47 protein-coding genes, 3 tRNA genes and 2 pseudogenes (2 of these 52 running past the window's edge) are annotated in these 57,671 nt (G+C 38.5%); 11 read left to right on the forward strand and 41 right to left on the reverse strand.

Going from position 1 to position 57,671, the window contains the following annotated elements; translation table 11 throughout:
• From QM419_RS07315 to QM419_RS07325, 3 genes and pseudogenes are all read left to right on the forward strand, one after another.
• Window positions 1–110 (forward strand): annotated as a pseudogene (locus QM419_RS07315) (DUF1700 domain-containing protein); its annotated part reaches 475 nt to the left of the window's first position; the annotation flags it as partial.
• Window positions 111–350: 240 nt separating this feature from the next.
• A pseudogene (locus QM419_RS07320) lies at window positions 351–1,031 on the forward strand (DUF4097 family beta strand repeat-containing protein); the annotation flags it as partial.
• Window positions 1,032–1,115: 84 nt separating this feature from the next.
• The gene (locus QM419_RS07325; protein WP_414254576.1) at window positions 1,116–2,099 is read left to right on the forward strand and encodes a DUF6574 domain-containing protein; all 984 of its coding nucleotides are present in this window, start codon (window positions 1,116–1,118) and stop codon (window positions 2,097–2,099) included.
• 104 nt (window positions 2,100–2,203) lie between these two features.
• Here the strand turns inward: QM419_RS07325 and QM419_RS07330 are convergent, their stop codons facing one another.
• From QM419_RS07330 to QM419_RS07375, 10 genes are all read right to left on the reverse strand, one after another.
• A complete protein-coding gene (locus QM419_RS07330) occupies window positions 2,204–3,064 on the reverse strand; it encodes a DUF4299 family protein (protein ID WP_414254575.1) in 861 nt (286 codons plus the stop codon).
• Window positions 3,065–3,185: 121 nt separating this feature from the next.
• On the reverse strand, window positions 3,186–4,172 hold the full coding sequence (locus QM419_RS07335; protein ID WP_414254574.1) for a rhodanese-related sulfurtransferase: 987 nt from the start codon (window positions 4,170–4,172) through the stop codon (window positions 3,186–3,188).
• A gap of 128 nt (window positions 4,173–4,300) precedes the next feature.
• Window positions 4,301–4,990: a lysostaphin resistance A-like protein gene (locus tag QM419_RS07340; protein WP_414254573.1), complete on the reverse strand. Its 690-nt coding sequence runs from the start codon at window positions 4,988–4,990 to the stop codon at window positions 4,301–4,303.
• Window positions 4,991–5,148: 158 nt separating this feature from the next.
• Window positions 5,149–6,636, reverse strand: a complete 1,488-nt coding sequence (locus tag QM419_RS07345) for an ABC transporter substrate-binding protein (protein WP_414278352.1) — start codon at window positions 6,634–6,636, stop codon at window positions 5,149–5,151.
• 106 nt (window positions 6,637–6,742) lie between these two features.
• Window positions 6,743–7,663, reverse strand: a complete 921-nt coding sequence (locus QM419_RS07350) for a carbohydrate ABC transporter permease (protein ID WP_195183527.1) — start codon at window positions 7,661–7,663, stop codon at window positions 6,743–6,745.
• 13 nt (window positions 7,664–7,676) lie between these two features.
• Window positions 7,677–8,606 carry an ABC transporter permease gene (locus tag QM419_RS07355; RefSeq protein ID WP_006151078.1) on the reverse strand — a complete coding sequence of 310 codons (930 nt, stop codon included), beginning with the start codon at window positions 8,604–8,606 and terminating at the stop codon, window positions 7,677–7,679.
• A 203-nt stretch (window positions 8,607–8,809) separates the two neighbouring features.
• A complete protein-coding gene (locus tag QM419_RS07360; protein WP_414278353.1) occupies window positions 8,810–10,690 on the reverse strand; it encodes a beta-N-acetylhexosaminidase in 1,881 nt (626 codons plus the stop codon).
• Window positions 10,684–11,553: an ROK family protein gene (locus QM419_RS07365; RefSeq protein ID WP_414278354.1), complete on the reverse strand. Its 870-nt coding sequence runs from the start codon at window positions 11,551–11,553 to the stop codon at window positions 10,684–10,686. The genes QM419_RS07360 and QM419_RS07365 overlap by 7 nt, the downstream gene beginning before the upstream one ends.
• Before the next feature lie 84 nt (window positions 11,554–11,637).
• Window positions 11,638–14,283, reverse strand: coding sequence for an alpha-mannosidase (locus tag QM419_RS07370; RefSeq protein ID WP_414278355.1), 2,646 nt, complete (start codon window positions 14,281–14,283; stop codon window positions 11,638–11,640).
• Between the two features lie 232 nt (window positions 14,284–14,515).
• Window positions 14,516–15,796, reverse strand: a complete 1,281-nt coding sequence (locus QM419_RS07375) for a glycoside hydrolase family 125 protein (RefSeq protein ID WP_414278356.1) — start codon at window positions 15,794–15,796, stop codon at window positions 14,516–14,518.
• A 170-nt stretch (window positions 15,797–15,966) separates the two neighbouring features.
• On the opposite strand from QM419_RS07375, the gene QM419_RS07380 reads away from it, so the two are divergent.
• A complete protein-coding gene (locus QM419_RS07380; protein ID WP_414278357.1) occupies window positions 15,967–18,051 on the forward strand; it encodes a GH92 family glycosyl hydrolase in 2,085 nt (694 codons plus the stop codon).
• Between the two features lie 375 nt (window positions 18,052–18,426).
• Window positions 18,427–19,875 carry an APC family permease gene (locus tag QM419_RS07385; protein WP_414278358.1) on the forward strand — a complete coding sequence of 483 codons (1,449 nt, stop codon included), beginning with the start codon at window positions 18,427–18,429 and terminating at the stop codon, window positions 19,873–19,875.
• Window positions 19,876–19,981: 106 nt separating this feature from the next.
• On the opposite strand, the gene polA is transcribed toward QM419_RS07385, so the two are convergent.
• The 9 genes from polA to QM419_RS07430 form a co-directional block, all read right to left on the reverse strand.
• Window positions 19,982–22,615, reverse strand: a complete 2,634-nt coding sequence (gene polA, locus QM419_RS07390; RefSeq protein WP_414278359.1) for a DNA polymerase I — start codon at window positions 22,613–22,615, stop codon at window positions 19,982–19,984.
• Window positions 22,616–22,679: 64 nt separating this feature from the next.
• Window positions 22,680–23,801, reverse strand: coding sequence for an SH3 domain-containing protein (locus QM419_RS07395; RefSeq protein ID WP_178895606.1), 1,122 nt, complete (start codon window positions 23,799–23,801; stop codon window positions 22,680–22,682).
• A gap of 94 nt (window positions 23,802–23,895) precedes the next feature.
• Window positions 23,896–24,162 carry a Veg family protein gene (locus QM419_RS07400; protein WP_000128621.1) on the reverse strand — a complete coding sequence of 89 codons (267 nt, stop codon included), beginning with the start codon at window positions 24,160–24,162 and terminating at the stop codon, window positions 23,896–23,898.
• A complete protein-coding gene (dnaB, locus tag QM419_RS07405) occupies window positions 24,159–25,517 on the reverse strand; it encodes a replicative DNA helicase (RefSeq protein ID WP_414278360.1) in 1,359 nt (452 codons plus the stop codon). Before dnaB ends, QM419_RS07400 begins: the two co-directional genes overlap by 4 nt.
• Window positions 25,518–25,559: 42 nt before the next feature.
• A complete protein-coding gene (gene rplI, locus QM419_RS07410; protein ID WP_178895608.1) occupies window positions 25,560–26,012 on the reverse strand; it encodes a 50S ribosomal protein L9 in 453 nt (150 codons plus the stop codon).
• A complete protein-coding gene (locus tag QM419_RS07415; RefSeq protein WP_414278361.1) occupies window positions 26,009–27,856 on the reverse strand; it encodes a DHH family phosphoesterase in 1,848 nt (615 codons plus the stop codon). The genes rplI and QM419_RS07415 overlap by 4 nt, the downstream gene beginning before the upstream one ends.
• Window positions 27,857–28,134: 278 nt before the next feature.
• The gene (gene hpf / locus QM419_RS07420; RefSeq protein WP_414254561.1) at window positions 28,135–28,683 is read right to left on the reverse strand and encodes a ribosome hibernation-promoting factor, HPF/YfiA family; all 549 of its coding nucleotides are present in this window, start codon (window positions 28,681–28,683) and stop codon (window positions 28,135–28,137) included.
• A 79-nt stretch (window positions 28,684–28,762) separates the two neighbouring features.
• Window positions 28,763–29,425, reverse strand: coding sequence for a ComF family protein (locus QM419_RS07425; RefSeq protein ID WP_414254560.1), 663 nt, complete (start codon window positions 29,423–29,425; stop codon window positions 28,763–28,765).
• Window positions 29,422–30,720 carry a DEAD/DEAH box helicase gene (locus QM419_RS07430; protein WP_414278362.1) on the reverse strand — a complete coding sequence of 433 codons (1,299 nt, stop codon included), beginning with the start codon at window positions 30,718–30,720 and terminating at the stop codon, window positions 29,422–29,424. Before QM419_RS07430 ends, QM419_RS07425 begins: the two co-directional genes overlap by 4 nt.
• A 55-nt stretch (window positions 30,721–30,775) precedes the next feature.
• On the opposite strand from QM419_RS07430, the gene QM419_RS07435 reads away from it, so the two are divergent.
• A complete protein-coding gene (locus QM419_RS07435) occupies window positions 30,776–31,411 on the forward strand; it encodes a YigZ family protein (protein WP_414278363.1) in 636 nt (211 codons plus the stop codon).
• Window positions 31,412–31,567: 156 nt separating this feature from the next.
• Complete coding sequence (gene cysK / locus QM419_RS07440; RefSeq protein WP_414254557.1) at window positions 31,568–32,494, forward strand: cysteine synthase A; 927 nt, start codon at window positions 31,568–31,570, stop codon at window positions 32,492–32,494.
• Window positions 32,495–32,581: 87 nt separating this feature from the next.
• Here the strand turns inward: cysK and tsf are convergent, their stop codons facing one another.
• The 13 genes from tsf to yfmF form a co-directional block, all read right to left on the reverse strand.
• Window positions 32,582–33,622, reverse strand: a complete 1,041-nt coding sequence (tsf, locus tag QM419_RS07445) for a translation elongation factor Ts (protein ID WP_414278364.1) — start codon at window positions 33,620–33,622, stop codon at window positions 32,582–32,584.
• Window positions 33,623–33,700: 78 nt separating this feature from the next.
• On the reverse strand, window positions 33,701–34,483 hold the full coding sequence (rpsB, locus tag QM419_RS07450; protein WP_178895615.1) for a 30S ribosomal protein S2: 783 nt from the start codon (window positions 34,481–34,483) through the stop codon (window positions 33,701–33,703).
• Between the two features lie 269 nt (window positions 34,484–34,752).
• Window positions 34,753–35,964, reverse strand: a complete 1,212-nt coding sequence (locus QM419_RS07455) for an aminoacyltransferase (protein WP_414278365.1) — start codon at window positions 35,962–35,964, stop codon at window positions 34,753–34,755.
• 210 nt (window positions 35,965–36,174) lie between these two features.
• The gene (pcsB, locus tag QM419_RS07460) at window positions 36,175–37,380 is read right to left on the reverse strand and encodes a peptidoglycan hydrolase PcsB (protein WP_414278366.1); all 1,206 of its coding nucleotides are present in this window, start codon (window positions 37,378–37,380) and stop codon (window positions 36,175–36,177) included.
• A 93-nt stretch (window positions 37,381–37,473) separates the two neighbouring features.
• Window positions 37,474–37,968 (reverse strand): rod shape-determining protein MreD, encoded by a 495-nt coding sequence (gene mreD, locus QM419_RS07465; RefSeq protein WP_414278367.1) that lies wholly within the window; start codon window positions 37,966–37,968, stop codon window positions 37,474–37,476.
• The gene (mreC, locus tag QM419_RS07470; protein ID WP_414278368.1) at window positions 37,965–38,786 is read right to left on the reverse strand and encodes a rod shape-determining protein MreC; all 822 of its coding nucleotides are present in this window, start codon (window positions 38,784–38,786) and stop codon (window positions 37,965–37,967) included. Before mreC ends, mreD begins: the two co-directional genes overlap by 4 nt.
• A gap of 31 nt (window positions 38,787–38,817) precedes the next feature.
• Window positions 38,818–39,612 (reverse strand): energy-coupling factor transporter transmembrane component T family protein, encoded by a 795-nt coding sequence (locus QM419_RS07475; RefSeq protein ID WP_414278369.1) that lies wholly within the window; start codon window positions 39,610–39,612, stop codon window positions 38,818–38,820.
• Window positions 39,605–40,444, reverse strand: a complete 840-nt coding sequence (locus QM419_RS07480) for an energy-coupling factor transporter ATPase (protein ID WP_414278370.1) — start codon at window positions 40,442–40,444, stop codon at window positions 39,605–39,607. Before QM419_RS07480 ends, QM419_RS07475 begins: the two co-directional genes overlap by 8 nt.
• Window positions 40,429–41,256, reverse strand: coding sequence for an energy-coupling factor ABC transporter ATP-binding protein (locus tag QM419_RS07485; RefSeq protein ID WP_414278371.1), 828 nt, complete (start codon window positions 41,254–41,256; stop codon window positions 40,429–40,431). The genes QM419_RS07480 and QM419_RS07485 overlap by 16 nt, the downstream gene beginning before the upstream one ends.
• 2 nt (window positions 41,257–41,258) lie before the next feature.
• Entirely contained in the window at window positions 41,259–41,798 is a 540-nt protein-coding gene (gene pgsA, locus QM419_RS07490) for a CDP-diacylglycerol--glycerol-3-phosphate 3-phosphatidyltransferase (RefSeq protein ID WP_414278372.1), read from the reverse strand.
• Between the two features lie 11 nt (window positions 41,799–41,809).
• Window positions 41,810–42,637, reverse strand: a complete 828-nt coding sequence (gene rodZ, locus QM419_RS07495) for a cytoskeleton protein RodZ (RefSeq protein ID WP_414278373.1) — start codon at window positions 42,635–42,637, stop codon at window positions 41,810–41,812.
• Between the two features lie 40 nt (window positions 42,638–42,677).
• Complete coding sequence (gene yfmH, locus QM419_RS07500) at window positions 42,678–43,958, reverse strand: EF-P 5-aminopentanol modification-associated protein YfmH (RefSeq protein WP_414278374.1); 1,281 nt, start codon at window positions 43,956–43,958, stop codon at window positions 42,678–42,680.
• Window positions 43,955–45,205, reverse strand: a complete 1,251-nt coding sequence (gene yfmF, locus QM419_RS07505) for an EF-P 5-aminopentanol modification-associated protein YfmF (RefSeq protein ID WP_414278375.1) — start codon at window positions 45,203–45,205, stop codon at window positions 43,955–43,957. Before yfmF ends, yfmH begins: the two co-directional genes overlap by 4 nt.
• A gap of 159 nt (window positions 45,206–45,364) precedes the next feature.
• On the opposite strand from yfmF, the gene yaaA reads away from it, so the two are divergent.
• Together yaaA and recF are read left to right on the forward strand one after the other, a co-directional pair.
• On the forward strand, window positions 45,365–45,733 hold the full coding sequence (gene yaaA, locus QM419_RS07510; RefSeq protein WP_178895626.1) for a S4 domain-containing protein YaaA: 369 nt from the start codon (window positions 45,365–45,367) through the stop codon (window positions 45,731–45,733).
• A gap of 2 nt (window positions 45,734–45,735) precedes the next feature.
• Window positions 45,736–46,827, forward strand: a complete 1,092-nt coding sequence (gene recF / locus QM419_RS07515; protein WP_178895627.1) for a DNA replication/repair protein RecF — start codon at window positions 45,736–45,738, stop codon at window positions 46,825–46,827.
• A 53-nt stretch (window positions 46,828–46,880) separates the two neighbouring features.
• Here the strand turns inward: recF and guaB are convergent, their stop codons facing one another.
• Window positions 46,881–48,359 carry an IMP dehydrogenase gene (guaB, locus tag QM419_RS07520; protein ID WP_006154819.1) on the reverse strand — a complete coding sequence of 493 codons (1,479 nt, stop codon included), beginning with the start codon at window positions 48,357–48,359 and terminating at the stop codon, window positions 46,881–46,883.
• 162 nt (window positions 48,360–48,521) lie between these two features.
• The gene (gene trpS, locus QM419_RS07525) at window positions 48,522–49,547 is read right to left on the reverse strand and encodes a tryptophan--tRNA ligase (protein WP_414278376.1); all 1,026 of its coding nucleotides are present in this window, start codon (window positions 49,545–49,547) and stop codon (window positions 48,522–48,524) included.
• 208 nt (window positions 49,548–49,755) lie between these two features.
• On the opposite strand from trpS, the gene QM419_RS07530 reads away from it, so the two are divergent.
• Window positions 49,756–51,378: an ATP-binding cassette domain-containing protein gene (locus QM419_RS07530; RefSeq protein ID WP_414278377.1), complete on the forward strand. Its 1,623-nt coding sequence runs from the start codon at window positions 49,756–49,758 to the stop codon at window positions 51,376–51,378.
• An 89-nt stretch (window positions 51,379–51,467) separates the two neighbouring features.
• On the opposite strand, the gene QM419_RS07535 is transcribed toward QM419_RS07530, so the two are convergent.
• Window positions 51,468–54,122, reverse strand: coding sequence for a YhgE/Pip family protein (locus QM419_RS07535; RefSeq protein ID WP_414278378.1), 2,655 nt, complete (start codon window positions 54,120–54,122; stop codon window positions 51,468–51,470).
• A 129-nt stretch (window positions 54,123–54,251) separates the two neighbouring features.
• Between QM419_RS07535 and QM419_RS07540 the strand changes: the two genes are divergently transcribed.
• On the forward strand, window positions 54,252–54,794 hold the full coding sequence (locus tag QM419_RS07540) for a TetR/AcrR family transcriptional regulator (protein ID WP_414278379.1): 543 nt from the start codon (window positions 54,252–54,254) through the stop codon (window positions 54,792–54,794).
• 39 nt (window positions 54,795–54,833) lie between these two features.
• On the opposite strand, the gene QM419_RS07545 is transcribed toward QM419_RS07540, so the two are convergent.
• From QM419_RS07545 to rlmH, 6 genes are all read right to left on the reverse strand, one after another.
• A tRNA-Asn gene (locus tag QM419_RS07545) sits at window positions 54,834–54,907 on the reverse strand.
• 5 nt (window positions 54,908–54,912) lie between these two features.
• Window positions 54,913–54,984, reverse strand: a tRNA-Glu gene (locus tag QM419_RS07550).
• Window positions 54,985–55,035: 51 nt separating this feature from the next.
• Window positions 55,036–55,788: a competence system response regulator transcription factor ComE gene (gene comE / locus QM419_RS07555; RefSeq protein WP_414278380.1), complete on the reverse strand. Its 753-nt coding sequence runs from the start codon at window positions 55,786–55,788 to the stop codon at window positions 55,036–55,038.
• A complete protein-coding gene (comD, locus tag QM419_RS07560; RefSeq protein ID WP_414278381.1) occupies window positions 55,785–57,104 on the reverse strand; it encodes a competence system sensor histidine kinase ComD in 1,320 nt (439 codons plus the stop codon). The genes comE and comD overlap by 4 nt, the downstream gene beginning before the upstream one ends.
• A gap of 168 nt (window positions 57,105–57,272) precedes the next feature.
• Window positions 57,273–57,346: transfer RNA gene (locus QM419_RS07565), tRNA-Arg, on the reverse strand.
• 41 nt (window positions 57,347–57,387) lie between these two features.
• A protein-coding gene (gene rlmH / locus QM419_RS07570; RefSeq protein ID WP_414278382.1) for a 23S rRNA (pseudouridine(1915)-N(3))-methyltransferase RlmH crosses the window boundary here: on the reverse strand, window positions 57,388–57,671 show its 3' portion. The gene runs 196 nt beyond the window's last position; the window shows 284 of its 480 coding nt (coding positions 197–480); its start codon lies beyond the right edge, outside the window; the stop codon is at window positions 57,388–57,390.

Genomic DNA, 57,671 nt, shown 5'->3' on the forward strand with positions numbered 1-57,671 from the left:
GGGCTTCGTCTCTAGTCTTACTAGCAACTTCTTATGTGACCCGTTTCTTTGGATTACTAGTCCTTCGACTTATCCAATGGATTCTTAATAGAGGAAAGAGAGGTGAAAGAGAGGTGAAAGACATGCGTAAATGGACAAAAGGATTTCTTATCTTTGGTGTTGTTACTAGTATCATTGGTTTTTCCATGATGATCATCGGGATCCAAACAGATGGTGTCAGAAGCCTCCTTGCAATGTCTCAAAAACCAGTATTTGAAAGCCGTAAGGAAGAACTTGTATTTGACCAAGACATTGAAAATCTAAACATCTCTCTAAAAGAACATTCGCTCGTTATCACTGAATCAAGCGATGACAAGATTCACATCCAGTATCATCCAACCTTCTCTGAAAAAGAAAATCTTCAAAATTCTATCAAAGAAAAAACTCTTGATATTTCAGACACCGAGTCAACTAAGCGTCGCTCTATAGGTTCTAGTATTGAGGGTATCCTATTTATCGCAAGCAGAGTCTCAAGCCGCAATGATGAAGTCGTGCTCTCATTACCAAGAGGAAAAGAATTAAAAAATCTAACCACCCAGATCGAACATGGAGATCTTTCGATCACTAATGCAAAACTTAGTAATGCCAAGATTCAGTCAAATGGCTATCTTCGTATCACTAGTAGCGACATCAAAAATAGCCAATTAACCACAGCTGGAATCGTCAATGTATTTGAAACAAATCTAACAGATAGTCGCATCAAAGCAGAGCATGAACATATCATGGCAGACGATATCCAAGTACATGGTAGGGTGGAATTTGAGGCCAAAACAACTATCTCGCTCGAGTTATCCCAAAAGGAACTTGACCGAATCAATGTAGATTTTTCTACTGAACATGGTGAAATCTATCGTTGGCACCGAGACGGACATGACAGTCCTAGGGGAGGTAGTAAAGGTGAAACTTTAGCTAACCCATACAAAACAGAAAAAAAAGATACGCAAGATCTCCTCGTCGCAAAAGCGAATCAACGTATCTATTTCCCAAAATGAGATCGCTTGCTTTCTTATAGAAATCATGAATAAAAACAACTAGTAGTTACTACTCAAAAATTAATCAAAAAAGGGAGGTCTATTATGACTCAAGAATGGTTTGAAAGTGCTGATTTCGAAAAAACAGCCAACAATGATAAAAAAGATAGCCCATCCGACTCAGTTCTCCTTGAAGAAGATTCAGAGGCAGGAGAAGAGGCGCCAGTAGTTGAGGAAAATCCTCAAGCCAATCCTGAAAATCAGGAAACTGACCTAGAAAAAGTAGAGGCTGAAGAAGAAGAAGAAACTGAAGAAGCTGAAGAAGAACTGGTAACAAAGACAGACAAGTCAGAAGAACCTGTTAAAGAAGTTTCTCAGACAAGCAAACCTTTAACCAGCAAATCTTTGGAAAGCCCATTTTTACCAGACCCTACACCTACAAAAACTGCAATCTTCAAAGAAGAATTGGCTGATTTTTGGACTTGGCTACTAGGTGCTCTTAAAGAGCCAACAGCAAGCATTGATACAGATAAAAAACATAGTTATAACGCCTTTGCGCTCCTAACTATCTTTTCTGCCACAAGTTTCCTCTTTACAGTTTATCACGCCAAGCAAGCCTACTACGGCCATATGGCAGCCATCGACTCTAAAGCTCTCCAACATTTCCCTTCACTAAATCTCTTTTCTATCTTCTCAATTTTGGTAGCTACAAGTCTCTTCTTCTTTTCTATCCTCATGGGCGGATTCGTAGTCAAACGCTTTGTCGACCAAGACCGTAACTGGACACTGGAAAAAGCCTTGCAAGAGTATAGCAGACTCTTCGCCCTTCCTATCCTGCTCACGGGTATTGCGAGTTTCTTTGCCTTCTTTAATAGTCTACGTTTTGCAGCTCTACTTTGCCTCATTAGCATTGGTCTGGTACTTCTTGCCAACCTCTACATCATCTCAAAATCTAGTAAAGATAGTCAAAGCGACCCCTTCTATCGCCTTCTCTTGGCCTTCCTAGTCAACGGAAGCATCCTATTTCTCTTTTTCCTAGCAGAAATGGCACTGGTTTTTGATTATCTCCGAATTCTAGCCTTTATGTAATATAAAATCCTGTCAGCTCTTGACAGGATTTTTTGTACACAAAAAGCAGACCAAACGATCTGCCTTTTCACATTATTTAAAACCAATATCTTTCATTTATGCCTCTAGTTACCTTTTACTAAGTTCTCAAAATCTTTCCCTAAAACAGGGCCTACTTCTACTTGGTTAGCATCTAAGTCCTGATAAAGTTCTTTTGGCAAAGCTTCTAAAAACGCTTGATAATCCAGTCTAGCTACTGCTTCATAGTCTTCTGGTTTTGAACCATCTCCAGAGATTTTCACTAGGTCAATCTCCCATACAAGCTCCTTGCCTACTAACTGTTCAACGTAAGGTGCTGGAATCACAGGTTCTTTTGGTAAGATAGTTTTTACTCCCTGAGCTAGGTGGTAGATACCATGAACCTTACCTTCTCCATCTGGATAAAATTTTGCGCTGGCAGGGTAAGCATCTGAACCTTGAACCTTCTTGACTAACTCTTCAAAACGTGTCAATCCATCTTCTTCTAGGAAACTCTCTAAATCCTTCTTATCAAAGTAAACAGGTGAAAGAATTCCTTGGCAGAAGGCCATACGAGCAGCCTTATCCGCTAGATAGCTCTTGACAGTTTCTTGGAAATAGTTTTCCAAGTCAAAGTCTGCCAAGCCTTCAACTGCTTCACCAACCTTGCTAGACAAAGCCCGCAAGAGCCCTTCTACAATCTCCCAATCAGCTCTTGTAATCAAGTCAGGAATGATGACTTGATAGCCTTTTTGAGCATCTAGATATCGAACTTTAAAGAGAAATTGAGACTTACCTACGATTCCACACTCGATATACTCAAGGCGATTGAGAGGTTGACGGAGGTAGACAGCATCATAACTATGCGACTCTAGGCCTTCTACTAAGCCTAAAATTGATTTGGCCGTAAGAATCTCCTGTTGTCCTAAAATACTTTGTTTATTTGGAATAAAAAATGTCTTCACCATAATGGTCTCCTTTGAAATCGTTTACATATAGTATACACCATTTTCCTGAAAGATGCAGAAACAAATTTAAGATTTTTTGGTCAAAAGCATAGAAAAACAGCCCCTAAGGACTGTCTGACTTTTATACAACTTCAGAATGATCCAAGTTCTCACCAATCGCTGCTAAACGCTCGATGACTTGGTCTTGCGTCAATTCATGTTCTAAAACATAGCGATTACGTGGGTGAACACGGCACTCGTGCGAGCAGCCACGGAGATATTTATCTTCGTTGTCTTCTGATGCCAAGATACGGCGGTTACAGAAAGGATTACCACAGTTTACATAGCGTTCGCACGGTGTGCCATCAAACCAATCTTTCCCTACAATGGTTGGATTGACATGGTTGACATCGACTGCAATACGTTCATCAAAGACATACATTTTCCCATCCCAAAGTTCCCCTTGAACTTCTGGATCTTTCCCATAAGTCGCAATTCCTCCATGCAATTGACCGACATCTTTGTAGCCTTCACGGACCATCCAACCTGAGAATTTCTCACAGCGGACGCCACCTGTACAGTATACTACGACACGTTTATCCATGAATTTTTCCTTGTTATCACGAACCCATTGTGGCAATTCACGGAAGTTGCGGATGTCTGGACGGATAGCCCCACGGAAGTGTCCAAGGTCGTACTCATAGTCATTACGAGTATCAAGGACCACTGTATCTTCATCTAAGAGGGCTTCTTTAAATTCTTTTGGTGACAAGTAAGCACCTGTTGTTTCAAGAGGATTGATGTCGTTATCAAAGTTATCATCCTCTAAACCAAGGTGGACGATTTCCTTTTTGTAGCGAACAAACATCTTCTTGAAAGCTTGCTCTTCTTCTTCATCAATCTTGAACCAGAGGTCTTCCATCCCTGGAAGGCTGTGAACGTAGTCCATGTATTTTTGCGTTGTTTCGTAGTCACCAGAAACAGTTCCGTTGATCCCTTCGTCAGCCACTAGGATACGGCCCTTGAGGCCAATAGACTTACAGAAAGCCAAGTGGTCAGCCGCAAATTGTTCTGCGTTTTCGATTGGAACATATTTATAGTAAAGTAAAACACGAATAGGTTTTGCCATAAGATTCTCTTTTCTAAGATTAAATTATCAGAATTTTTCATTCAACTATACCAGTATACTCCCTCAAGAAAGCGAACGCAATTTATTTGACCGAAAATTGAAAACAAGACCTGAAAACAGGTCTTGTTTTAGCTGAATATTCGATGAAGAAATGTTAACAAAAATGGTAAGGTTGCGACAATATTATTGATAACATGAACGATATAACCAGGATAGATACTCTTGGTATAGCGAGTTAGACCCGCATAAAAGATTCCAAATGTCGCAAAAACAAGAATATCTAGTACACTGGGAAAACTTGTAAAGTGAGGAAGAGCAAATAAAACCGAAGGAAGAATCAGGTCAAGCCCAAATTTCGAATCTTTAAAGAAGGCATGTTGGAGCAATCCTCTATAAATCAACTCTTCCATCAGAGGCCCTAGGAAAAATAAGGTCAAGTAGAGTCCCAACTCGGCAAAATTTGTCTCACTATAACCGATCAACACGGCCCAACCTTCATAGGTAGACTGAACATGTCTAGCCGTTTGGAAATTAAACGTTATATGAAGCACAGCTACGAGAATCGTCAAAACTGTATACCAAAGCCATTTTTTCTTTGGAATAACAAAAAGATATCCATGACCTGTCTTGACTAATATCCATACCATCAGTCCGATGAAGACTAGACTGACAAGATTTCGAATCCAGAAAAAATTGCCAATTTGAGAAGAAAATTGCCAGTAGTTTTGGATTATAAGTGTTAGCTGAGAAAGTCCATATACGAAAAATAAGTAGGATAAGATTGCACTAGTTTTGAAAATAAGATGGTATTTTTTCATATACTTATTACCAACGATGCTTGTAAGGCAAATGCCTGGGTTCAAAATACAGATAATTATATGTATTTATTCTAAAAAAAATCACCACCCCGTCTGGAAAACTCCAGACAAGGCAGTGATCGCATCTTTTAGGAATGAATACACGAAATCAATTATTCTTATGATTTTTTGCTTTTCAAGAATTCGTCGTATTGTTTTTGCATTTCATCCAATACTTTTTGGTAAGCACCTTCAGATTTAAGTTTTTCCATCAATTCTGGAATAGCTTTTTCTGGGTCTACAGTACCAGTGTTGATAGCTGTATCGAATTGTTGCATAGTGTTAGTGATAGCTGAGATTTCAGATTTCACGTTGTCAGTGTTGAAGATGAATCCAAGCGCTGGAGATTCTTTTGCAGTTTCCAAGTCTTTCTTAGATTGTGCAATTTGTTCATCTGTTACGTTTTCGTTGATGTAAAGGATCCAGTTGTTACCAGTGTTCCATCCTGACATGTGAGTGTTTCCTTTGTATCCATCAAGGACTTTAACACGGTTTTCTTTACCTTCAACTTTTTCCCAGTTCTTGCCTTCTGGACCGTAAACAAGACCGTTCAAGAGTTCTGGGTTAGTATTCAAGAGGTTCAACACTTCCATTGCTTTTTCTTTGTTCTTAGAGTTGTTTGAGATTACAAAGTTAGCAACTTGAGTTGTTTGGTTTTTCTTGATGAAGTTAGTGAATGGTTTGATTTGGATGTCTCTGTTAGCAACACGAGAAAGCAAGCTGCTACCGTAGTCAGCTGGTCCTACTGTTTCTTCGCGAACAAGCCAAGTATCTTGAGTAAGGTCATATGAAGTATCACTAGTTGCTACGTCTTTTGGAATGTATCCTGCTTCATAGTATTTGTGCATAGTCTTCAAGTGTTCTACGAAACGAGGAACTTCGTAACGGTTTACGATCTTAGTAGTGTCGCCTTCAAGGTCAATGACGAATGGAAGACCATTTGCAACTGGGTAGTCAAAGTTTTCTGATGGGATAAAGTTTTTACCAACAGCGAATGGCATTACATCTGGAGCTTTTTCTTTGATTTGTTTCAATACTGGTTCAAGTGTTTCGTATGAAGTTACACCTGAGATATCGATACCATATTTTTCAAGAAGTGGGCCGTTGAAAGCAAAGTTTTGTGAAGATGCAACGTTGGCTGCAACTGGAACTGCATAGATTTTACCGTTTACAGTGTTACCTTTGATGTAAGCTGGGTCAAGCGCTTTGTAAAGGTCAGCTCCTTCTTTCTTGTACAATTCTGTCAAGTCAGCATAAGCACCTTTTTGAGCGTTTACGACATAGTTATCTGCAAAGGCGATATCATAGTTTTCACCTGATGAAGTGATAACTGACATTTTCTTGCTGTAATCACCCCAACCAAGGTATTGGATATCCAATTTAGCACCAACTTTTTCTCCGATGATTTTGTTTGCATTTTCTAGCAATTCATCCAAGTTATCTGGTTTGTCACCGATTTGGTACATTTTGATAACAGTTGCATCACCTGATGATGATGATTCAGCAGCTTTTTGGTTATTTCCTTTAAGGTTACCACAAGCTGCAAGGCTAGCAGCCAAAGCTACAAGGCTAGCTGATGCAAAAGCATATTTTTTCCAGTTTTTCATGATAAAAACTCCTTTTTTTATTTTTAAATTTAAAACAATTTTAGTGATCTACTTTTCAACAAAGAAAAGTTAGATAGGGTAGAGAAAACTTGTTTCTCAGCGTCTCTTATTCTTTAACACCACCGATAGTTAAACCTTTTACAAAGTAGCGTTGGAAGAAAGGATAGAGAATCGCAATTGGAACAGTCGCAACTACGACCATGGCCATACGACCTGTTTCTTTTGGTAGGGCAACTGCAAGTTGTCCTGACATCCCAACTGACTTAGCAATGTAATCCATGTTGTTTTGAATTTGCATGAGCAAATATTGCAATGGATACAAGTTGTCACTCTTGATGTAAAGTAGGGCATTGAACCAGTCATTCCAGAATCCAAGTGCTGTCAACAGTGTGATAGTCGCAATCCCTGGAAGAGAGAGTGGTAAACAGATTTGGAAGAAGATCCGCGCCTCACTAGCACCATCAATACGAGCCGATTCGAGGATGGCTTCTGGAATGGTTTTCTTGAAGAAAGACCGCATCAACATGATGTTGAATGGTGATAGAAGCATCGGAACAATCAAAGCCCAAATAGTATCCCCCAAGTGAAGTAACTGAGTTACCACGATATAGCCTGGTACCAAACCAGCATTGAACAACATACTAAGAAGAGCGAAGATTGTAAAGAATTTGCGATACTTAAATGTTGAACGTGAGATGGCATAAGCGTAGGTTGTTGTGATGAATACGTTTGTCAAGGTACCGACAACTGTCACAAAAGTTGAGATAAAGAGTGCTTGTAAAATTTTGTCTTTAAATTGAGCCAAGAACTGGAATCCATCTACACCAAACTTCGATGGGAAGAAGCTATATCCATATTGAACAATACTTTTTTCATCTGTAATTGAGATAATGATTACGAAGATGAAAGGCAAGATACAAGAGAAGGCCAGCAAACCAGATATGATACTAAAGAAGATATCTGCCTTTTTGCTGAAGGAGTGTATGCCAACATTATCAATTTTTTCTTTTTGAATTTTTTTTGCCATATGCTCCTCCTTTCTAGAATAGTGCTGAGTTAGGATCAACACGTCTTGCAAGTAAGTTTGATAGGATAACGAGAATCAAACCGACGACTGACTGATAGAGACCGGCTGCTGATGCCATACCGATATCTGCTGTTTGGGTCAATCCGTTAAAGACATAAACGTCCAATACGTTTGTTACGCTATAGAGCTGACCAGCGTTGTGAGGGATTTGGTAGAAAAGACCGAAGTCTGCACGGAAGATATTTCCGACTGCAAGGATGGTCAATACTGTCACAAGCGGAGTCAACTGAGGGATGGTTACGTTACGGATACGTTGCCATTTGCTAGCACCGTCCACTGTCGCTGCTTCGTAGTAAGTTGGGTCAATACCCATGATAGTTGCGTAGTACATCACACTACTATATCCAAAGCCTTTCCAGATACCTAGGAAAAGGAGAAGGTAAGGCCAGATGCTTACATCAGCGTAGAAGTTAATACCCTTCATTCCAAGAGCTTCTAAGGTGTGGTTGATAAGCCCTTTATCGATGTTTAGGAAAGCATCTGTAAAGAAACTGATGATAACCCAAGATAGGAAGTAAGGGAACAACATAGATGTTTGGTAGATTTTAACCATTTGCTTAGAGCGAAGTTCACTAAGGATAATGGCGATACCAACTGACACAACCAAACCGATAAAGATAAATCCAAGGTTGTAAAGTACAGTGTTTCGAGTGATGACAAAGGCATCTTTTGAACTAAACAAGAATTTAAAGTTATCTAGTCCAACCCATTTACTATTTATAATACTGTGGACGAATCCTTCACCAGTCATATGGTAGTCTTTGAAGGCAACCACATTCCCAAAAACTGGAATGTAGAAGAATAAAATCAACCAAATTGTTCCTGGTAGAACCATTAAGAGAAAAATCCAATTATCTCTTAAAGTTTTTGAAAACTTGTTCATAATTTCCTCCCTTTTTATTTTCTAAAACTTCATAATCTCACATTTTTTAGACTTGATAACGTTTACAAAAATAGTATACTCTTATTTTTAGGACAGTTTAAACTACAAATTATAGAAAAAACTCCACAAATTATTTTATGTGGAGAGCTTTTTTATATAAGAAGGATGTTTCACGAGAAACTTTCTTCCTGAATAGAGTTTTCCTAGGTTGTATAAATGGTCGAAGCTGTCGCAATAGTATGCCACTGGTTGGCTGTCGTTGCTGCGAAGTCCTTATCCCCGTAGAAATCATTAAATGGCAGGATGTCTACTTCTAGTTCGTCGATACGAGAGATTTCGCCTGCTAGGTAGTTTTCAATGCGACTTTCTGCTCGCTTGATTCGTTGCAATAGGCCACCCATACGGATGTCCACTGTATCCAAGCCAAAGACCTTGTTTTCTTTCAACCATTGTTGACTAAAGAGAGCATGGAAGATTTCAATCTGGCTTCTGAGTTTTGGCAATTCTCCTCTAGCGATTTGTTGCAAGCTCTCTTTATCACCTGCTTGATAGGCTTGACGGAGGCGTCGGCCCACATCCACTTTACTGCTTAAAATCTGGTTCAACTGGGCCTGAGTTTCAAAGAGATAGGCGTAGACACCCGCTTTTTCTTTAATGTCAGTAAGAATCTCAGCTGCCTGAGCAAAGTGCGGTTTGTCCTGTTCAGGAGTCATGTGCTTGTCGAGAATTGGGCAGAGAATATCCTGATAAAAGACATAGCGGTTAGGGTTAATTCCACTGAGATTGTCTGGTAGGTCTGGTAAGAGGTTGGCAAGATCAAGTTGCATAAAGTCCTCAACCGATAGGCCTGTATTGGTCTTGAAATGAGCAGATAGACGCTCTAAATCATTGCGGTAGCAGAGTTCTGCCCAGATTTGTAAGCTTGGCAGAATAGAGAACTGGGCTGTTTCACCACCATTGTCCCCCCAGCCAGTCACAATAACTTCCTTAATCTGATTGGCACGGCAAGCTTTATTGGCTTCTACTGCAATGAGACGGCTGAAATGGTTGTGGGGCGTAAAACCAATCCACTTCCAAGCACCACCAGCGAAGGCGATATCCTGGCTAATCTTATGGTGGTTACTGAAGTTGCGGTTGTACTTTTCTTCGCTATCTTGGTAATAATCCCAGTAAACCAAGGTGACACGGTCTTTGAGACGGTCAAGGTAAACACGAGTCTCCTCTGGAATCTCCACATCACGGTCGTACTGGCCATCTGCTGACATAAGCTTGAAGAACATATCGCTCCACATCTGGCAGTGGAAACCATATTTGTCTGCAATATCCAGCACGCGCTCCAAGTGTTGGCACATGAGGAGACTACGATCAACCACACCGTTCAGGATAAGGTAACGTCCCAAACCGACCAAGTGAGCTTCATCCATCCCGATATTGACCTTGCGAGTTTGTAGTTTAGATAACGTCGCAAACATACCGTCAATCAGGTCGTAGACTTTTTCTTCACCAATGAGAAGAATGTCTTCTACATCGCGAAGTTCTTGCACTTCTTTGACACCCCATTTGACAAAGGCTGACAAGTGGGCTAAGGTCTGGATACATGGGACAAAGGTCATGTCAAACTGTTGGGCGTATGCTTCGATTTCCTGTAATTCCTCAGCTGAATAAGCCCCACGGAAATAACCAAAGTAAGGTTGTCCTTCAATTTGATAAGTGTCTTCCATGTAGAGCTCAAAGGTTGAATAACCCATCAGAGCTAAGACTTCAATCATCTGCTTGGCAGATGCGACATTAAGCACGGCATTGCGCGAACAGTCAGCCATGTAGGCTAAATCTTCATAAGCCGCTTGTTCTTCAATCTCTACCTTATCACCTTCTTCTAAAGCTGTTACTAGCACAGATAAAGCACGGTAGAGTTGATGAGGTTTGCTGTAGGTCAGTTGATACTGCCCATTCTCACCCTTGATAGAGATAGAAGCTTGGTCAGACTGAGAGACTGCCACCTCTACATCTGGTAGAGAAATGTGATTTTTTAATACTTCGATAGATTGGGCTTGTTTGGGACTAAGTCCTGTAAAACTTACCATTGGTTTTCCTCCTGTAACCAGTTGACAAGGGCACCGTAGAGATTGGCATCTGCATGATAGGTGCAAGCTTGAATGACTGGAGCGATAGTATATTCTTCATATCTTTCCACAAAGGCGTCTACTGCTTTTTGCACCCCTTTGATAAAATCTGGGTTCTGACTGATAGAGCCACCTAGGCTAATCACATCTGGATCAATCAGGTATTGGATATTGAGCAGGCCTTGAGCTAGGTTACGATTCATGCGTTCAATAGCTTCTTGGCAAAGGGCATTGCCGGCTGCCGCCTCTTGATAAATCTTACGGCCATCCCAGTCAGACTGACCTGATTTTTCAATCACATAACGAACCATGTTTCCTGTAGAAGCTAGTTGTGACCAGTTATTGAGTTTTTCTGCTGGTTCGATAGTTGTCATGTAACCAAACTCTCCACCCAAGCCATGGCGACCACGGTGAATTTTGCCATTGATAATCATAGCACCGCCAATCCCTGTGCCAATGACAACACAGGCTGCATTTTCAATCTCAGGATGAGCTAGCAGTTCACTAAGTCCAACACAGTTGGCATCATTTTCTAGATGGACAGGGAGTTGGTGATGAGCAAGGGTCTCATACCATGAAAAACCATGGATATAAGGAATGGCACTAATCCCCTCAATCACTCCTGTTTCTTGATTGACCGCTCCTGGCACACTCATGGCAATCCCACGATAGTCCTGTTCTGACAAGCGTTGGTCCAACCAAGCTAGCAAATCTTCTAAAGTTTCTGGAGTTGGGGTGCTGGTTTTATCTAAAATCTTTCCATCAGGAGTTAGACTAGCAAACTTAATGCCAGTCCCTCCGATATCAATCGTTGCAATGGTCATTGCTTTCACCTGCAAAAAGGAGCGAATCAGCAGTTGGTTCTTACTTTTTCGCTCCTCCTTTCTGTTTATGTTTTCTTTTTGAAATTAAATTTCTTCTTTTTTAATCAATTCTGTACGAATTTCTTGCGGTGCCAATAATCCTGAGTGAACTGGATATGGGCGTTCCAACAAGTCAAGAATGGTTTGTTGTTTGTCAGACACGCGAACATTTTCTTGACTCATATTGTAGTAACGAAGGACGTATCCTTCTTCATTTTCAGCAACTTTAAAGGCTGTTGGGCAGACTTGTGGCAAGTTCAGTACCGCATGGTTAAAGAGACTACCTGTTGCTGCAACGCTACCCTCTTGTTTTGCAACTTGAAGAGCTGTAAATGGCACCTGGAAGGCTTTTGCACGACGAAAGGCTGAGAAACGTTCGCCTGCTTGATGGCATTCTACTGCAAACTCAACTTCGATATCGCGCAAACACTGGGCTTCTGGTGTTGGGAAGTAGCCCCAGTCACCTAGCTCACCTGAAGCACGGAGAAGAGTTACAGCCATGGTGTCGTCTCCAAGGATTTCGTATTCGTGCAATCCTTTATTGGATACGGTCACTCCTTTTACATCATCATACAAACTGACAAAGGCTTGTTGGTGTTGTGGATTTTCAGGATTTTCCCAAGAAGCTGCCGGCTTATTTGGTCTTGTCACAACTTCATAGATGCTTTCAGAATCATTACTTGGGCGTGTGTTATGAGTTTTGACCAAGAGACGAATGCGGTGGTCTTTGGCTGTATTGGTAAAGCGAGTCTTGAAGCGAATCTGTGGATTATCCACAAAGACTGTCATTTCTGTTTCAAGAGGAATGGTTGTCAACTCTTCTGAACGACCTGCATCTCGTTTCATGAACTCGATGATACCTCTTTGTTCAGCATCCAATTTTTCATCTGCGCTAACTGGAATAGTCAAGTCATGTTTGAGCAAGATTTTTGCATAGCGAGCATTGTTTTCTAAGACTTCATAACCTTTCAGTTGAGCATAAATTGGTTCAGTTCCTTTTGGTTGGAAATAAATGTACTCATTCCCGATATCACCACGGTCCTCGAATTGGATGAAATCTTCGTAGGCTTCGTTAGTAGTCTTGTCGTAGACTGTAATTCCTTCATCTACACTCACTGTCACGAATGGTGTATCAATGACTCCATTTTGGTAAATACCATCACGGTGATCTACTTGACCTTCGACCAATTGGAAGCTTGCCCAAGAAAGCGGAGCAAGGCGAATTGGAATTGTCACGCGCACTTGACGAGCGATATAAGGCTGACGGAATTTATCCTTAGGCAAGGTATAACCAAAACTTGCTCCCAAGTCTTCAATCTTGGCTTCAAGGACATGGCCATCCAAATCTTCAACATGGTAATCTGGCAAGGTCACAGCTGCCATCTTCTTGTAACCTTCTGTCGGGTGCAATTCCTTGAAATCACAAGTGGCTACATCTACCACAACACTGGCAGTATCAACCTTGTCATGTAATCCAGTATTGATGACTGTAAAGAGGTGGTCGCTTTGTGCTTCTTGAGTTGCTATTTTGTGTTTCCATTCATTGAGAAGGTTTGTTTTGACGAAGTTCCCAACTTGGTTGACCTTGGCAAAGCGAGTTTCCATTTCACGGTGAACTTCGTCAATACTACATCCGCAGATGCTATCGTGTGGGGCATTCTGCAAGAGCGTTTTCCAAGCATAGGTTAACTGATCTTTATGATTATGCCCTCCTGTAAGAATAGTTAATGGTTCCACGACTTGCTCTAGCAAGTTGCTGTTTTCCTGGAAGGCTTGTTTGAGATAAACACGTGAAGATGAGGTATTGGCAAGGGTGTACCAACCATCCGTTTCCTGGCTAGTCAACTCACCTGTAACAGTTGATAGGTGTTCAGGAAGTGCACTTTCGACTGCTTGAACGTATTCATCAAAGGAGCTGTGAACAAAGGTCACGTCAGGGAAAAGTTCGTTTGCCACACGAATGGCTTCACTCAAATTTCGTTGAACTGGTTGGTGATCACATCCGTTCATCATCAACCATTGATTAGTCGATGCATAGTCACGAACATCTGACAATTTTTGTTTCCAGAAAGCTAAAGCTTCGTCTTTATCTACCGGAATTTCGTTCCCGTTACTGTACCAGTTAGCAAATAGAATGCCGAGTACACGGCTACCATCCGCACCCTGCCAGTACATCTCAGAAAATTGAGAGGTAAACTGCTCATCTTCGAGGACTTGGTTGTCAAATCCGATTGGCTTCACACCACGACCAAAGGCTGCTACGTGAATGCCTGATTTTTGAAGGATTTGAGGTGCTTGCCCCATATTTCCAAAGGTATCTGGGAAGTAACCAATTTGAGTTGATTTGCCCCATTTAGCGCATTCAGATTGACCAATCAAGGTATTGCGGACATTGGCTTCACTTGAAATCAGGTAGTCATCCTGCAAGATGTAAAAAGGACCAATCTTGAGCTTGCCTTCGTCGATATAACGCTGCACCTTGTCACGGTTTTCAGGACGAATTTCTAAATAGTCATCGAGGACGATGGTTTGTCCATCCAAGTGGAAACTCTTGAACTCAGGATCATTTTCAAAAAGATCAAACAGATTGTCAAAAAGTTCCACCAATTGCATCCGGTGACTTTCAAAAGGTAGATACCACTCACGATCCCAGTGGCTGTGAGAGATGATATGTACAACAACATTTTCCATGAGTAAAACCTCATTCTAACTTAAATTTAAAAATATATTTGTGATTCTTTACAAGAATCTGTGAAGCTAAAGCGTGCTCCTTATACTCAATGAAAATCAAAGAGCAAACTAGGAAGCTAGCCGCAGGTTGCTCAAAGCACTGCTTTGAGGTTGTAGATAGAACTGACGAAGTCAGTAACATATATACGGCAAGGCGAAGCTGACGTGGTTTGAATTTGATTTTCGAAGAGTATTAGCGGATATCCAAGTAATCCAAGACTAATTCACAGAACATCATGTTGGCCCATGAGAACCATTCACGAGAGTAGAGAGTCGGATCGTCTACGTGGAAGCTTTCGTGCATGACACCTGTTCCACCATCGCAGGCAACGAGTTGATCTAGCAAATGTTTTTTCTCCGCCTTATCCATCGTTGTCAATCCTTGGATAGAAAGGGCAATCGGCCAGATATAGCGGTAGAAGGTATGAGAACTTCCGAGACCACTAGCGTATTCTCCTTGGTAGAAGTAGGGATTTTCAGGACTGAGAATGGTGCGACGAGTGGCTTGATACACTTCGTCATTGACATCACAGTAACCAAGATATGGAGCAGCCAACAAACTTGGCACGTTAGGATCGTCCATGATGCTAGCATTTCCTAGACCGTCTACCTCAAAGGCATAAATCTTTTCACCCTTACTATTTGTAGTGTAGGCGTAATTTTCGATTCCTTCTTGAATCTCAGTTTGGAGGCGTTTGGCATCTGCAATGATACTCTCACTATCGGCTAGAGTCAATTCTGCAAAGATTTCTTGGACATAACCCAAGACAACCACTGCAAACATATTGGATGGAATCAGATAGCTATACTGACAGCAGTCATCACTTGGACGGAAGGCTGACCAGGTCATTCCTGTCACAGCAAAGTCAGGACCAAATCCATCATTTACCAAGGTATCCTCCTTGCGATCAGTGTCACGAACGAAACGGTATGGTGAATTATTGTGATCTTGCTCCACCGTCCAAAGATGAAGGATTTCCTTGGCCGCTGTAACAAAAGTCTCATCAAACTGGCTAGTCTCACCAGTTTCCTTCCAAAGGAGATAAGCCAATTGCAAGGGATAGCAAAGCGAATCCACTTCATACTTACGTTCCCAAATCCAGCCATTGAGATCTGTATGGTCTGTCTCGTGATGACCCTTCCAGTTCTCCTCAATATTGAAAGAGTTGGCATAGGGATCCTTGAGAATCAAAGTCATCTGGCGTTTAACCAAGCCAGCAATGGTCTGGCGCAAACGAGGGTCTCTTTTTGCCACATGAAGGTATGGTCTAAGCTGAGCAGTTGAATCACGGAGCCACATAGCTGGAATATCCCCGGTTAGTACAAAAGTTGAGCCATCTTCTAAGATTTCAACTGTATTGTCTAAAGTATCTGTGTAGCAACGTTCAAAGACATCCACCCATTCAGGATGATCCTTGGCACGCTCCGCTACTTGGTCCAACCATTCTCTGACGATTTCTTTAGAATAAACCATAAACTATTTTGCCTCTTTCAAACAGATTTTCATTTTCAGTATATAGCTTTTAGCCCAGAAAATATATACACAAATGATAGTCATTTTTCTACAAAATTGTTATATTTAAAACTCCTTTTCTAAAGGCTAAATTTTCTGATATAATGTAGAAAACGACTAAAGGATATTCTATGAAACCTATACTTGAAACCATTGATACGCGTTTTGGAACAGCTAGTAAACATGCATTTTCACGAGGCAACACCCTACCCTACACTGGAGTGCCTTTTGGGATGAATTACTTTGTTCCACAAACTAGTGATCAGGAAGGATCTTGGTTTTTTGATCCCCATCTTCCCATATTTCAGGGTATTCGATTAACCCATCAGCCTAGCCCTTGGATTGGTGATTATTCTTGGTTACTACTGACTCCTGTTACAGGAAAAATCAGCGGTGACACGCTCTTCTATCGTCAGTCTTCCTATAACTTGGAGCGTGCCATTTTCAATCCCCATTATCTCAGAATTTTTTCTGAACGTTACCAGATTGAAACTCAACTCACACCGACTTGCTATGGAGCTTCTATTCAACTAAGACAAACACAAGGCAAGAACCTCTCACTCTATGTTCATGCAGCTGATGATTTAACATTAGAGCAAGTGGATAATCGTACTATCGACTTTCGACAAAGTGGATTAACAGAAACAAACAAAAGTCCCCTAGTCATGTTCACTGTCCTCGCATTCTCTACGGATATTGAATCTATCAATCAAGAGGGGGAAGACTGGCGTATTGACTTGGCTGGAGCAGAAGCTCAAGTTCAACTGGCAACTTCCTTTATTTCCAAAGAGCAAGCCCTCTTTAATCTTCCTAAACAAGATTTTGAAGAAACAAAAACAGATGCTAAAGATAGCTGGGAAGACCTTCTAGGTCGTTTTGATGTCGTGGAAACCGGCTCAGTAGACAGAACATTTTTTGACCACTGTCTTTACAGACTCTTTCTTTTCCCGCAAACATTCTATGAGGTGAATGAGCAGGACGAGAATATTCATATGGACCTTGCTTCAGGAACGATCAAGCCTGGTCTACTCTTCACCAACAATGGTTTTTGGGATACCTTCCGCACTTCATTCCCACTCTTTGCCTTGATTATTCCGGAATACTATCACCAATTTCTTGAGGGCTTCCTTAATAGCTACCGCGACACTGGCTATCTCCCTAAGTGGCTTGCTCCTGACGAACGAGGAATGATGCCTGGTACTTTGATTGATGGTCTTATTGCAGATAGTGCTTGTAAAGGCATGGCACCTGAACTTGAAGAAGAATTTCTCAAAGCCATGATTGAAACTGCGACCAAGGCAGATCCAAAAGCTGTCAACGGGCGACACGGTCTTGCTCAATACCAAGAACTTGGCTACCTATCCACAGATTATCATGAAAGTGTCAGTCATACACTGGACTATGCTTATAGTGATTTTTGCATCTCTACCTGCGCAGCAAAATTGGGTCAAGAAGAACTAGCACAAACTTATTCCCAATATTCTAAGAATTATCAAAATCTATTTGACCCTGAAACAGGCTACATGAGGGCGCGTGATGTAGATGGCAACTTCCGTCCTGACTTTTCTCCTTATAGTTGGGGTCGTGACTACGCTGAGTGTTCAGCCGTTCAAGCCAGTCTCGGTGTCTTACATGATATTTCTGGACTTAGCCAACTAATGGGAGGAAAAGAAGCCTTTAGCAACTATCTTTTGAAAACTTGTCAAAGTCTCCCTCTCTTTGAAACGACCGGCTATGGTTATGAAATCCATGAAATGAGCGAAATGGCAACAGCGCCATTTGGTCAACTAACCATTTCAAACCAACCAAGTTTCCACATCCCTTACCTTTTCCGCTACAGTAATTATTCTCAATATACCAGTCTCTTAATCAAGACCCTTCGTCAAAAAGCCTTTCGATCTGGCTGGGATGCTTATCCAGGAGACGAGGATAACGGTAGTCTATCAGCTTGGTATGTCTGGTCTGCTCTTGGGCTTTACCCAACCTGTCCAGGAAAAGCAAACTATGACCTTGGAATTCCACTCTTTGACCACCTTCGTGTCTATCTTGCAGAAAAAGAGCAGTGGTTGGATATTCGTACTCAGCAAAATCATGAACACTTCTATTTTGTAAAAGACTGCCGACTGGATGGGAAAGAAAAACAAAGCATCAGCCATCAGGAACTGCTCAATGCCAAGACTCTTGACTTTGCCCTCAGCTGGTTGCCAAAGCATTAATAACCTAACCCCTTTGTCAGACGCAAAGGGGTTTTCTTATCCATATAAAGTTATCCACAAACTGTGAATAACCTTCAAACTTTCTTCGGAAAATATTTTCAAGATTTTCCAAAATATCTTTCCAATCCAAGTTCATAGGATGTGCAAGAGAATAAAGTCTATAAACCTTGTCCTAACAAGGTTTATAGAAGATTGATTTGTTTCCTATTCTATAAATTTCGTCTCTCTTTTTCCTATTAAAATTATAAAGAGACAGTTGTTGTTGATACCTTGAGTTATCCACAGATTGTGGATAACTTTTCCTCAACTAAGCAATCCTAGTGCCTATCTGTTAGCTGTTTTTTACAATTTTTATAGTAAATTTTAAATTTTGTTATGAAAAAAGATCAACCCCAACTTAATTGGCTGATGGTATCTCTGATTGCCTTCAACATGGTTTGGGGGCTGGGAAACGTCGTCAATAACTATTCTCAACAGGGAATTTCAGTCGTCGTATCTTGGGTTTTAATCCTCGCACTCTACTTTATCCCATATTCCCTCATTGTCGGACAACTAGGTTCTACCTTTAAGGAAAGTGGAAGCGGTGTTAGTGACTGGGTTGAAAAAACATCAACCAAACGTCTCGCCTACTTTGCCGCTTGGACCTACTGGGTTGTGCATATCCCTTACCTCGCACAAAAACCTCAAGGAATCCTGATTCCGCTTGGATGGGCCTTACAAGGCAACGGTCAATTTCTAAAACAAATTGACTTCCACTGGATTGTTATTCTCTGCTTACTAATTTTTGGACTTTTCCTTTACCTTTCTACAAAAGGATTAGCAACTCTAAAAGTCATCGGTAGCTTGGCAGGAAGTGCTATGTTGATTATGTCTCTACTCTTTGTGCTTTTGGCTGTCGGGTTACCTTTCATCAAACCAGACATCCAGTTTGCGACACCACACATGGATCAACTGAGTACCTACATTCCAAATTTTGATTTTTCTTATTTTACAACGATCTCACTACTAGTCTTTGCAGTTGGTGGTTGTGAAAAAATTTCCCCATATGTCAATCAAACTCGCAACCCTGCAAAAGAATTTCCAAAAGGTATGATTGTCATGGCCATCATGGTCGGTCTCTCTGCTATCCTCGGTTCTGTTGCCATGGGAATGCTATTTGATGGCAATAATATCCCTGAAGACCTCATGCGTAATGGTGCTTATCAAGCCTTCCAAATGTTAGGAAATTATTGGGGCGTTGGAAACCTATTTGTTGTGATCTATGCTCTCACAAACATGGTCGGACAAATCGCAGCACTTGCCTTCTCCATTGACGCACCATTACAAATCCTTCTCAATAACGCAGATGAAAACTTTATCCCAAGTTGGCTTCGCAAACGTACTAAAAAAGGCGTACTCATTAATGGTTATCTCCTTACGGGCGTCCTCGTCAGTCTCATCATCATCCTTCCAATTTTTGGTATCCAGGAAATTGACGGACTTGTAAAATGGATGACCAACCTTAATTCTATCGTGATGCCGATGCGTTATCTCTGGGTATTCCTTGCCTACATGATGCTTAATCGCGCTTGGAAAACATACAAAAATGCCGAATACAAGTTTGTGAACAATCCTAAGCTTGGCTTTATTATCGGTACTTGGTGCTTCCTCTTTACTGCCTTTGCTTGTATCCTTGGTATGGTTCCAAAAATTAACTATGCTGAGAATCCAACTGCTTGGCAATTCTCTCTTCTTACAAATATCTTGACCCCAATTATTCTGATTGGTTTGGGTGTTATTCTACCAATCCTTGCCAAAAAAGAGCAACAGAAACAAAGCAAATAAATTCTACTATTAGCTAGATAGTTTCGCTTTTGTCTTTTCCTGAAAGAAAAATCCCCTTTGAACCATATTGTTCAAGGGGATTTCTTTTTGTTTGATAATCTATTTTCTACTTAGCTTCGTACCAAGTTACACCTTCATTTTCGTCAGCAATCAGTGGCACACTGAGTTGAATGGCTTCTTCCATGGTTTGTTTGACAAGTTTTTTAATAGCAGCTAATTCTGACTTAGGCACCTCAAGTACAATTTCATCGTGTACTTGTAACAGCATCTTAGTCTGATAACCACCTGCTACCAAGGCTTTATCTAACTGAATCATAGCGATTTTGAGAATATCTGCAGCCGAACCTTGGATAGGTGAGTTGATAGCTGTACGTTCCGCAAAACCACGAATGTTAAAGTTACGCGAATTGATATCTGGTAACTCACGGCGACGTTTGAAGAGGGTCTCTACATAACCCTTATCACGTGCCTCACGTACCACTTCATCCATGTAGTTTTTGATACCTGGGAAGCGTTCAAAGTAGGTATCAATGTAAGCCTTAGCCTCTTTACGGCTGATGCCCAGATTATTCGATAAACCAAAATCTGAAATTCCGTAGACCACTCCAAAGTTAACAGCCTTGGCATTACGACGATCATTCGGAGTCACATCCTCAGGACGTTCAATCCCAAAGACCCGCATGGCTGTCGAGGTATGAATATCCGCTCCTTCTTGGAAGGCCTTAATTAAGTGTTCATCCTTAGAGATATGCGCCAAAACGCGCAATTCAATCTGTGAGTAGTCCGAGCTGAGAAGGACACTATCCTCCCACTCTGGCACAAAAGCCTTACGAATAAGACGACCTTGTTCCAATCGAACAGGGATATTTTGCAAGTTTGGATCCACACTAGACAGACGACCGGTCTGAGTCAAATCCTGTACATAGCGCGTGTGAATCTTGCCATCCGCTAAAATCCAGTCCTGTAGACCGATTACATAAGTGGATTGAATCTTAGCAATCTGACGGTAATCGAGAATTTTCTTAACGATTGGGGCAATAGGAGCTAGACGTTCCAAGACATCTACTGCTGTCGAGTAACCGGTCTTAGTTTTCTTGGTGTATTCGAGTGGGAGACCTAGCTTTTCAAAAAGCAATTCGCCAAGCTGTTTAGGCGAGTTGATATTAAATTCCTCACCAGCTAGTTCATAAATCTCTTGCGTCAGCTTTTCGATGACGAGCTCATTTTCAGCTTGCATCTCAAGCAAGGTTTCTTTTTTGACCTTGATCCCAGCGATTTCCATCTTAGCTAGAACAAGGGCCAAAGGTTGCTCCATTTCATAGAGAAGGTCTAGTTGCCCATTCTCATTTAACTTGTCAAGTAAAACAGGTTCAGTTTCAACTAAAACAGCAACCTTACGAGCTAAGTGTTCCAAGAATTTCTCTCGCTCAGGGATAGCTTTCTTGACACCCTTGCCGTAGAAGGTCTCATCATCAGGTAAATATGTCTTACCGTATAGACTAGCAATGGTTGAAATTTCATTATTCTCTACTGTTGAGAGAAGATACTTAGCCAAGCGACTGTCAAAAGCAGGAGCCTGCAAGTCCAAACCAAAGCGATTTAAGAGAACTTTAGCTTTCTTAAAGTCATACACTTTCAGAGGTGTTTTTTCTAGAAAATCCTTAAGAATCGGATCCTGCAGAAGTTCTAGCTTATCTGTAGCGTAAAGTTTGTCTCCACAAGACCAGGCAAAGCCAACTAAATCATCTATATGATAGTTTTCTCCAAAAAGTTCAAAGTGGAAGATGGAGTCTTCACTCAGCATATCTTGACTTACTTTATCCACCATAGTGAAATTCAAAGTCTCAGCTTGGTTAGTCTGAGAAGCATTCAAGGCTTGCTTGAGCTGTTTAAAACCCATCTCATCGTAGAATTTACCTAAGCTTTCCACATTTGGCCCACTATAAACCAAATCATCCAGACCTATCTCGATTGGCGCTTTCGTGTCGATGGTCGCTAGTATTTTAGACAGAAAGGCTTGCTCCTTATCATTGATGAGATTTTCCTTCATCTTCGATGCCTTCATCTCATCAATATTTTCATAAATACCTTCAAGCGAGCCATATTCTAGCAAAAGCTTAATACCTGTCTTTTCACCAATCTTAGTTACGCCAGGGATATTATCCGACTTATCTCCCATGAGAGCCTTAAGATCGATAAATTGAGTTGGTGTGATACCCATCTTTTCCATGAGATAATCCGGTGTAAATGCCTCAAACTCAGCTACACCTTTCTTAGAAATCTCAACCACGGTATGCTCATCCGTCAACTGAATCAAGTCCTTGTCTCCGCTGACAATCGTCACATCAAAAGACTCTTTCTCAGCCAAGCGGCCAAGAGTTCCAATGATATCATCTGCCTCATACTGAGCCAATTCATAGTGACGAATCCCAAGATGATCTAGCAACTCACGAATGAAGGGAAATTGCTCACGAAACTCATCTGGAGTCTTAGCACGACCGCCCTTATAATCAGCATACATCTCTGTACGGAAAGTCGTTTTCCCCGCATCAAAAGCAACCAAAATATGACTCGGTTGGACACGCTCCAGTAGGTGATTTAGCATCAGATGAAATCCGTAGATTGCATTGGTATGTAGTCCATTGTCATTTTTAAAACGATCCAGTTGCTGGTAAAGTGCAAAAAATGCTCTGAAAGCAACTGAAGAACCATCAATCAATAATAATTTTTTCTTGTCCATACACCCATTATATAGGAAAGCAGGGAAAAATACCATTGCTAAGAGTTAGATTAAAGGAGAAGGCTTATTGGGATGTTTTTTCAACTCGCGCACCATTGCTATCAACTTGGAAACCATCGATAATCGTATCTACTGCCAATTCTCCAGATGCGTTCACGTAATAATATTTCCCTGAAACCTGGAACCACTGACTAGCCTTCATTGCACCTGAGCTTTCGAGATAATACCAAATGCCCTTATCCTTCAACCATCCTGTCTGCATTTCCCCAGATGATTTCAAGTAGTACCACTTAGAACCGTCTTTTAACCATCCTGTTCTCATGGCACCATTTGTTTGGAAATAATACCAACTTCCGTTTATCTTTTTCCATCCAAGTGCGACTTTGCCATGTTCATAGTAGTACCAGATTGTTCCCTGTTTTTCCCATCCATTCTTCGAGGTTTCCGTTTTAATTAAGGGGATATAACGTCTGTTCCCACTTCGTGAAATATAACTAATCCATCTATAGCCATCCTTTTCAAGAGTCTGATCATAATGAACACTCATTCCAGGTTCATAGTAATCGATAATAGTAGATGTCAATGATGGCTGATTCATAATAGCTGCTTTTTCTGTAAAGTAGTGAGTTCCACTAGAAGCTAGTACAGATTGATTATTTCCTACACTAGCATTCCCCACATCTTTAAAATGAATGAACCCAGTCATAGTACTTGCTTTAACCGTCCTACGATGATACGTTTCTGTATAATCGTAATTGTACTCCTCGATTTCAACCATATCTCCAATCACGTTAGAAACCCAAGCTACGTGACCATGAGTTCCCCTCGTGCTCCAAGCAATTGCCCCAATCGCTGGTCTCTGATCCACACGATATCCTTCTTTTTGAGCTCGATAGCCCCATTCTTTCGCATGCCCATAAGCAGCTGGTAGTTCGAATCCATTTACACTACTTAATCGAAAAGCAGCAAAAGATGTACACTGTCTGGAGTATAGGCGCCATTTATCAATATTTTGACTTCCATTTTTATAATAATAAGGATAATCATCTCCACGTGCCAACGATCCATTGTTTGCCTGGTTGGCATGAACAGTTCCACCACCAAACAGAAAAGCTCCTGCTAACAATAGTGAAGCTGTACCCACAGTCGTTCTTTTAAGCAAAGTTCTCTTTTTACTAAATGCCATTCATTCTCCTTCGAATAGATAAATTTTTGAGGTTGACCTCATTTATATCATTCGAAAGAAAAAGAAAAAAGTGAGAAAACTCCCACTTTCAACCTTAATCCAAATAGTGAATCAAATTCTTTTCTGTTAAAATATCAGAATAGGTGAAGGATTCAACATAGACATTGGCTTGTTTATCTCCTTCAACATTTCCAAATTCAACGATAAAGAGTGATGGATAAACTTCGATAAGTTTTCCTAAGCGATTCTTTTGGCGTTTACGACCATTTTCTAAGGTCATTTCCACTACTTGTCCTTCATGCGCCTTGATTTCTTCTTTGATTTTTTTCATCTTGGCTACATCTGTAAATGCATCTGTCATCTTTGTTCCTCTCTCTTCGAAATACTTGAAAACTTGTTATACTCTTTTTGGAAAATCAATTCTACCGTTCCACGTGCCCCGCTACGGTTCTTCTCAATAATAACTTCTACTTTGTTATTCGGAAGACCTTCCTCTTCTTCGCCACCACGCTCATAATAGTCGTCACGATAAAGAAAGGCTACGATATCCGCATCTTGCTCGATAGATCCCGACTCACGAATATCTGATAGCACCGGTCTTTTATCTTGACGTTGTTCAACACTACGTGACAGCTGACTTAGCGCAATTACAGGAACCTTTAATTCTTTGGCCAGAATTTTCAACTGACGTGAAATCTCTGAAACCTCTTGTTGACGATTTTCACGACCAGTCCCTGTAATTAGCTGCAGGTAGTCAATCAAGATCAATCCAAGATTGCCTGTTTCCTGAGCCAATTTTCTGGCGCGTGATCGAATCTCTGTAATTCGGATTCCAGGTGTATCGTCAATATAGATGCTTGCTTTAGCAAGATTCCCTTGAGCAATCGTATATTTGCGCCATTCTTCTTCAGTCAGTTGTCCTGTACGGATAGAATGAGACTCTACTAGTCCTTCGGCAGCCAACATACGGTCGACCAAACTCTCTGCCCCCATCTCGAGAGAGAAAATTGCAACGGTCTTGTCAAGCTTGGTTCCAATATTTTGAGCAATATTCAAGGCAAAAGCAGTTTTACCAACCGCAGGTCGAGCAGCAAGAATAATCAATTCCTCCTCGTGCAAACCAGTTGTCATATGATCCAAATCTTGATAACCAGTTGCAATCCCTGTAATATCCGACGTTTGTTGCGATCGAACTTCCAGGTTTCCAAAGTTAAGATTTAGAATGTCTCGAATATTTCTAAAACCACTACGATTTGCATTTTCACTGACATCTATCAAGCCTTTTTCTGCTTGAGCAATAATTTCATCTGCAGGGCTAGAGGCTTCATAAGCTTGGTTTACAGAATCCGTCAACTTAGCAATCAGACGACGAAGAGTGGCTTTCTCTGCTACAATTTTTGCATAGTATTCAGCGTTTGCAGAGGTTGGTACAGAGTTGATAATCTCAACAAGGTAGGACAAACCACCAATATTTTGCAAATCACCTTGATCATCTAAGATCGTGCGAACAGTCGTTGCATCAATGGCTTCGCCACGATCTGACAAGTCAACCATGGCCTGAAAAATCAAACGGTGAGCATACTTAAAGAAGTCTCGAGAGTCTATATATTCTCGAACAAACACGAGTTTACTCTCATCGATAAATATAGCTCCCAATACAGATTGTTCTGCCAAGATATCCTGGGGCTGAACTCGTAGTTCCTCTACTTCTGCCATCAGATTTCCCTTCCTTTTACAACATAATTACTCAAATCTAGATTAGCCTTCTTTTACATGAAGATTGATGACGCTAGTCACATCCTGATAAATTTTTACCGGAACATCAATCAAGCCAACTGCTCGAATTGGAGATTGAACTTGAATATGACGTTTATCAATTTTAATTCCAAATTGTTTTTGGAGTTCTTCCGCAATTTTCTTGCTAGTAATTGAACCAAAAGTTCTTCCATCTGGACCAACTTTTTCAACAAACTCAACGATTGTTTCTTCTGCTTCAAGTTTCGCCTTGATTTCTTGTGCTTCTGCAAGAAGTTGAGCATGTGCTTTTTCTTCCGATTTTTGCTTGCCACGCAACTCACCAATTGCTTGAGAAGTCGCTTCTTTAGCAAGGTTTTTCTTAATCAAAAAGTTTTGCGCATAACCTGTTGGCACTTCCTTGATTTCGCCTTTTTTTCCTTTGCCTTTTACATCTGCTAAAAAGATTACTTTCATTCTTCTGTCTCCTTTTCTCTAATTTCATTAGAAATAACGGTTTTTAGTTTATCACCTGCTTCTTGCAGAGTCATATCTGTCAGTCGGGCAGCTGCCAGGTTGAAGTGGCCTCCACCTCCCAATTCTTCCATAATCCGTTGCACATTGATCTTACTTCGACTTCGTGCAGAGATGGAAATATCCCCTTGGCTGTTTTTTGCAATGACAAAGCTAGCCTCAATACCTGACATGGCTAACATAGTATCAGCTGCTTTACTAATCACTACCGTATCATACTCCTTAGTATCCTTGGCTTGAGCGACAAGAATTGAAGGTTGTACAGCCTGTCCTTGTAAGATTAGCTCATTAACCAATCGATACTCTTCAAAGTCAGTCGCCGCAAGTTCCTGGATAACAATACTATCACTTCCACGTGTTCTTAGATAACTTGCCACGTCAAAGGTACGGCTAGTTACACGAGAGGTGAAATTCTTAGTATCCAGCATCATACCGCCCATGAGAACACTAGCTTGAATACGACTTAAGCGTGCTTTCTTAGAGTTTTGGAATTGAATCAACTCTGTTACAAGCTCGCTCGCGCTACTTGCTCCACTCTCGATATAGGTGATAACAGCATTTTCCGGAAAATCCTGATCTCGTCTATGGTGGTCGATAACAATCGTTTGCGTGAATAAGTCATAAAACTCTTTTGACAAGGTTAAAGCGGTCTTAGAGTGGTCCACCATCACTAACAAGGAACGATTAGTGACCATTTCCATAGCTTGAGTTAGAGGGATGAGTTTTGTTACTCCCTCATTCTCTAAAAATTGAATGGCACGATGGATGTCCGGAGACATATGTTCTGCATCATAAACCACATAACTTTCATCCAAGACGTTACTAGAGAACAATTGCATACCAACAGCAGAGCCTAAAGCATCCATGTCTAAGTTTTTATGACCAACTACGAATACATGGTCGACACTTCTCAACTTTTCAGAGATTGCCGTCATCATCGCTCTAGTACGTGTTCTTGTTCGCTTAATAGAAGCTGCAGAACCACCACCAAAATAAATTGGATTTTTCGTCTCATCATTCTCTTTGACAACAACTTGGTCTCCACCACGAACTTCTGCAAGGTTGAGATTTGATAAAGCAACTTTACCAATGCTCTCATGGTCTCCATCACCGTATGATATACCTATACTCATAGTTAACGGCAACTCTCTCTTTTTAGCTTCTTCACGGAAGGTATCAATTACAGAAAATTTATCCTGCATCAATTGCTCCAATACCGTATAGTCGGTAAACAAGTAAAAACGATCCATGGTCACTCTGCGAGAGAACATCTTATGTTTTCCAGTAAACTCTGCGACATAATTCGCAACAAAACTATTAATATGGCTGATGTCTGATTCAGATGTTTCATTCTCTAAATCATCATAGTTATCTACCGAAATAACACCGATAACAGGGCGACTCGTAACCAACTCTACAGTGGCTTCGTACTCTCCAGAAACATCAAAAAAGTAGAGCACACCAGAATTTCTATCTAGGTGCACAGCGTAACGTTTTTCTCCCACATTGGCATAAATACCCGGCGAAGAGATGGATGTTTTTATAATTTCTTGAACTTGAGGAAGGTCGATTTCTCCATCCTCCGTTGTCAGCATTAACTCTGCATAGGGATTGAACCACTCAATCTCACTACTTTCCATGTTTAGTTTGACAACTCCAACCGGCATCTGTTCTAAGAGTGAACTTAAACTATCTTCCGCCTGATGGTTTACGTACTGGATTTGTTCAATTTCTGTTTTTTGATAAGATTTCTTCTGAAAATAAAATAGCAGAAGAAATGCCACCATTAAGAAAAATAAGCATGCTATTGTGACTAGGTTATTTTGAAGAAAAATAACCAATACAGTCATGATTATAAAGTCAATCCCAACAAATAAGTATATAAAAAAGGGATTCATTTCATTTTTTTTCATTACAAACCTCTTGCGCAATATTATACCATATTTGCACTGAAAAAGCGACCTTTAAAGAAGGAATAGCACTTGTGCTCAAATGTAGTAATCATGAATACAAAAGGTGGTTTACACTAGTGTAAACCACCTTTTTAATCTAAGCATATTAAGTATTATGATTCTTTCACTTCAAGAAGACCAATATCTCCATCTTCGCGTCGATAAATGACATTTGTTGTTTCATCTTCAACATCGATATAGATGAAGAAATCATGTCCCAATAAGTCCATCTGAAGAAGTGCTTCTTCAAGGTCCATTGGTTTTAAATCAATTTGTTTTGAACGAACAACTTTAGGTTGAGCCCCATCTGTCTCTTCAACCAAAGCATCTGTAAATAATTGGCTAGTAGAAACTTTATTTCTGTTCTTACGTTCAATTTTAGTTTTGTTTTTACGGATTTGACGTTCAATCTTATCTGTCACCAAATCAATAGATCCATACATATCTTGAGAAACATCTTCTGCACGAAGAGTAATAGATCCAAGTGGAATTGTTACTTCTACCTTAGCAGTCTTTTCACGATACACTTTCAAATTTACACGTGCATCTAGTTCTTGATCTGCTTGGAAGTATTTTTCGATCTTTTCGAGTTTAGAAACTACATAATCACGAATTGCTTCTGTTACTTCTAGGTTTTCACCACGGATACTATATTTAATCATATAAGTACCTTCTTTCTAAACATATTTGTTTTTCTATATTTATTATAACGCTTTCAAAAAATTATTGCAATCTTTTTCCTCATCTTACGAGGGAAAATGTTCTAACCTCTTCTGCTCCTGCATTCTCTAGCATACTCTTGACACGATTAACAGTCGCACCTGTCGTATAAATATCATCAATCAATAGAATCTTCTTTGGAATCCTGCTGTCTTCTTTAATAAAAAACGGAAGTTCCGTGGCCAAACGCTCTGAACGATTTTTAGAAGAACTTGCTTTTTCTTCTCTTTTCCCTAATACATCCAGATGGGAAAGTCCTGCCGCTTCTATTAGGCCTGCAACCTGATTAAAACCTCTTTTTGCATACCTCTCAGGGCTTAACGGTATTAAAATAAAATGATAATCCTTGTATTTTTTTATATTCTCTTTTAAAATCATTGCAAAAACTTTTCGGAGAATATAATCGCCATCAAATTTGTAACGATTAAAGAAGTCTTTCATTGCTTGATTATAAGTAAAAATCGCTTCATGACTTACTTCAAACCCTTCTTTACACCAAAGTTGACAATCTTGACACGATGTTGACACTCCTTTTTTATAACAATTTGGGCAATGTTCTTCCCCAATAATTTCAAAACTTGAGTAACAAGCTAAACAAAGTGAGCCCTCCTCCTTTTTCAAAAAAAGAAGCTCTCCAAAGGTTAGATTTTTCTTCAAATGTTGTCCACAAAGTAAACAAATCATAAGCCTGCCTCCTTGTTCATCAGCTTGATTTCCTTTATAGCATTCTTAATCGAACGGTTTAAGCCATTATGAAAGAAAATTAAATCTCCTGTTGGTCTATCCATGCTACGACCTACACGTCCTCCAATTTGAATGAGGCTTGATTTTGTAAAAAGACGATGGTTTGCTTCTACGACACAGACATCAACACAAGGGAAGGTAACTCCGCGCTCCAATATTGTTGTGCTTATCAATATGGTCAATTCCCTGTCCCTAAAAGCTTGAACTTGCTCTAATCTATCTTCAGTAACTGAGGATACGAAACCAATTTTCTCATTCGGAAACTCTAGCTGCAAGATTTCCTTCAACTTCTCTCCCTTTGTAATTTCTGATGCAAATATTAGTAAGGGATAGCCAGTCCTTCTCTGGTTTTCAACATATCTTTTTAACTTTAGTGGTAGGCGAAACTTATCCAAACATTTATCCAGATCAGATAGCCAGACGGGTTTTGGAATAATTAAAGGATTCCCATGGAACCGCCTTGGTAGGCTTAGTCGTTTTAGTTCCCCTAGTCGAACCTTCTTATCCAACTCGTCTGTAGAAGTAGCGGTGAGGAAAATTCTTAGTCCATCATCCTTTACACAATTCTTTACAGCTTTGTAAAGCATCCTGTTATCAACATATGGAAAAGCATCTACTTCATCTACTATTAGCAAATCAAAAGCATGGTAAAACTTTAATAATTGATGAGTCGTCGCAACAACCAGAGGGGTTCGAAAATATGGTTTGGACTCTCCATGCAGCAAGGCTATCTCACAGGTAAAATCATTCTGCAATCGCTTATACAATTCCAAACAAACATCTATTCGGGGACTGGCTAGACAAACTGCGCCACCTTCATTAATAACTTTCGCAACAACTTGATAAATCATCTCTGTCTTCCCAGCGCCGGTCACTGCATGAACTAAAGTTGGCTGCTGACTTTCTACCGCTTGAAGTAATCCCTCTGATACTTTCTCTTGAAATGGAGTCAATTGTCCCTGCCATTTAAGAACATCTTGTTTAGGAAAATCTTCTTGAGGGAAATAATACAAGGCCTGATCACTCCTAACTCGCTTCATCAACAAACATTCTCGGCAGTAATGAGCATTAATAGGTAGAGACCATTCATCTTGAATCATACTATCACATCGTTGACAGAAGAGTTTCCCCTTTTCTTTTCTCATGCTTGGTAGCTTCTCCGCTAGTTGTTGTTCTTCTGGGCTTAATTCTTGTTCTGTAAAAAGGCGACCAAGATAATTCGGATTTATTTTCATACTTCTTTATTCGTAAAATCTAGAACTTTATCCTATTTTTTAGTACAATAAAAATATGGAATGTAGAACGATAAAAGAGGACGGACAAGTCCAAGAAGAAATCAAAAAATCTCGCTTTATTTGCCATGCAAAGCGTGTCTATAGCGAGGAAGAAGCCCGTGCTTTCATTACTGCCATAAAAAAAGAGCACTATAAAGCGACCCATAACTGCTCTGCTTTTATTATCGGTGAGCGGAGTGAAATTAAGCGAACTAGTGATGATGGAGAGCCAAGTGGTACCGCTGGTGTGCCAATGCTAGGAGTTTTGGAAAATCACAATTTAACCAATGTCTGTGTAGTTGTTACCCGTTATTTCGGTGGTATTAAGCTAGGTGCTGGGGGACTCATTCGCGCTTATGCAGGTAGTGTTGCTCTTGCTGTCAAAGAAATTGGAATTGTCGAAATTAAAGAACAAGCAGGGATTCAAATTCAAATGAGCTATGCTCAATATCAAGAATATGGGAATTTTCTTAAAGAACATAATCTTATGGAACTCGAAACTAACTTTACAGATCAAGTTGACACAATCATCTTTGTCGATAAAGAAGATAAAGAGGATACCAAAGCTGCCCTTATTGAATTTTTTAACGGGAAAGTTATCCTAACAGACCAAGATTTACGAGAAATTGAAGTTCCTGTAAACCTTGTGTAAAGCACTGTTTAATACCCCTCTCAGTTTTTAGATTTACACTGACTATTTTTTTCTGATTGTTATAAAAAAATCCTATCACTCCGATAGGATTTCTATATTTTACAAAAGTTAAAGTTAGCGTTATACTAGAATCATCTTATATAAAGAGGTGCTAACATGGCTATTTATAACAATATCACAGAACTTATCGGGAAAACACCGATTGTTAAATTGAACAACATCGTACCTGAGGGTGCAGCAGATGTTTATGTAAAATTAGAAGCTTTTAACCCAGGGTCATCCGTTAAAGACCGCATTGCTCTTAGTATGATTGAAAAAGCAGAGCAAGAAGGCAAACTTAAACCTGGTTCTACTATTGTGGAAGCAACAAGTGGGAACACTGGTATCGGTCTTTCATGGGTTGGTGCTGCTAAAGGTTACAAAGTTGTCATCGTTATGCCTGAAACAATGAGTGTTGAACGCCGTAAAATCATCCAAGCTTATGGTGCTGAACTAGTCCTCACTCCAGGTAGCGAAGGAATGAAAGGTGCGATTGCAAAAGCACAGGAAATTGCTGCTGAGCGTGATGGTTTCCTACCATTACAGTTTAATAACCAAGCTAACCCAGAAGTTCACGAAAGAACAACAGGAGCTGAGATTCTAGCTGATTTCGGAGCTGACGGTTTAGATGCCTTTGTTGCTGGTGTTGGTACTGGAGGAACTATTTCAGGTGTTTCTCATGCTCTTAAAGCTGCTAATTCAAACATTCAAGTTTTTGCAGTTGAGGCAGACGAATCAGCTATCTTATCTGGTGAAAAACCTGGACCTCATAAAATTCAAGGTATCTCTGCTGGATTCATCCCAGAAACACTTGACACAAAAGCTTACGATGGCATCGTTCGCGTAACATCAGACAATGCTCTTGCACTTGGTCGTGAAATCGGTGGAAAAGAAGGTTTCTTAGTAGGTATTTCTTCTGCTGCAGCTATCTATGCAGCAATTGAAGTCGCTAAAAAACTTGGAGCAGGTAAAAAAGTCCTTGCGCTTGCACCAGATAACGGAGAACGTTACCTATCTACAGCACTCTATGAGTTTGAAGTCTAGTCTCCTAAATACACAAAGCCCTTGTTAAAGGGCTTTTTAATTTTTTCTAAAAGAAAAAGGAAGCAAATCTGCTTCCTCTTTTTATTATTAGTTATTCAAGGCTGCTGCCATTGTAGCTGCAACTTCAGCTTCAAAGTCATTTGCAGCTTTCTCGATACCTTCACCAACTTCAAAGCGAGCGAACTCAACTACTGAAGCGTTAACTGATTCAAGGTATGCTTCAACTGTCTTGCTGTCATCCATGATGTAAACTTGTGCAAGAAGAGTGTAAGCTTGGTCAACTTTAGTGTTGTCAAGCATGAAGCGATCTATTTTACCTGGAATGATTTTATCCCAGATTTTTTCTGGTTTACCTTCAGCTGCCAATTCAGCTTTGATATCTTCTTCAGCTTGAGCAATCACTTCATCAGTCAATTGAGCTTTAGAACCATATTTAAGGTGTGGAAGAGCTGGTTTACCAACCATTGCACGGCTTTCGTTATCTTGGTCGATAACGTGGTTCAATTGTGCCAACTCATCTTTAACAAATTGCTCATCCAATTCTTTGTATGAAAGAACTGTTGGTTTCATCGCAGCAATGTGCATTGAGATTTGCTTAGCAAGCGCTTCGTCTCCACCCTCGATTACAGAGATAACACCGATACGTCCGCCGTTGTGTTGGTACGCACCGAAGTGTTGTGCATCTGTTTTTTCAAGCAAAGCAAAACGACGGAATGAGATTTTTTCACCGATTGTAGCTGTTGCAGATACATATGCAGCTTCAAGAGTTTCACCTGAAGGCATTGTCAAAGCAAGTGCTTCTTCGTTGTTAGCTGGTTTACCTTCAGCGATTACTTTAGCTGTAGCATTTACCAACTCAACGAATTGAGCGTTTTTCGCAACGAAGTCAGTTTCAGCATTTACTTCAACTACTGCTGCAACGTTACCGTTAACAAATACACCTGTCAAACCTTCTGCAGCAACACGGTCAGCTTTTTTAGCTGCCTTAGCCATACCTTTTTCGCGAAGCAATTCAATCGCTTTTTCGATATCACCTTCAACTTCAACCAATGCTTTCTTAGCGTCCATAACACCAGCACCAGATTTTTCACGCAACTCTTTAACAAGTTTAGCTGTAATTTCTGCCATTTTGATTCTCCTATATTTTTTAAAAATAGGAGAGCCGGGCTAAGCCCCGCCCTCCTAGGTAATTACTATTTATACGAATTAAGCGTTGTCGCCTTCAACAACTTCAACGATTTCTTCGATTGAGTCTGCTTGAGCTTCTGAAGCTGCAAATTCTGCTTCAACTGCTACTACAGCATCTTCACCTTGGCGACCTTCGATGATAGCGTCTGCCAATTTAGCTGTGATCAACTTAACTGCGCGGATAGCGTCATCGTTAGCTGGGATGATTACATCGATATCATCTGGATCAGTGTTTGTGTCAACCATCGCTACAACTGGGATTCCCAATTTTTTAGCTTCTTTAACAGCGATTTGCTCTTTATGTGGGTCAACTACGTACATTACATCTGGGATGCGAGGCATGTCTTCGATACCACCCAAGAATTTTTCAAGACGTGCACGTTGTTTGTTAAGAAGTGCAACTTCTTTCTTAGGAAGAACATCGAAGATTCCTTCTTCTTCCATGCGTTTGATTTCTTTCAAACGAGCGATACGTTTTTGGATTGTTCCCCAGTTAGTAAGAGTTCCACCCAACCAACGGTGGTTGATGAAGTATTGACCAGAACGCTCTGCTTCTTCTTTAACAGCGTCAGCAGCTTGTTTCTTAGTACCAACGAACAATACAACTGCGTCGTTAGCTGCTGCATCACGCATAAAGTCGTATGCTTGGTCAGCGTATTTTACAGTTTGTTGCAAGTCGATAACGTGGATTCCGTTACGTTCAGTGAAGATGTACTTAGCCATCTTAGGGTTCCAGCGACGAGTTTGGTGACCAAAGTGTACACCAGCCTCAAGAAGTTGTTTCATTGAAATTACTGCCATGAGTATTTCTCCTTTTTTGTTTTTTCCTCTTCTTGATTTCAGCTTGCAAAACAACCCAAGGGCAACAGTTTCACAATTCATCAAGAATGAGTATTATCGTTCACACGACAAGTTTCATTTTATCATAATTAGAGCTTTATTTCAAGTAATTTTGTTATTTTCTCCTTATTAAATTACCAGTTAAAAGCTCTAAATTTAAAACATCTCAACATACACTGCTGAGATGTTCTAATAGCTATTTTTTTAAATTTAATGTAGTGGTGTTTATGCTATCTGCTTCGAAGTTTCTTACGAATCTTATAAGCTAGATTAAACAAGAAATATAATGAACTAGTTGGATAGTTAAACTCACCAGCAAATTCCTCAATAGTGGGATTAAACTTAGATTTAAAATTAAATAACCCGCCTTCTAAGTTGTTTTCAATTCCACCCATATTATGAGTCTCTGCCCCACGTTCAAATGAATGTTGAGCTGTCTCAAACCATGTAGGTATAGCAGGTTGATAGTGTCTAAACTCTTCATTCATTCCAGCATATAAGTTTTCAGATGTTTTCCCAAATTCGATGGTCAAAGTTCCAGACAATGGGACAACATTATCCCCTCTGTCAATACAGCTCTTAAGAAAAGCAATTTCTTCTTCTAATCGTTCTCTCTCTTGCTGATTCTCTTTTATTTTGCCTTCTTTCGTTTTATCAGTAAATTTCTGCGCTATTTTGAGATTCTTTTCGAGTTGCTGCTCAACTTCTTTCAGTCTATTAGGTAAATCTAAGTAGCTCAGTGTGATAAAAGAGTGATCAGGATAAGTATTCAGTAACTTCTGATAATAATCTTTGCCTCGTAAACTAATGTTCTTACGAGACTCTGTTTTCTTCATTAAAAATGAAAATTCATCTAATAAGTCGAGTCCACCGAATTTTACTTCCAATCCTTTATTTCTTGCAGTTCGGATTGCCTGTCTAGTAGACTTGGATAGTTGATCTAGCGAGAAGTTTTCTTTATGAATATTAGCTTGAAAACGTGGTTGTATATTTTCTGCCATATCCTTTGTCAAACCAGTCCAATGAACTTTGTTTTTTTGCAATTCCTCAATAATTTCAAAAGTTTTAGAATTTTGAATAATTTCTTGGTCGATAAGACTTCGACTGATAAACAAACTTGGATCAAATTTAACCATTATTGCATGGTTTTTTTTAGCAAGTTTTTTCAACGTTAAAAGTACAAATTTCAGAAGTTCTTTATCTTCATAGTCAATTACTGGACCTCGTGGAATATAGAACATAGAAAGTCCTAATGGTAGCGGCTGAATTAAGATATTCGCTACTCCAACTAGTTGATTTTCTTTATAAAATCCAACTCTCTCATTCCCCCAAGTATCCTTTATCTTGGCCCAATCACTACTCTGCAATAAATTTCCTTGAGGATGATTTTCTAGAAATAAATCCCACTCTTTGACATCAACATTTATTTTATACGTAAACATAACTCCAACACCAACTCCCTTTAGAAACCTTTTTTATTAACGTGCTACACTCGTACTAAATCTCTAAATTTCATCTAACTTTAACTAAATAATTCTAAGAAAAGAATATAACATAAGTTCAAGTAATTATATAATGAAATTTATTTTTCAGCACTATACAAAGGGTGAGATTCATAAAACCTCACCCTAAATTTAGTAATAATCAGTATATTAGTTTGGATAAATGTATCTTACAGTACCTCTTGATGCTGTCGGATTAAACCAGCCACGATAATTTCCAATTGGTTGAGTTCCACTACCATCATAGTTACATTCAGAAACTTGAATACGAGTTGATGATTCAACAGCCGTAACAACTGCTACGTGACCATATCCTCCATCATCCCATGAAGCAATTGCTCCAACTTGTGGTGTAGAACCTGTACGGAAACCTGCAGCCGCTGCACTTGCAGCCCATTGACCACCATTCCCCCAGTAATCGCCAGCCCATGGTGCTAAAGTTTTTGCTCCCCATGTACATTGACCTACTGGATAACTTGATGCATTTGAACTATAGGTTGGGCGCTGACTTACAGTAGTTACTGCAGGTGTGTAGCTTGAATCATCGTCTGATGATGAGCTTGAAGTTGCTTGTACTTGTGCTGCAAAGGTTGTATTTGCTGATGCAGCAACTGTTTGTTGTTGACTTGTTTGTTTCGCTTTGTATGCCGCTTCTGCTTCAGCTGCTGCTTTAGCTTCTGCTTCAGCTGCTGCTTTTTGCTCTAACAAAGTAGCTTTTTCACTTTCTGCGGTAGCTTTTTCTGCTGCAAGATTCAACTCAGCAGCTTTCAATTCTGCCTGTTTTGTTGTCAAGGCTTGAGCGTCATCAGCAAGTGTTTGTTGGTTGGCAATAACTGTGTTGATTGCATCATTGTTTGCAACTTGTTTTTCAGAAATTGCTTTTTTATCTTCTTTTTGTTGTTGCAGCATTTTATTGTTTGCTGATACAATCTCACTCATAGCTGCTACACGAGAAATAGCTTCTGTGATTGAGTTAGAGTTAATAATTGTGTTAATGTAACTTGTAGCAGTTCCGTTAGTTTGCGCACTACGGGCTTGATTCTCAAGTGACTCATTACGCGCTACAATATTTTTTGAAAGCTCTGAGATTTCGCCTTCAAGTTTTTTAGATTCTTCTTGAAGTTTTTCATTCTCAGCTTGCAACTTTTCTTGTTCCGTTTGAATAGCTGTTACTTGAGTTTGAATCTCATCAACTTGTTTTTGAGCTTCCTTTTGTTGTGTTGTCAACTCACTAATTTTGCTATCTTGAGCAGCAATTTTTTCATCTGTTGTATTGGCTTGGACACTTGAAAGTACAGCTCCTTGTGAAACTAATACTGTACTTAACATAAGTGATGCTAGAATTTTTTTCTTCATAAGTGTAAATACTCCTTCTTTAAAAAGACAATACTAGTATATCAAAAAAAGGCCTAATAAATATTACGCCTTTATTACAGTTTTGTTTCTTTCTCATAGATATATTTTTTCAAAAATATATTGGAAAACTAACATCCATATAAAATTCAATATCATACTAGGACCCAGACTATAAACTATAAAAACAGGTAGATTTTCTGCAGTCATTCCTACCACCTGCGCTAGGATAAAACTTCCAAATTCAAATGTGAAAGTCATCATTAAAACGGCAAGTACTCGAGTCCATCTATTTGACAAAATAACTGAGTTGCTTTTATACACTATTGCTCCAATAATTACAAATAGCAGACTAGCTATTCCAATCAAATGGAAGAAGTAAATATCGTATACAAGTCCTACAACTAGGCAATAAGCTAAAAACAGATACTCAGATACTTCTATCGTTTCAAATAATAAGAAGATAAAAATAAAGTGGCTAACAATTTGTATATGTGGGAAAAAACTATTTACAAACTGCCCTAAATGGCTATCGATCAAGATAATTAAAGGCAATAGTACAAACATTCCTATCTGCTTAAAAAGTCTCATGATGGATTCCCCACTAACTCTACAACCTTAAGGTTCATTGGATCCGCATGCAGTTTAACCATGACTTCTCTTGTTAGATAGTCCGTGCTATGTGTCACTGATACGACTTCTCCTACAGGGATATCTGTAGCATTAAAGTTTCCCAAACCTCCAGTTACCACTTTGTCTCCCTGACTAATGTCGCCATTGCTATTTAATTGACTAATTTTTAGAAGATCCTTTTCCTTATCATAACCAATGATGATACCATAAATGCTACTAGAGCCATGCTGGATTTTAACAGAAATCTTCTCTGTATTCTCAGCGTTTGTCAATAAATTGACCACAGTTGAGTTGTCTTCTACTTTTTCAACACTTCCAACTAATCCTCCACCAGCAACAACAAGCATGTTTGTCGTTGATCCTTGTTGAGAACCAACGTTAACTGTTAATTCTTGTTTCCAAGTCGCCGGAGTTCTCATGATAACATCCGCAGCAATTAGCTTAGTAGCATTCAATTTTGACTTCATATCTAGTAATTGACGCAGTTGTTCATTTTCTTCTTTTAAGCGATCTGCTTCATTCTTTTCCTTTTCCATTTGATAGAATTCTTTTTTGAGAGTTTCATTCTCATTATAAGCTCTCGTCAAATTTCCTAAATCTGACTTTGTAGATTCTAACCATTGAAATGGTTTTTGCACAATTCTATCTATCAGAGAAATGCCATCTCCAGCTTTTGTCACAACTGTACTTGATTGTGTCGTCACTAAAAAAACAGAAACTACTAGTATAACGACAAATAGAACAATGATATATTTTGATTTTTTAAAACGGTTCATACCTCTACCCTATCTCATTCTATACTTCACTTTAGGATTTCAACAAAAATAGAATGCCACCCAACACACATACAAGGAGCAAAGCTACACTATCTTTATTCATCCAATTTAACTGTCGATACTGGCTGCGTCCGTTCCCACCTTGATATCCTCTAGCTTCCATGGCTGTAGCAAGGGAATCCGCTCGTTTCAAACTTGTAGCGAATAAAGGAATCAAAATAGGAATCATAGCCTTAACTTTTTGGATTACATTTCCTTCTCCAAAATCTACCCCACGCGCCTTTTGAGCGTTCATAATTCGAATCGTATCATCCATTAAGGTTGGTACAAAGCGCAAACTCATAGACAACATGAGCCCGATCTCATGAACAGGAACCTTAAACCTTTTCAAGGGCCCAAGTAAGGACTCAACTGCTGTAGCCAAGCTTAATGGCATGGTCGTCAAGGTAAGCAAGGTTGAGAAAAAGATAATCAACACAAAGCGGCAAAAAATGATCCCTGCCTGTTCAATACCATGACTCGTGATTTTTATGAATCCCATCTCGAACAAGACATCTCCACCAGAGATAAAGAAAAGTTGAAAAAGGGTTGTAAAAGCAATCAGAAAAAACATAGACCGCAAACCTTTTATGAAAAAAGATAAGGGAACTTCAGATAAGGCTACAAATATACCTGTTGCAACGAAAAGGATCACATTAGTTATTGGATTATTAGCCCAAAAAACAATCAAAATTAATAAAATCATTGCCACTAACTTACTACGAGGATCCAAACGATGAACAATCGAATTTCCTGGTATGTAACGACCTAAAATCATGTTATCCATTGATGAACTCCTTAAACTCCTCTATCGTTATCGGCAATTGTTTAAAAGAAACTCCTCGTTCAGCTAGTCTTTGAGCAAATCTTGTGATTTTTGGAACACCTAATTGGATTTTTTCCATGAATTCGACATTTTGAAAAACAAGACTTGGCTTCCCATTCTTGACCAACTTTCCTTTTTCCATCACATAAACTTGGTCAGCAAATTCGGCTACGTCATCCATAAGGTGAGTCACCAAAACAATCGTGATGCCATCTTGATGAAGCTTTTTAAACAAAGTCATCAACTCTTTCCGACCAATCGGATCTAGTCCTGCTGTAGGTTCATCTAAAACTAAGATACTAGGCTCCATTGCTAAAATTCCAGCAATAGCAACCCTTCTCATCTGACCTCCTGAAAGTTCAAACGGGCTGCGCTCAAAGAGTGACTCGTCAATTCCTACTAAAGCTAGTTTTTCACGCGCAATAGCTTCTGCCTCTTCTACAGAAACTCCAAAATTTTGAGGCCCAAAAGCCACATCTTTCAAGACCGTTTCCTCAAAGATTTGATTTTCTGCAAACTGAAAAACCAAGCCCACTTGTTTGCGGATTTGACGAATTTGCTTATTGACGGATGTTGATGTAATTAATGTATCAAAGACACGAACACTTCCCTTTGTGGGAACCAACAAACCGTTCAAAAGTTGTAGAATTGTAGATTTCCCACTTCCTGTATGCCCAATAATTGCTGTATAAGATCCATCCTCTATTGACAAACTAACATCGGACAAGGCAGCTGAGGCAAAGGGTGTTCCTTCCTGATACGTATAACTCACATTGTCTAGAATAATTCCCATAAAGCCTCCTCGAGCTCCTCTTCGGTCAGGTAGTGCTCTGGTAATTTCAAGCCACTAGTACGTAGCGATTCTTTTAATTGGTTGACAAAGGGTTGATCTAAGCCAATTTGATCTAAATCTGACCTAGAGAATAATTCTCTAGGAGTGCTTGTTGAATCGACTTTTCCTTTATTCATTACCAAAACACGGTCACTCATAGCAACCTCATCTAAGTCATGTGTAATGGATATGACTGTCATCTGGTGATCTTGGCGAATCTTCTGGACTATCTTAATCAACTCTAGTCGTCCTTCTGGGTCCAACATACTTGTAGCCTCATCCAAGATTAAAATATCTGGTCGTAGAGCTACAACTCCTGCGATAGCCACCCTCTGTTTTTGCCCACCTGACAAGCGAGCTGGTTCTTTTTTAGTAAATTCAGCCATCCCAACTAATGACAGAGCTTCAGAAACTCGTTTCTTCATCTCTTCAAGTGGAATCCCTTGGTTTTCTAGCCCAAAAGCAACATCATCTTCTACGGTTGCCCCCACGAATTGGTTATCAGGATTTTGAAAGACCATGCCAATCTGACGTCTTTTTTCCCAGACGTTTTCCGGAGTTAGGCAATCACCGTCTATCCAAATTTCTCCAGATTCAGCCTCGAGTAAGCCATCAATCAAGCGAACTGTCGTTGATTTCCCACTCCCGTTGTGACCAACGATTGACAACCATTCTCCACGTTTCACGTGAAACGAAATGTTATGAACATCATAATGTTCTTGATCTGCCTGGTATCGAAATGACAGATCCTTAATTTCAATAATCGATTCCATATCTAGCGAAAGGTTCCTTTAAACAAATACGCGCTTCCCTTGAAGTAATCATAACCAGAATAAACTGTAAAGAACAAAGCAATATAAAGAGTTATCTGACCAAGTAAATTCCAATGGAACAACAAGAAGATAATCGCAAACATCTGGCTAAATGTTTTAATTTTTCCTGGCATTGCTGCAGCTAAAACAGTCCCTCCAGTTTCAACTAAGAGTAGGCGCAACCCAGTAACTGCAAGTTCTCTGCAAATGATGACGGCTACTAGCCATGCAGGTGCCATATTTAGGCCTACCAGCATAATAAAGGCTGACATAACCAACAACTTATCTGCCATTGGATCTGCGAATTTCCCAAAATTGCTAACTACTTGCCATTTTCTAGCTAAATAGCCATCTAGATAGTCAGTGATACTGGCAATGGCAAAAATAATTGCTGCTATTTTATGTAACACAGGATACTGTCCAAATGATAGAAGGAGAACAAAAATCGGAATAAATAAAATTCTACCAAGCGTAAGTATGTTAGGAATATTCTCTTTTTTCATGTTATCCTTCCTTAATTTGAACTTAATTTCAATGTAATCCAGCCAGTTTGACCAGTTAATTTCGAAGTATCAATTTCCTGATTATCGATCTTGATTTTCACGCCTTTAACAACACCTAATGTGATAGTTACTGGAGAGCCTTTAGAAACTGTTGTTTTGGCTGTTTTATTATTTGGCTCAAGAGTAGTCCCTCCAGCTAGATCCGTATCTGATACACTTATCCAACTTGTTGCATCCGTCACAGATAATTGAAGTTCAGCAGTATCTTTAGAAGTTTTATACTCTACTGATATCACATCTCCCTGACCTGAAACAGTCACAGTTGATGCTTCACTCGAACTTGATGGACTAGTGGTTTGGTTGCTAGTTGTTGTTTCACTAGTTGTTGCATTTGTAGTAGTAGTTACAACATTATAGTTAGCTGAAGTTGTTTCTGTTGGTTGTGTTTGAATATAATTCCAAACATAATAGGTTACGAATACTAAAATTGATAAGGAGAATAAGACGAAGTAAAAAAGTGGAAGCAGGGAACGTTTCTTTCGATTAGAACGTCTGCGACCTGATAGTTCTATCTCATCAACATCAACTTCTTCATAGGTAATCATACTACCTGAATCATAAGCATCTAGAACTATACTTTCATCCAATTCAACTGCCCAAGCATACTTTCTCAAAAAAGAGCGAACATAAAAGGGACTAGGCAACTTATCAAAATCATCTGATTCTAAAGCCTCTAGCATATCAAGTTGGATATCTGTCTTGCGTTGCAATTCCTCTAAACTCAAACCCTGATTTATTCTTGCTAAACGTAAAACTTCACCAATTGTCTTTTTTCTCATACTTACCATACCTTCTTTCTAGTCTAATTTAGTTTATTCATTATAACGGAAAAATCGTAACCTCAACCATCTCACTATTGTCGATAAAATGATGTCCTACCTCAAGAACATCATCCAAGGTCGTTTCCTGTATAATCTTTGGCAAATCAAACAGGTTTGTTTCATCAGAATGTGACTGATATTGGGTCGCAATAAATTCTAAAGAGTTCATATTATGGATAAATTCTCCATAAATTTCACTTTTGATTAAATCAAGATGTTCCTCTGATACATCCGAATCGGTCGCAAAGTTCTGAATTGCCTTCCGGAATTGATGAGAAATAGCAACAGGTTCCTTTGTATCCATTGTCAGCATCAAAAAGTTAAAACGTCGATTGATTTCAACTTCTAAAGATAATGAAGAATCTAATTTACCAGTTTCATACAAACTTTGAAATCTTTTAGAAGTCCAACCAAACATCATCGTAAATAAAGCTCTTAGTAAGACGCTATATCGATAACAATCCTGGTGACTCATATCAGAATTCGTTCGAACACCAATTGCTAATTTAGGTGATGCGACATCCATACGAATACTCTCAACCTTCTTTACAGGGTGTAAAGCGATTGTTTCTCGTGGATTTTGAACTATACAAAATCCAACATCCTTTTGCAAGAAATAATTCTGTATCAACTCTAAATCAAAATTTCCAACGAGGAAAATATGGCTATTGACAGGTGTGTAAAACTCATCAAAGTTATCTCGTAAATCCTCTAAACGAATATCTTCTATCGAATCTTCAGTCCCAACAATATCTGAAGCTAGTGGAGTTTCTGGATATAGATTTGCAAGTGTTTTAAAGAACAAGCAAGAATCTGGATCATCCTGATACATCTCTCGTTCTTGCTGGATGATATCCTTTTCACGTTCAACTGACTCTTTAGTAATATGAAAACTTGTAACGAGTTCTTCAAGCAAATCCAAACATTCTATAACACGATCAGATGTTGAAAATAGATAACTAGTATTTGTAAAGCTTGTAAAGGCATTACTTTCTGCTCCTAGTTCTGTAAAAGTAGCCATGATATCTTCAGAGTTTTCTCTTTCAAAAAGTTTATGTTCTAAAAAATGAGCAATGCCATTAGGATAATTTTTCTTTTTCCCATCTCTATCTGTAAACTCGGTGTCAACCGAACCAACTTGAACAGTTACCACACCATAAACTTCGTTAAAATCATTTTTCGGAAGTAAAGTAACTGTCAAGCCGCTTTCTAATTTCGCTTGATAAAGAGTTTCCTTTACAGCAGGATAAAATTTCTCTTGAAAAGTTACTCTAGTCATTCTGCTCCTTCCATAAAATAGATAGCCTGCAATTTCAAACTAGATGCCGCCCTACAGATTTCATCCCTGTCAACTTGCTCTAGCTGCTCTATCAAAGTCTCTAGGTCTAAAACTGACTTACCAAAAAAGATAGTTAAGTATTCTCTATCTATAATCGAGTCTTGGTTATCTTGACTTAGCAACATATTTCTGCGAATCATTTCCTTAGTCTGATTGATTTCAGCATCTGTAAATCGACCATTTTTGATATCGAATAATTGATCATTCATCAGTTTCCGTACTCGATTTCGGTCTTGATGGTTAATACCAGCAAAGAGTCGCAAAAAACCACTAAAAAGATCTAAATGACTAGATACTGTATAAGCCAAGCCTTCCTTTTCCCTTACTTGAGTAAACAGTTTAGAATGTGGAAAAGCCCCAAGTAGACCATTTAAAAGAAGTAAAGCCATTTTTTGATCATCCTCATAACCAATCGTGCTATGGTAACCCATCTCTAAAATGGACTGACCTAGGTTTCTCCTGATAATTCCTTCTCTAAGAACATTTGAATACTCTTGTCGATATTGAATGTTTACAGTTTCTTTACGACCTGTCAACTTATATTTCTTCAGGCTTTCTAGAACTTCAATTTCATTAAAGTCTCCTAAAAAGAATAAATCAATCCTATCTTCTTTCAGCATTTTTTGAAAACTTGAATAGCAAGATTTAGAAGTCTCTTCGGAAATTCTGGCAATTAAATCTTTAGGAACTAACTGCATTGATTCTTCTTGGAAAAACAACTGATCCAATTCTTTATGGGCAAAGAAGAAAGGATCCTCTAATTCTGATTCTAGTCTCGCCAACAATTGTTTTTTTTCAATTTCAAAGGCATTGTTCTCAAATTCATCTTCATCTGACAATGGATTAAATATGACTTGATACAATAATTCTAAAATCTGAGCAGTTAATACGTTTTTCTTACTTAAAAATTCATCTCGAACATAAGTCAAACTCACGTCTACTAAGTGACTTTGCCCCCTTCTATAAGCATGAGTTGACAAATCTGCTCCATACAATGCTGCCAGATGTTTTCTAAGAACCTGGGCAGTTGGATAACCTTTATTAGCAGTTTCAAGCATACTGGCACTTAGCATGCGACCAGAGATTAAATCCAGAGATAATGGAGCTGTGAAACGCATGGTTATTTTATTTGTCTTAAACTTTTTAGAATAGATAAAATGCACTGCAATTCCAGGGAATAACTCCATCTTTTACCTCCTTTTACATAGAGTTCTATTATACCATGAAAACGAAAATTTTTCCTGTTCTCTTTGACGCTTTTGAAATTAAAATCGTTTTCATATCTTAGGTTTTCCTTCCACTATTTTAAGTAAAATATGGTATAATACCAAAGATTGAGGTGAACTATGGAATACAAATTATTTGAAGAATTTATTACGCTCCAAGCTCTTTTAAAAGATCTTGGAATCATCCAAAGTGGTGGCGCTATTAAATCATTTTTAGCTGACCATCTTGTATATTTTAATGGGGAATTAGAAAATCGTCGCGGCAAAAAAATTAGAATCGGAGATTCTATTGAAATCCCTGATTTAAAAACTCAAATTATTCTAGTTAAACCAACATCAGAAGAACTAGAGGAGTTTCGTCTAGAAAAACTTGAGAAAGAACGTGTAGCTAAGCTTGTCAAGGAAATGAATAAAAAGATACAAAAGAAGCCAGCGAAAAAGAACCAGTCAACAAAAGCAAAACCTGCACCACGTTTCCCAGGTAGATAAATATGTGGCTGAAAAATCTATCCATTAAACAATTTCGTAACTATCGAGATGTCGAAGTTAATTTTAATCCAAAATTAAACGTATTTGTTGGCCGAAACGCTCAAGGAAAAACCAATCTTCTTGAAAGTATTTACTTTTTAGCCTTAACGAGAAGTCATCGAACAAAGACTGATAAAAATTTAATTCAATTTGAACAAGAACAACTGCAAGTTTCTGGAATCTTGAAAAAGAAAACAACAAGCATTCCACTTGAAATTGACCTAACTCAAAAAGGGCGAATTACTAAAGTGAATCACTTAAAGCAAGCTCGCCTATCAGATTATATTGGTCATATGAATGTTGTCTTATTTGCTCCAGAAGATTTACAACTTGTCAAAGGTGCTCCGGCCATTCGTCGTAAGTTTATTGACATAGAATTAGGGCAAATTAAACCAATTTACTTGTCAGACCTGTCAAGTTATAACCACGTCCTTAAACAGAGAAATACCTATCTCAAATCTACACAAAACATAGACGAGACTTTCCTATCTGTTCTTGATGACCAACTAATAGAGTATGGATGTCGTGTAATGATTCATCGAGCTGACTTTATCCAGAAAATGGAACTCTTTGGCAAGAAAAAACATTTTGACATCTCAGATCAGTTAGAAGAATTGTCAATCATTTATCAACCTTCTGTAAACTTTATTGACAAGGAACATTTGGCTGAATCTTTCCATATAGCACTTCAAAAAAGTAGATCCAGAGATTTATTTAAAAAGAATACTGGAGTTGGTCCTCATCGAGATGATATGATTTTCATGATTAATGGAATGGAAGCAAGTTTCGGAAGTCAAGGGCAACATCGTAGCTTGGTACTTTCTATAAAACTTGCTGAGATCGAATTGATGGAGAGCATTACCAAAGAATCTCCCGTTCTTTTGCTTGACGATGTCATGAGTGAACTTGACAATACTCGTCAACTTAAATTATTGGAAACTATTTCTCATAACATCCAAACTTTTATTACAACTACTAGTTTAGACCATCTTCAAAACTTGCCTGATAACTTGAGCGTCTTTACAGTAGATAATGGTCAATTGACTGTAAATTAAAGTTTACATCTATGTAAAATAAAAAATCTCCTGTTTAACAGGAGATTTTTTTATTACATTGAATAGTTTGGTGCTTCATTAGTGATTTGCACATCGTGTGGATGGCTTTCTTTTAGACCAGCACCTGACATTTCGATAAACTGAGCATTGTCATGTAATTCTTTTAGGTTAGCAGCACCACAGTAACCCATACCAGAACGAATACCACCAATCATTTGGAAGACGATATCGGCTGCTGCACCTTTATAAGCAACACGACCTTCGATTCCTTCTGGAACCAGTTTGTTTGCTTCATTGACAGAACCTTGGAAGTAACGGTCGCTTGAACCTTTCTTCATAGCAGCAATTGAGCCCATACCGCGGTATGTCTTGAACTTACGTCCTTGGAAGATTTCAGTTTCACCTGGAGCTTCATCTGTTCCTGCAAACATTGATCCAAGCATTACTGCATTTCCACCAGCAGCAAGGGCTTTAACAATATCTCCAGAATACTTGATTCCACCATCAGCGATAATTGTTTTACCATATTCACGCGCCACTGCTGCAGCGTCATAAATAGCTGTAACTTGAGGAACTCCCACACCAGCGATAACACGAGTAGTACAGATTGAACCTGGTCCAATACCGACTTTAACAACGTCAACACCTGCATCATAAAGGGCACGCGCACCTTCAGCAGTAGCGATATTCCCAGCAATCAGTGTACGGTCTGGGAAATGCGCACGGATTTCAGCAATTTTACGAAGAACCCCTGCTGAGTGACCATGGGCAGTATCGATGACAATGGCATCCGCCCCTGCTTCAAAGAGGGCTTCAGCACGTTCAAATGTATCAGAAGTGACACCTACCGCACCAGCGACTAGAAGACGACCGAATTCATCTTTTGCAGCATTTGGAAATTCGATTACTTTTTCAATATCTTTAATGGTGATTAAACCAGATAGACGTCCTTCCTCATCAACTAGAGGTAATTTCTCAATACGGTGTTCTTGAAGAATACTCTCTGCAGTTTTTAAGTCTGTACCAACCGGAGCAGTAACTAGGTTTTCACTAGTCATGTGTTTTGAAATTGGTTGATTGTAGTCAGAAATGAAACGCAGATCTCGGTTGGTCAAAATACCAATTAACTTACGGTTTTCAAGAGTTTCAACCACTGGGACACCACTGATACGGTAACGGCCCATGAGTTCATCTGCTTCAGCGATGGTATGTTCCGGAGTCAAGAAGAATGGATCAATGATAACACCATTTTCAGAACGTTTTACCTTTCGAACTTCATCTGCCTGTTGTTCGATAGACATATTTTTATGGATAACTCCAAGTCCACCTGCACGCGCGATTGCAATGGCCATTTGGCTTTCTGTTACAGTGTCCATTGCAGCTGTAATAATTGGGATATTTAAAGTCAAATTATCTGCCAATTTTGTTGTTAAATCCGCATCATTAGGCAACACATGACTCTCTGCTGGAATTAGCAATACATCATCAAAGGTAAAACCTTTTTTCAAAAATTTAGTGTCCCAATTAGACATTGAAGTTTCCTCTTTTCTTTCTTTATTGAGCTAAACGCTTTTTGTATTGTATCTATCATACCATTCTATGAAAATTTGTCAATTAAATTTATAAGAGAATAAATAAAAAACTATCCCTCTTATTTTAAAGAAGAAATAGTTTTATAGTTCATATTTTATCCATTAATGAAAGTAATTTAACCCCATTGCTGATTTAACTTCCGATAAGGTTTGACCAGCAACTTCTCGAGCTTTTTCACTACCTTTTTGAAGCATATTATAAACCTCACCCATATCTTTAGCATATTCTAGGCGACGTTCACGGATTGGACCAAGTTCACGTTCTAGGATTTCAAGTAGGTAACGTTTGGTCTTAACATCACCAAGGCCTCCACGTTGATAATGTTCCTTCATTTCAGCAATTTCTTGAGCATCCTCAGGTCGACCGAATACGTCTAAGTAATGGAAAACCATATTTCCTTCAATCTTACCTGGATCCTCAACACGAATATGGTCTGGATCTGTATACATACTCATTACTTTTTTACGCAAAGTATCTGCATCATCAGCTAGATAAATTCCATTATTAAGTGATTTCGACATTTTGGCATTACCATCAAGACCTGGTAAACGTCCCGCACCTTCATGCTCAGGATAAAGACCTTCTGGTTCTACTAAAACATCACAGTTATAGGCATGGTTGAAAGAACGCACAATTTCACGTGTTTGTTCAATCATCGGCTTTTGATCATTCCCTACTGGAACCAAGTTCGCCTTAAATGCTGTAATATCTGCTGCTTGCGCAACTGGATAAACTAAAAATCCAGTTGGAATACTTTCTCCAAAGCCTTTTTGAGCAATTTCAGTCTTTACGGTTGGATTTCGTTCCAAACGAGCTAATGAAACTAGGTTCATATAGTACATAGACAGCTCTGCCAATTCTGGAATCTGACTTTGAATAAAAATCGTTGCTTTATTAGGATCTAATCCCACTGCAAGATAGTCCAAGGCAACATTCCCAATAGACTCTACAATTGTTTGAGGATCTTTTGCATGGTCTGTTAAAGCTTGCTGATCAGCTAAAAAAACAAACATGTCATATTTATTTTCTTCCTGTAGTAAGACACGGTTTTTTAAACTACCTACATAATGCCCAATATGTAATTTCCCCGTTGGACGATCTCCTGTTAAAATAATGGGTTTACTCATAATATTCTCCTTTGATATGGTCCTTTCAATTATAGCATTTTTTTGATAAAAAGACAGATAATTTTTTTATTGAAACAATAGAGATGTTACCCCTTTCAATCGTAAAGTGGTTGTCAACTTTGTTTACAAAAAAATTGACAAATAAAAATTTGAATAATTGGTGATTTTCTAGTAGAATTAGAGTATTACATATAATAGGAGAAAAACATTGCTAACAGTATCTGATGTTTCACTACGCTTTAGTGATCGAAAACTTTTTGATGATGTCAACATTAAATTTACAGAAGGAAACACCTATGGTTTGATTGGTGCTAATGGTGCCGGAAAGTCAACCTTTTTGAAAATTCTAGCTGGTGATATTGAACCAACAACTGGTCATGTCTCTCTCGGACCAGATGAACGTCTTTCAGTTCTTCGTCAAAATCACTTTGACTATGAGGACGAACGTGTTATTGATGTTGTCATCATGGGAAACGAAAAGCTTTACAACATCATGAAAGAAAAAGACGCCATTTATATGAAGGAAGATTTTTCAGACGAAGATGGTGTTCGTGCTGCTGAACTTGAAGGAGAATTTGCTGAACTAGGTGGTTGGGAAGCTGAGAGTGAAGCTTCACAACTTTTACAAAACTTGAATATTCCAGAAGAACTTCATTACCAAAATATGAGTGAACTAGCAAATGGTGACAAAGTAAAGGTTCTCCTTGCTAAAGCCCTCTTCGGTAAACCAGATGTTCTTCTTCTAGACGAGCCTACCAACGGTCTTGATATCCAATCTATTGCTTGGTTAGAAGATTTCCTAATCGACTTTGATAATACTGTCATTGTCGTATCCCACGACCGTCACTTCTTGAATAAAGTATGTACTCACATGGCTGACCTTGACTTTGGAAAAATCAAACTCTATGTCGGAAACTACGACTTCTGGAAGGAGTCTTCTGAGCTTGCTGCTAAATTGCTAGCGGACCGTAATGCTAAAGCAGAAGAAAAAATCAAACAACTTCAAGAATTCGTTGCTCGTTTCTCTGCTAATGCTTCTAAATCAAGACAAGCGACTTCACGTAAAAAAATGCTTGACAAGATTGAGCTAGAGGAAATTGTTCCTTCTAGTCGTAAATACCCATTTATCAGCTTTAAAGCTGAACGCGAAATTGGGAACGACCTCTTGACAGTAGAAAATCTATCTGTAAAGATTGACGGTGAAACTATTCTTGACAACATCAGCTTCATCTTGCGTCCAGGTGACAAGACAGCTCTTATCGGACAAAACGACATCCAAACAACTGCCTTGATTCGCGCCATTATGGGTGAAATTGACTATGAAGGGACTGTCAAGTGGGGAGTTACAACTAGTCGCTCTTACTTGCCAAAAGACAATTCAGCTGATTTTGCTGGCAGTGAATCTATCCTTGACTGGCTCCGTCAATTCGCAAGTAAAGAAGAAGATGACAATACCTTCCTTCGTGGATTCCTCGGACGCATGCTCTTTTCTGGAGACGAGGTTAACAAGCCTGTAAACGTCTTGTCAGGGGGAGAAAAGGTGCGCGTGATGCTTTCAAAACTCATGCTTTTGAAATCAAACGTTCTTGTACTTGACGATCCTACAAATCACTTGGATTTGGAATCTATTTCAAGCTTGAACGATGGATTAAAAAACTTCAAAGAATCTATCATCTTTGCCAGTCACGACCATGAGTTTATTCAAACTTTGGCTAACCATATCATTGTCTTATCTAAAAACGGTGTAATCGACCGTATCGATGAAACCTACGATGAATTCCTTGAAAATGAAGAAGTTCAAGCGAAAGTCAAAGAACTTTGGAAAGATTAAGTATAACTTTAAAAAACTCAGTTGGTTAAACCAACTGAGTTTTTTTATTAATTACTTGTAAATCATTCATTGTTTCACGTGAAACTTTTTTAATCTTCATCCATTTTTTTAGGTTGATAAGCTAGCATGCCTAATCCTATGAATAAAACCAAAGTTACGAGAAGGAAAATTACCTGATGATGAATATTTCCTGTCATAGAAATGGTTTGTCTCAATCCTGAAACTGAATAACTCATTGGTAACCAAGGATTAACAGCTTTAAAGAAATCATTTGTCAAAGCAAGTGGATAGGTTCCTGCACTCGAAGCTAATTGTAATAATAGCAATATTAGAGAGAAGAAAGCACCCAAACGACTATTCCATGTTGTTAATGCAGTTACCATAGACATAAATGTTAAGCTTGCGATAATAATTAAGAACAAGGTTCTCATTTCATGATTTGCTGTTAGACCAATAAGATGAACGCCACCATAGACTAAGACAGCGGCTAAAACAGCTATAACTCCATTTATCTCAAAGCGAGATTTGAACCAAGCCCAGCGACTTTCAGGATGACGACCTGAAGGTAACTTAGCAAAAATCATATTTGTTGATAATGCTGCAACAAAAAGTGCAACTGATATCATGTAAGGAGCCATTGCAATCCCATTTACAGGAACCTGATCATTATCTGTCTTTGAAAGACTTAAGGGTTCCGCTAATGTTTCTGCATTTTTTGACTCTGTTGATGCTAATTTTAATTGATTGCTTGCGTTAATTAATCCTTGTCCTAGGTCAGTAGTTCCTATTTGTAAACTTTCAATACCAGCAGTTAACGTTGCTCCACCTTCTGCTAATTTTCCAGCGCCATCTGCAATTTTTGCTGCTCCATTTCCTAACTGAGTACTAGCTGAAAGCAACTGACCTGATTTATCTGTTAATTGACTTGAACCAAGTTGTATTTTATCAAGTCCTGCAATTAATTCCGGACTCTTGCTATTTAATTGGTTAGAACCAGATGATAGTTTTTCAATACCTGTTACTAATTCTGGTGTTTTCCCAGCTAGAGTATCCAAACCAGTTGTCAATTTTGAAGAGTTTTCTGTCAACTTGGTTGAGCCAGAAACCAATTGATCCAAACTTGTTGTTAAAGTTGTATTCTTTTCACTTAGTTGATTTACACCTAAAGAAATAGTATCCAATCCTTTAGTATACGCATTAACTCCATTTTCAATTGATTGACTTCCGGGAACTAACTGATTATCTACAGCATTTTGCAACTGTGTAAATCCACTTGACATAGATGTCAAGGAACTAGACGCTATAGGTAAAAGTTGATTTGCTTTAGTCTGTAAAGTAGAAAGATTAGAGACTGGTTGGTTTATACTTCCTAAATTTTCTTTTAAATCTCCTGCCGTCGTTAAAATTGCTTTTGCTGACTCTATCGTAGAATTAGAATTATTTGAAACAGCTTCAGTCAATTCTTTTTTCTGAGTTTCAGTGAGAGATTGATAAGTTGCTGTTGCTTGAAGATTGGTAAGACTTTTCTCTTGTTCTGCTTGACTATTAGTCACAATAGTTTGAGCAAGAGTAGTTATAGTTGTTAAGTCATTAGATATTGTATTTTTAAGATCAGTATTATCTGAAACTGTAACTGATTGGAGAGCCTTATTCAACTCATCTAAACTGCTTGCTAACTGTGTTATATCCTCTTTCTGTTGAGATGTAGTATTTAATTGTGTGGATATTTCTTTGATTCCTTTATTTAATTGAGTAATACCGTCTCTCAATGTATCTGATTGACTTGATAGTTGGTTTGTACCAACAGATAATTTGTCAACTCCGCTTGTATAGGCATTGACACCAACCGAAAATTGACTGAGTCCTGAATTGAGTTGTGAAACTCCACCAGCATATGACTTCATCCCTGTATTTAACTGGTTGACACCTGCAACTAATTCTGGAGTCTTGGAAGATAATTGATTAAGTCCTGTGTCAATCTGTGAAACTGCACTTGTATAGTTCTGTAAACCATCATTAAATGTTCCTAAGCCACTATTTAGTTGCTTTACTCCAGTGACATATGTTGTCAACCCTCTTGTAAATTGTTCACTTCCATCAGAAAAAGTTAAACTTGAGTTAGCTAAAGTATTAAGATTTGAAGACAATGTTTGACTTCCTACAGCCAATTGACCAGCTCCGTTGGCTAATTGTTCACTTCCATCTGCAGCTTTGGTTAAACCGGATTTTAAATCACCCATCTTTTGAAATAAAGCTTTCGTGTAAGTCTCAGTTACACTTGCAGAAACATTTTGTTTTAACTGTGTCATAGCAGAATCACTCATCTTACTTGCAATGAAGCTATGTCCACTAGAAGTTTGATAGTCAATGTTCATTTGTTCTGGGTGATCTGTTAAAATAGAAGCAGCCTTTTCAGACAAATCACTTGGCAAAGTGACTACCATATAGTAGTCACCGTCTTCTAGTCCTTTTTTACCTTCTTCCTCATTTACAAAATGAAAATCTAATGATTTATTTTCCTTTAAATTAGACACCATGTCTTTTCCGATAGCCATCGTATTTCCATTGTAAGTCGCTTCCTTATCATTATTTACAACCGCTACAGGCAACTCAGATAATTGGCCATATGGATCCCACATAGATGATAAAAATATGATGTTGTATAAAGCAGGAATTAGAGAAATCCCTATCATTACAATGATAAAGGTTGGTTTTTTAAAAATTGCTTTCCATTCTTTAAACATATTGTCTCCTTTTTTTAAACATAATGTCTAAAATTTTGATATAATAGATTATACATTAAAAATTCTTATTTACAAGTCAAAATTATCATATTTAGACACTACGTCTATTTTTGTTCAAAAGGAGGAACTATGAAAGAGAGCAACAAACGCTTAAAAACCAAACGTACTATCGAGAACGCCATGGTTCAATTATTAATGGAACAACCATTTGATCAAATTAGCACCGTTAAACTGGCAGAAAAAGCCGGAATTAGTCGTTCTAGTTTTTATACTCATTACAAAGATAAGTATGACATGATTGAACACTACCAAAGTAAGCTATTTCATACTTTTGAGTACATTTTTCAAAAACACGCAAATCATAAAAGAGATGCTATTCTAGAAGTGTTTGAATACTTAGAGTCTGAACCTTTACTAGCTGCTCTTCTATCTGAAAATGGTACAAAAGAGATACAAAACTTCCTGAGAAATAAACTTCACATTATGCTTAGTACTGACCTCCAAAAACGCTTTATGCAATTAAATTTAAACAATATTGAGTTAGAGTATAGCAGTATTTATCTAACAAACGCACTATTTGGTGTATGCCAAACCTGGATTGCTCATGGAAAAAAAGAAAGTCCTCAAGAAATGACAAACTTTCTTATGAAAATGTTGGGAGATGCAAATTAGAGACAAAAAAAGAACACCAATGGTGTTCTTTTTGTTTAACTCCGCCAGTAGGACTCGAACCTACGACATCATGATTAACAGTCATGCGCTACTACCAACTGAGCTATGGCGGATAATATAGTCCGTACGGGATTCGAACCCGTGTTACCGCCGTGAAAAGGCGGTGTCTTAACCCCTTGACCAACGGACCATCTATCTGTAGCAGATATAACCATTATATCAATTTCTTACTAATTGTCAATTACTTTTTAGATTTTTTCTCCAGAATATCTCTCAATTTCCGAACCTTGAGACGGGTAATCGGGCAGCGATGTTCCTCATAAAAAACCACTTCTAAATTTTTTCGATCAATTTCCCTAATATTTCCTACATTAACAAGAAATGATTTATGAGCAGAATAAAATCTTTGGGTTTCTTTATCTTTTTCTTGGATATCCGTCATGGTTCCATAAAATTCTTTAGCGAAATTCTTACCAATAATCCGTAACTTATGAGAAACACCTGTTGTTTCAATATACAAAATATCATGGTAGGGAATCTTCAAATCATTCCCCTTATAGTTATAGTCAAAATAATCCACAACATCTTTATTTTCAAGCAGCATATTTTTGGTATACAAGATACTCTGCTCGATGCGTTTTTTAAACAATTCATCATTAATATCTTTATCAACAAAATCCAAAGCTGAAACTTGATACTTATAAGTCAAGGTAGCAAATTCTGATCTACTAGTGATAAATACGATAATTGCATAGGGATTGTGATGGCGAATAAACTGTGCAACTTCAAATCCTTTTTTCTCAATTCCATGAATATCAATATCTAGAAAATAAAGTTGATTTACTTCATCATTTTCGATGTATTCCTTAAATTCTCGTTCTTTACCTGTTGTTTTATAAGAAATAGGAATATTTAATTCTTTGGAAATTTCATCCAATATTCTTTCTAGTCTGACTTGATGTTCAATAACATCTTCTAAAATTAATACTTTCATTCAAAATCTCTCTTAAATCTAATAATTTGTCTAAACGTGCTATCTTCCATCTCTGTCTCTAAAATGATATTTTCATACTTATCCAAAATCTCTTTGACATTATTAAGGCCAATTCCTCTATTTCTACCTTTAGTAGAAAAACCTAGTTCAAACAAGTCTTCTGAAGGTGTCATAGTAATTCTACACGAATTTTGAATCACGATAACTGTTTCTAAATCCATCTTAATCACTGCAACTTCCATTTGTTTTAAATAACTTTCTGCAGCACCCTCAACAGCATTATTTAACAAAACACTCATAATACGAACAAGATCGAGTAAATCGATTGACAATCTTGTGATAATATCCTTTACTTCTAATGCAAACTCTACGTCATTATTTCTGGCATATACAATAGATTGAGCAATCAAACTTCGTAAAGCTGAATCTTCTATATTGTTTAAATCAAAGTATGTATACTTATCTGAACGTAATTTTTGATTAGCTTTGACTAGAACTTCATTGTAAACCCTGTAAATTTCCTGTAAATCTCCACTATCAATCGCCATTTGCATACTAACAAGCATCCCTGCATAATCATGACGAAAACCACGGATTTCATTGTACAAACCAACAATTTCATCTGTATATGTCTGTAAATGTTCTTGTTCAAATTTTTTCTGTTTTAGGGCAATTTCTTTTTCAACTCGCACCTTATGAGAATTCATAGCGAAGAATATTAGTAGTAAACAGATAAAGACAATTGTTGCTAAAATACTACTAAAACTATTAAAATGTTCATGAATATTCAACATATCTGAAATGAATAATAGAATATGTAGAGCAAAGAAAGCAAAGATGACCTTTTTAAAAAATGGATAAAGGTAATCTTTATCAAAATAAGTAAGTTCAAGATGAAAATAAGTAATAATTTTTTTAGTGATAAAATACGTCAGCATCAAAACCACTACAAAAAATAAATCTTCATATTTTATTAAGAAAGAATCACCTGTTATAGAGGATATGATTACTGCTATAAATGTATGAGTACTTTGATATAATAAAGACAATAATAAACTAATAAAAATAGCTTTGAACTTATTATATTTTTTAAATCCTATTAAATAAGCAAAGATAATACAGGTAAATGAAATTTTTTCCATTCCTAATCCATGTAAAGAAGTTAAATAGAATAAAATTTCAACAATAGACTGTAATATAAATACCCAAGAAATAAACAGATATCTTTCTTTTTTTGTTGCCTTACAAATGAGTTCATAGCTATTTGTTAGAATAAGAATATGAAGAATAACTATGAGTATTTTCAATAAATCCATTATATCTCCCTATAATGTTTTCTCTTTTTCTTTATAAATAAACTTACAAGCCTATTATACAAAACGGAGTCTGTTTTAAAACATTTCATTCTCAACTGCACATTTTTGTACCTGAACTGTCAATTTTTACAAAAAACGCTGGGTTTCCCCAGCGTTAAATCTAGTATATGATCCCAGCAGGATTCGAACCTGCGACCGTTCGCTTAGAAGGCGAATGCTCTATCCAGCTGAGCTATGAGACCTAACTAGTTTATCTTATCAAAATAATCGAGAATAGTCAATCCTATTTATGATAGGGAGAACCTTGTTGGATGGTAAAGGCTCGGTATATCTGTTCTACAAGAACTAGACGCATTAATTGATGTGGAAGAGTCAGTCTACCAAAACTAAGGGATAGATTCGCTCGATTTTTTACTTGAGGAGAAAGACCCAGACTCCCACCAATCACAAAGGTTAAGGTTGAATAACCATTAATAGAAGCTTGTTCTAGTTGTTTACTGAATTCTTCAGAAGACAAGGTTTTCCCTTCAATAGCTAAAACGACAACAAATTCTCTATCCCCAATTT

The sequence above is a fragment of the Streptococcus infantis genome (genome assembly GCF_047464715.1).
In the GTDB taxonomy this organism is placed as follows: Bacteria; Bacillota; Bacilli; order Lactobacillales; family Streptococcaceae; genus Streptococcus; species Streptococcus infantis_S.

Coding starts and splice junctions, on each gene's coding strand:
- QM419_RS07325 (WP_414254576.1), top strand. CDS start 1,116: ATGACTCAAGAATGGTTTGAAAGTGCTGATTTCGAAAAAACAGCCAAC.
- QM419_RS07330 (WP_414254575.1), bottom strand. CDS start 3,064: ATGGTGAAGACATTTTTTATTCCAAATAAACAAAGTATTTTAGGACAA.
- QM419_RS07335 (WP_414254574.1), bottom strand. CDS start 4,172: ATGGCAAAACCTATTCGTGTTTTACTTTACTATAAATATGTTCCAATC.
- QM419_RS07340 (WP_414254573.1), bottom strand. CDS start 4,990: ATGAAAAAATACCATCTTATTTTCAAAACTAGTGCAATCTTATCCTAC.
- QM419_RS07345 (WP_414278352.1), bottom strand. CDS start 6,636: ATGAAAAACTGGAAAAAATATGCTTTTGCATCAGCTAGCCTTGTAGCT.
- QM419_RS07350 (WP_195183527.1), bottom strand. CDS start 7,663: ATGGCAAAAAAAATTCAAAAAGAAAAAATTGATAATGTTGGCATACAC.
- QM419_RS07355 (WP_006151078.1), bottom strand. CDS start 8,606: ATGAACAAGTTTTCAAAAACTTTAAGAGATAATTGGATTTTTCTCTTA.
- QM419_RS07360 (WP_414278353.1), bottom strand. CDS start 10,690: ATGGTAAGTTTTACAGGACTTAGTCCCAAACAAGCCCAATCTATCGAA.
- QM419_RS07365 (WP_414278354.1), bottom strand. CDS start 11,553: ATGACCATTGCAACGATTGATATCGGAGGGACTGGCATTAAGTTTGCT.
- QM419_RS07370 (WP_414278355.1), bottom strand. CDS start 14,283: ATGGAAAATGTTGTTGTACATATCATCTCTCACAGCCACTGGGATCGT.
- QM419_RS07375 (WP_414278356.1), bottom strand. CDS start 15,796: ATGGTTTATTCTAAAGAAATCGTCAGAGAATGGTTGGACCAAGTAGCG.
- QM419_RS07380 (WP_414278357.1), top strand. CDS start 15,967: ATGAAACCTATACTTGAAACCATTGATACGCGTTTTGGAACAGCTAGT.
- QM419_RS07385 (WP_414278358.1), top strand. CDS start 18,427: ATGAAAAAAGATCAACCCCAACTTAATTGGCTGATGGTATCTCTGATT.
- polA (WP_414278359.1), bottom strand. CDS start 22,615: ATGGACAAGAAAAAATTATTATTGATTGATGGTTCTTCAGTTGCTTTC.
- QM419_RS07395 (WP_178895606.1), bottom strand. CDS start 23,801: ATGGCATTTAGTAAAAAGAGAACTTTGCTTAAAAGAACGACTGTGGGT.
- QM419_RS07400 (WP_000128621.1), bottom strand. CDS start 24,162: ATGACAGATGCATTTACAGATGTAGCCAAGATGAAAAAAATCAAAGAA.
- dnaB (WP_414278360.1), bottom strand. CDS start 25,517: ATGGCAGAAGTAGAGGAACTACGAGTTCAGCCCCAGGATATCTTGGCA.
- rplI (WP_178895608.1), bottom strand. CDS start 26,012: ATGAAAGTAATCTTTTTAGCAGATGTAAAAGGCAAAGGAAAAAAAGGC.
- QM419_RS07415 (WP_414278361.1), bottom strand. CDS start 27,856: ATGGTGGCATTTCTTCTGCTATTTTATTTTCAGAAGAAATCTTATCAA.
- hpf (WP_414254561.1), bottom strand. CDS start 28,683: ATGATTAAATATAGTATCCGTGGTGAAAACCTAGAAGTAACAGAAGCA.
- QM419_RS07425 (WP_414254560.1), bottom strand. CDS start 29,425: ATGATTTGTTTACTTTGTGGACAACATTTGAAGAAAAATCTAACCTTT.
- QM419_RS07430 (WP_414278362.1), bottom strand. CDS start 30,720: ATGAAAATAAATCCGAATTATCTTGGTCGCCTTTTTACAGAACAAGAA.
- QM419_RS07435 (WP_414278363.1), top strand. CDS start 30,776: ATGGAATGTAGAACGATAAAAGAGGACGGACAAGTCCAAGAAGAAATC.
- cysK (WP_414254557.1), top strand. CDS start 31,568: ATGGCTATTTATAACAATATCACAGAACTTATCGGGAAAACACCGATT.
- tsf (WP_414278364.1), bottom strand. CDS start 33,622: ATGGCAGAAATTACAGCTAAACTTGTTAAAGAGTTGCGTGAAAAATCT.
- rpsB (WP_178895615.1), bottom strand. CDS start 34,483: ATGGCAGTAATTTCAATGAAACAACTTCTTGAGGCTGGTGTACACTTT.
- QM419_RS07455 (WP_414278365.1), bottom strand. CDS start 35,964: ATGTTTACGTATAAAATAAATGTTGATGTCAAAGAGTGGGATTTATTT.
- pcsB (WP_414278366.1), bottom strand. CDS start 37,380: ATGAAGAAAAAAATTCTAGCATCACTTATGTTAAGTACAGTATTAGTT.
- mreD (WP_414278367.1), bottom strand. CDS start 37,968: ATGAGACTTTTTAAGCAGATAGGAATGTTTGTACTATTGCCTTTAATT.
- mreC (WP_414278368.1), bottom strand. CDS start 38,786: ATGAACCGTTTTAAAAAATCAAAATATATCATTGTTCTATTTGTCGTT.
- QM419_RS07475 (WP_414278369.1), bottom strand. CDS start 39,612: ATGGATAACATGATTTTAGGTCGTTACATACCAGGAAATTCGATTGTT.
- QM419_RS07480 (WP_414278370.1), bottom strand. CDS start 40,444: ATGGGAATTATTCTAGACAATGTGAGTTATACGTATCAGGAAGGAACA.
- QM419_RS07485 (WP_414278371.1), bottom strand. CDS start 41,256: ATGGAATCGATTATTGAAATTAAGGATCTGTCATTTCGATACCAGGCA.
- pgsA (WP_414278372.1), bottom strand. CDS start 41,798: ATGAAAAAAGAGAATATTCCTAACATACTTACGCTTGGTAGAATTTTA.
- rodZ (WP_414278373.1), bottom strand. CDS start 42,637: ATGAGAAAAAAGACAATTGGTGAAGTTTTACGTTTAGCAAGAATAAAT.
- yfmH (WP_414278374.1), bottom strand. CDS start 43,958: ATGACTAGAGTAACTTTTCAAGAGAAATTTTATCCTGCTGTAAAGGAA.
- yfmF (WP_414278375.1), bottom strand. CDS start 45,205: ATGGAGTTATTCCCTGGAATTGCAGTGCATTTTATCTATTCTAAAAAG.
- yaaA (WP_178895626.1), top strand. CDS start 45,365: ATGGAATACAAATTATTTGAAGAATTTATTACGCTCCAAGCTCTTTTA.
- recF (WP_178895627.1), top strand. CDS start 45,736: ATGTGGCTGAAAAATCTATCCATTAAACAATTTCGTAACTATCGAGAT.
- guaB (WP_006154819.1), bottom strand. CDS start 48,359: ATGTCTAATTGGGACACTAAATTTTTGAAAAAAGGTTTTACCTTTGAT.
- trpS (WP_414278376.1), bottom strand. CDS start 49,547: ATGAGTAAACCCATTATTTTAACAGGAGATCGTCCAACGGGGAAATTA.
- QM419_RS07535 (WP_414278378.1), bottom strand. CDS start 54,122: ATGTTTAAAGAATGGAAAGCAATTTTTAAAAAACCAACCTTTATCATT.
- QM419_RS07540 (WP_414278379.1), top strand. CDS start 54,252: ATGAAAGAGAGCAACAAACGCTTAAAAACCAAACGTACTATCGAGAAC.
- comE (WP_414278380.1), bottom strand. CDS start 55,788: ATGAAAGTATTAATTTTAGAAGATGTTATTGAACATCAAGTCAGACTA.
- comD (WP_414278381.1), bottom strand. CDS start 57,104: ATGGATTTATTGAAAATACTCATAGTTATTCTTCATATTCTTATTCTA.